Annotated in this window: 48 protein-coding genes; 28 read left to right on the plus strand and 20 right to left on the minus strand. The window is 67.8% G+C overall.

What is annotated here, in order from left to right; all coding sequences use genetic code 11:
• Nucleotides 1-397 precede the first annotated feature (397 nt).
• Nucleotides 398-1,147, plus strand: a complete 750-nt coding sequence (locus tag FHG66_RS18000) for a sulfite exporter TauE/SafE family protein (protein ID WP_139078439.1) — start codon at nt 398-400, stop codon at nt 1,145-1,147.
• 350 nt (nt 1,148-1,497) lie between these two features.
• Nucleotides 1,498-3,006 (plus strand): nucleobase:cation symporter-2 family protein, encoded by a 1,509-nt coding sequence (locus FHG66_RS18005; protein ID WP_139078440.1) that lies wholly within the window; start codon nt 1,498-1,500, stop codon nt 3,004-3,006.
• 94 nt (nt 3,007-3,100) lie between these two features.
• Here the strand turns inward: FHG66_RS18005 and FHG66_RS18010 are convergent, their stop codons facing one another.
• Nucleotides 3,101-3,487, minus strand: a complete 387-nt coding sequence (locus FHG66_RS18010) for a bactofilin family protein (protein WP_139078441.1) — start codon at nt 3,485-3,487, stop codon at nt 3,101-3,103.
• A gap of 418 nt (nt 3,488-3,905) precedes the next feature.
• Between FHG66_RS18010 and FHG66_RS18015 the strand changes: the two genes are divergently transcribed.
• On the plus strand, nt 3,906-5,219 hold the full coding sequence (locus FHG66_RS18015; protein ID WP_139078442.1) for a DEAD/DEAH box helicase: 1,314 nt from the start codon (nt 3,906-3,908) through the stop codon (nt 5,217-5,219).
• Nucleotides 5,220-5,411: 192 nt separating this feature from the next.
• Here FHG66_RS18015 and rpmE read toward each other — a convergent pair whose 3' ends face one another.
• The 11 genes from rpmE to ffh form a co-directional block, all read right to left on the minus strand.
• Nucleotides 5,412-5,633 carry a 50S ribosomal protein L31 gene (rpmE, locus tag FHG66_RS18020; protein ID WP_139078443.1) on the minus strand — a complete coding sequence of 74 codons (222 nt, stop codon included), beginning with the start codon at nt 5,631-5,633 and terminating at the stop codon, nt 5,412-5,414.
• Nucleotides 5,630-6,010, minus strand: coding sequence for a 50S ribosomal protein L19 (rplS, locus tag FHG66_RS18025; protein ID WP_139078444.1), 381 nt, complete (start codon nt 6,008-6,010; stop codon nt 5,630-5,632). The genes rpmE and rplS overlap by 4 nt, the downstream gene beginning before the upstream one ends.
• Nucleotides 6,011-6,061: 51 nt before the next feature.
• Nucleotides 6,062-6,889 carry a tRNA (guanosine(37)-N1)-methyltransferase TrmD gene (gene trmD, locus FHG66_RS18030; protein WP_139078445.1) on the minus strand — a complete coding sequence of 276 codons (828 nt, stop codon included), beginning with the start codon at nt 6,887-6,889 and terminating at the stop codon, nt 6,062-6,064.
• 51 nt (nt 6,890-6,940) lie between these two features.
• A complete protein-coding gene (locus FHG66_RS18035; protein ID WP_139078446.1) occupies nt 6,941-7,102 on the minus strand; it encodes a DUF1328 family protein in 162 nt (53 codons plus the stop codon).
• A gap of 108 nt (nt 7,103-7,210) precedes the next feature.
• Complete coding sequence (locus FHG66_RS18040) at nt 7,211-7,843, minus strand: hypothetical protein (protein WP_139078447.1); 633 nt, start codon at nt 7,841-7,843, stop codon at nt 7,211-7,213.
• 68 nt (nt 7,844-7,911) lie between these two features.
• On the minus strand, nt 7,912-8,415 hold the full coding sequence (gene rimM / locus FHG66_RS18045; RefSeq protein WP_139078448.1) for a ribosome maturation factor RimM: 504 nt from the start codon (nt 8,413-8,415) through the stop codon (nt 7,912-7,914).
• Between the two features lie 9 nt (nt 8,416-8,424).
• The gene (gene rpsP, locus FHG66_RS18050) at nt 8,425-8,772 is read right to left on the minus strand and encodes a 30S ribosomal protein S16 (RefSeq protein WP_139078449.1); all 348 of its coding nucleotides are present in this window, start codon (nt 8,770-8,772) and stop codon (nt 8,425-8,427) included.
• 12 nt (nt 8,773-8,784) lie between these two features.
• A complete protein-coding gene (locus tag FHG66_RS18055) occupies nt 8,785-9,087 on the minus strand; it encodes a chorismate mutase (protein ID WP_139078450.1) in 303 nt (100 codons plus the stop codon).
• The gene (locus FHG66_RS18060; protein WP_246082674.1) at nt 9,084-9,674 is read right to left on the minus strand and encodes a GNAT family N-acetyltransferase; all 591 of its coding nucleotides are present in this window, start codon (nt 9,672-9,674) and stop codon (nt 9,084-9,086) included. Before FHG66_RS18060 ends, FHG66_RS18055 begins: the two co-directional genes overlap by 4 nt.
• Nucleotides 9,671-10,195, minus strand: a complete 525-nt coding sequence (locus FHG66_RS18065; protein ID WP_139078451.1) for a GNAT family N-acetyltransferase — start codon at nt 10,193-10,195, stop codon at nt 9,671-9,673. Before FHG66_RS18065 ends, FHG66_RS18060 begins: the two co-directional genes overlap by 4 nt.
• Nucleotides 10,192-11,712, minus strand: a complete 1,521-nt coding sequence (gene ffh, locus FHG66_RS18070; RefSeq protein ID WP_139078452.1) for a signal recognition particle protein — start codon at nt 11,710-11,712, stop codon at nt 10,192-10,194. Before ffh ends, FHG66_RS18065 begins: the two co-directional genes overlap by 4 nt.
• A gap of 240 nt (nt 11,713-11,952) precedes the next feature.
• Here ffh and FHG66_RS18075 point away from each other — a divergent pair, with 240 nt between their 5' ends.
• Nucleotides 11,953-12,834, plus strand: a complete 882-nt coding sequence (locus FHG66_RS18075) for a LysR family transcriptional regulator (RefSeq protein ID WP_139078453.1) — start codon at nt 11,953-11,955, stop codon at nt 12,832-12,834.
• An 80-nt stretch (nt 12,835-12,914) separates the two neighbouring features.
• A complete protein-coding gene (locus FHG66_RS18080; protein ID WP_139078454.1) occupies nt 12,915-13,772 on the plus strand; it encodes a DMT family transporter in 858 nt (285 codons plus the stop codon).
• Here FHG66_RS18080 and FHG66_RS18085 read toward each other — a convergent pair.
• Nucleotides 13,769-14,116: an ArsR/SmtB family transcription factor gene (locus FHG66_RS18085; RefSeq protein WP_139078455.1), complete on the minus strand. Its 348-nt coding sequence runs from the start codon at nt 14,114-14,116 to the stop codon at nt 13,769-13,771. The two genes, FHG66_RS18080 and FHG66_RS18085, sit on opposite strands and share 4 nt — an antisense overlap.
• A gap of 223 nt (nt 14,117-14,339) precedes the next feature.
• On the opposite strand from FHG66_RS18085, the gene FHG66_RS18090 reads away from it, so the two are divergent.
• The 5 genes from FHG66_RS18090 (at nt 14,340) to FHG66_RS18110 (ending at nt 16,905) form a co-directional block, all read left to right on the plus strand.
• Nucleotides 14,340-14,693, plus strand: a complete 354-nt coding sequence (locus FHG66_RS18090) for an AtpZ/AtpI family protein (RefSeq protein ID WP_139078456.1) — start codon at nt 14,340-14,342, stop codon at nt 14,691-14,693.
• Nucleotides 14,674-15,438, plus strand: coding sequence for a F0F1 ATP synthase subunit A (locus FHG66_RS18095; RefSeq protein ID WP_139078457.1), 765 nt, complete (start codon nt 14,674-14,676; stop codon nt 15,436-15,438). The genes FHG66_RS18090 and FHG66_RS18095 overlap by 20 nt, the downstream gene beginning before the upstream one ends.
• Before the next feature lie 39 nt (nt 15,439-15,477).
• A complete protein-coding gene (locus FHG66_RS18100) occupies nt 15,478-15,714 on the plus strand; it encodes a F0F1 ATP synthase subunit C (protein ID WP_139078458.1) in 237 nt (78 codons plus the stop codon).
• Between the two features lie 74 nt (nt 15,715-15,788).
• The gene (locus FHG66_RS18105; RefSeq protein WP_139078459.1) at nt 15,789-16,343 is read left to right on the plus strand and encodes a F0F1 ATP synthase subunit B'; all 555 of its coding nucleotides are present in this window, start codon (nt 15,789-15,791) and stop codon (nt 16,341-16,343) included.
• Nucleotide 16,344: 1 nt separating this feature from the next.
• Nucleotides 16,345-16,905: a F0F1 ATP synthase subunit B family protein gene (locus FHG66_RS18110; protein WP_139078460.1), complete on the plus strand. Its 561-nt coding sequence runs from the start codon at nt 16,345-16,347 to the stop codon at nt 16,903-16,905.
• Nucleotides 16,906-16,980: 75 nt separating this feature from the next.
• On the opposite strand, the gene FHG66_RS18115 is transcribed toward FHG66_RS18110, so the two are convergent.
• Nucleotides 16,981-17,634, minus strand: coding sequence for a YiaD family glycine zipper/OmpA-like lipoprotein (locus FHG66_RS18115; protein ID WP_139078461.1), 654 nt, complete (start codon nt 17,632-17,634; stop codon nt 16,981-16,983).
• A gap of 110 nt (nt 17,635-17,744) precedes the next feature.
• Nucleotides 17,745-18,599: a methylated-DNA--[protein]-cysteine S-methyltransferase gene (locus FHG66_RS18120; RefSeq protein WP_139078462.1), complete on the minus strand. Its 855-nt coding sequence runs from the start codon at nt 18,597-18,599 to the stop codon at nt 17,745-17,747.
• 103 nt (nt 18,600-18,702) lie between these two features.
• Between FHG66_RS18120 and nth the strand changes: the two genes are divergently transcribed.
• The 9 genes from nth to FHG66_RS18165 all read left to right on the plus strand — a co-directional run bounded on the left by nth (nt 18,703) and on the right by FHG66_RS18165 (nt 27,908).
• Nucleotides 18,703-19,350, plus strand: coding sequence for an endonuclease III (gene nth / locus FHG66_RS18125; RefSeq protein ID WP_139078463.1), 648 nt, complete (start codon nt 18,703-18,705; stop codon nt 19,348-19,350).
• A complete protein-coding gene (locus FHG66_RS18130; RefSeq protein WP_139078464.1) occupies nt 19,347-20,345 on the plus strand; it encodes an adenosine kinase in 999 nt (332 codons plus the stop codon). Before nth ends, FHG66_RS18130 begins: the two co-directional genes overlap by 4 nt.
• A 66-nt stretch (nt 20,346-20,411) precedes the next feature.
• Nucleotides 20,412-21,401, plus strand: a complete 990-nt coding sequence (locus FHG66_RS18135) for an SIS domain-containing protein (protein ID WP_246082675.1) — start codon at nt 20,412-20,414, stop codon at nt 21,399-21,401.
• On the plus strand, nt 21,398-22,489 hold the full coding sequence (locus FHG66_RS18140; protein WP_139078465.1) for an AgaS family sugar isomerase: 1,092 nt from the start codon (nt 21,398-21,400) through the stop codon (nt 22,487-22,489). The genes FHG66_RS18135 and FHG66_RS18140 overlap by 4 nt, the downstream gene beginning before the upstream one ends.
• 88 nt (nt 22,490-22,577) lie before the next feature.
• On the plus strand, nt 22,578-23,702 hold the full coding sequence (locus FHG66_RS18145; RefSeq protein ID WP_139078466.1) for an N-acetylglucosamine-6-phosphate deacetylase: 1,125 nt from the start codon (nt 22,578-22,580) through the stop codon (nt 23,700-23,702).
• Between the two features lie 247 nt (nt 23,703-23,949).
• Nucleotides 23,950-24,936, plus strand: coding sequence for a sensor histidine kinase (locus FHG66_RS18150; protein WP_176556337.1), 987 nt, complete (start codon nt 23,950-23,952; stop codon nt 24,934-24,936).
• A 116-nt stretch (nt 24,937-25,052) separates the two neighbouring features.
• Nucleotides 25,053-26,270 (plus strand): NAD-dependent epimerase/dehydratase family protein, encoded by a 1,218-nt coding sequence (locus tag FHG66_RS18155; RefSeq protein ID WP_139078468.1) that lies wholly within the window; start codon nt 25,053-25,055, stop codon nt 26,268-26,270.
• A complete protein-coding gene (locus FHG66_RS18160) occupies nt 26,267-27,067 on the plus strand; it encodes a glycosyltransferase (protein ID WP_139078469.1) in 801 nt (266 codons plus the stop codon). Before FHG66_RS18155 ends, FHG66_RS18160 begins: the two co-directional genes overlap by 4 nt.
• Nucleotides 27,068-27,092: 25 nt before the next feature.
• Nucleotides 27,093-27,908, plus strand: coding sequence for an NAD-dependent epimerase/dehydratase family protein (locus FHG66_RS18165; RefSeq protein WP_342777496.1), 816 nt, complete (start codon nt 27,093-27,095; stop codon nt 27,906-27,908).
• On the opposite strand, the gene FHG66_RS18170 is transcribed toward FHG66_RS18165, so the two are convergent.
• The 5 genes from FHG66_RS18170 to FHG66_RS18190 all read right to left on the minus strand — a co-directional run bounded on the left by FHG66_RS18170 (nt 27,905) and on the right by FHG66_RS18190 (nt 32,436).
• Complete coding sequence (locus FHG66_RS18170; RefSeq protein WP_139078471.1) at nt 27,905-28,915, minus strand: YcjF family protein; 1,011 nt, start codon at nt 28,913-28,915, stop codon at nt 27,905-27,907. The two genes, FHG66_RS18165 and FHG66_RS18170, sit on opposite strands and share 4 nt — an antisense overlap.
• Complete coding sequence (locus tag FHG66_RS18175) at nt 28,912-29,346, minus strand: GNAT family N-acetyltransferase (protein WP_139078472.1); 435 nt, start codon at nt 29,344-29,346, stop codon at nt 28,912-28,914. Before FHG66_RS18175 ends, FHG66_RS18170 begins: the two co-directional genes overlap by 4 nt.
• Nucleotides 29,343-30,755, minus strand: a complete 1,413-nt coding sequence (locus FHG66_RS18180) for a YcjX family GTP-binding protein (protein ID WP_139078473.1) — start codon at nt 30,753-30,755, stop codon at nt 29,343-29,345. Before FHG66_RS18180 ends, FHG66_RS18175 begins: the two co-directional genes overlap by 4 nt.
• Before the next feature lie 83 nt (nt 30,756-30,838).
• On the minus strand, nt 30,839-31,753 hold the full coding sequence (locus FHG66_RS18185) for a tyrosine recombinase XerC (protein ID WP_139078474.1): 915 nt from the start codon (nt 31,751-31,753) through the stop codon (nt 30,839-30,841).
• Nucleotides 31,750-32,436 (minus strand): DUF484 family protein, encoded by a 687-nt coding sequence (locus FHG66_RS18190; RefSeq protein ID WP_139078475.1) that lies wholly within the window; start codon nt 32,434-32,436, stop codon nt 31,750-31,752. The genes FHG66_RS18185 and FHG66_RS18190 overlap by 4 nt, the downstream gene beginning before the upstream one ends.
• A 367-nt stretch (nt 32,437-32,803) precedes the next feature.
• Between FHG66_RS18190 and FHG66_RS18195 the strand changes: the two genes are divergently transcribed.
• The 9 genes from FHG66_RS18195 to ybgC all read left to right on the plus strand — a co-directional run bounded on the left by FHG66_RS18195 (nt 32,804) and on the right by ybgC (nt 40,317).
• A complete protein-coding gene (locus tag FHG66_RS18195) occupies nt 32,804-35,008 on the plus strand; it encodes a primosomal protein N' (RefSeq protein ID WP_139078486.1) in 2,205 nt (734 codons plus the stop codon).
• A gap of 10 nt (nt 35,009-35,018) precedes the next feature.
• Nucleotides 35,019-35,219, plus strand: a complete 201-nt coding sequence (locus tag FHG66_RS18200) for a hypothetical protein (protein WP_139078476.1) — start codon at nt 35,019-35,021, stop codon at nt 35,217-35,219.
• Nucleotides 35,220-35,286: 67 nt separating this feature from the next.
• Nucleotides 35,287-35,937: a peptide-methionine (S)-S-oxide reductase MsrA gene (gene msrA, locus FHG66_RS18205; protein ID WP_139078477.1), complete on the plus strand. Its 651-nt coding sequence runs from the start codon at nt 35,287-35,289 to the stop codon at nt 35,935-35,937.
• Nucleotides 35,938-36,034: 97 nt separating this feature from the next.
• Nucleotides 36,035-36,910 carry a 50S ribosomal protein L11 methyltransferase gene (locus tag FHG66_RS18210; RefSeq protein WP_139078478.1) on the plus strand — a complete coding sequence of 292 codons (876 nt, stop codon included), beginning with the start codon at nt 36,035-36,037 and terminating at the stop codon, nt 36,908-36,910.
• 119 nt (nt 36,911-37,029) lie between these two features.
• Complete coding sequence (locus FHG66_RS18215) at nt 37,030-37,371, plus strand: hypothetical protein (protein ID WP_139078479.1); 342 nt, start codon at nt 37,030-37,032, stop codon at nt 37,369-37,371.
• A gap of 166 nt (nt 37,372-37,537) precedes the next feature.
• Nucleotides 37,538-38,113, plus strand: coding sequence for a crossover junction endodeoxyribonuclease RuvC (ruvC, locus tag FHG66_RS18220; protein WP_139078480.1), 576 nt, complete (start codon nt 37,538-37,540; stop codon nt 38,111-38,113).
• Entirely contained in the window at nt 38,110-38,811 is a 702-nt protein-coding gene (gene ruvA, locus FHG66_RS18225) for a Holliday junction branch migration protein RuvA (protein WP_139078481.1), read from the plus strand. The genes ruvC and ruvA overlap by 4 nt, the downstream gene beginning before the upstream one ends.
• A 46-nt stretch (nt 38,812-38,857) precedes the next feature.
• Nucleotides 38,858-39,874 carry a Holliday junction branch migration DNA helicase RuvB gene (gene ruvB, locus FHG66_RS18230; protein ID WP_139078482.1) on the plus strand — a complete coding sequence of 339 codons (1,017 nt, stop codon included), beginning with the start codon at nt 38,858-38,860 and terminating at the stop codon, nt 39,872-39,874.
• 53 nt (nt 39,875-39,927) lie between these two features.
• Nucleotides 39,928-40,317: a tol-pal system-associated acyl-CoA thioesterase gene (ybgC, locus tag FHG66_RS18235; RefSeq protein WP_139078483.1), complete on the plus strand. Its 390-nt coding sequence runs from the start codon at nt 39,928-39,930 to the stop codon at nt 40,315-40,317.
• Nucleotides 40,318-40,511 lie beyond the last annotated feature (194 nt).

Raw genomic sequence — 40,511 nt, forward strand, 5'->3', positions numbered from 1 at the left:
GACGAGGGCTCGTTCGGGGTAGTCTGGTCGCCGTTTTCGGTGTCGGTTGGCAAGGGAGTGCATCCTCTACGCTAAGGTTGGGAGCACCATGCCAATGCCCGGTTTCCGAATGTTTTACGGCCGACAGCCATCCAGACGTCATTATGTGGGATTTGAAGGGAATGAGCGCGCATGGAGGGTACTGGATTTCAGTGAACTCTCGGCCATGTCTCACGTGGTGGAAGTTCCTCCCTGTGCTGCAACTCGTCACTGATGTATGTCGCCACAGCTTGGTCCTTTCCTTTCGCGACTTAGGATGGTGCCACTCCAAAGCGCCAGGGTATGATCCCGGGAGGATCCTCCCCTCCGTTGCCGCTGCATCGCGGCGCCCGCACCGTTTCGAGGAGGCCTGAACGCCATGCATGATCTCCTCATTCTTGTCCTGAGTGCCTTTCTGGCCGGCGTTCTCAACACCGTGGCCGGGGGTGGCACGTTCCTGACCTTCCCGGCCCTGGTCTATGCCGGACTGCCCCCTGTTTCTGCCAACGCCACCAGTGCAGTCGCTGTCTTTCCGGGTTATCTCGCGGGAGCGGTGGGATTCCGGCAGGAGTTGCGGGCGCTCGATCGTGGCCTTCTGCTCAGGGCGGGTGGAGCGACCCTTGTCGGCGGGCTGGCCGGCTCCTTGCTGCTGCTGGTGTCTTCGAACGAGGCGTTCGCGGTCGTGGTGCCGTTCCTTCTGGCCTTCGCAACCCTGGCCTTTGCCTTTGGTGGGCGCATCCAGGCTTGGGCCAGCGGCCACTCGGCGCTGTCGCTGGACAATCCCATCGGGACCGTCGTGGTGGCCGTTTATGGCGGCTACTTCAACGGCGGGCTCGGGATCGTGCTGCTCGCCCTCTTCGCGCTGCAGGGCATGCGCGACATCGACCAGATGAACGGGCTCAAGAACGGCCTGTCCTTTCTCCTGTCCGCCATCTCGGTCGTGATCTTTGCGCTGGCGGGTCTGGTGGCATGGCCACAAGCCGCGCTGATGATGGTGGCCGCCACGGTCGGCGGTTACGCTGGGGCGCCGCTGGCCCGTGCCCTTCCCAGGCCGGTGATGCGGGGACTGGTCATCCTGGTTGGCACCACGATGAGCATCGTTTTCTTTGCTAGGCTCCTCGGCCGCTGACATCCGGGTGCCTGGGACGGGCGGCCTGGCGTCCATGCGTGATCTTGCAACACCGCCCGGACTTTGCGCAGCCCAAGCCAAGGTTCGGGCGCGGACGAAGGCACCCACGCGGTAATGTGCGTCGAACCGGTACGACAAGGGCCGCTCGCAAAGGAGTGAGATTGCCCGCGAGCGGAGTTGAAGTAGGGCCGGATCACAGCGACGGGCACCGATCTGCCCGGATCGTAGCAGCGTTGCGGACAGGGAGGGTCACTCCTGACCACGATGGTCCTGGCCGGCATGACGGCTCTGGGGCGCCGAGACGACGAGACCTGATGACAGGCATCGACTCCATGAAAAGAGGAACAGGGATGACGACAACGTTCGAGGGCTACGGCGGGGGCTCGCGGGACCAGGTGGATGAGGTCCTCCCGACAGGCAAGCTGATCACTCTGGGCCTCCAGCATGTGCTGGTGATGTATGCGGGGGCGGTGGCGGTGCCCCTGATCGTGGGACGGGCGCTGGGGCTTGAGCCGCAGGACGTGGCGTTCCTGATCGCCGCGGACCTGTTCGTCTGCGGTATCGTTTCGATCATCCAGTCGCTCGGCGCCTCGCCCTGGTTCGGGATTCGCCTGCCGGTGATGATGGGCGTGACCTTCGCCTCGGTAGGGCCGATGGTCTCGATTGCCGTCGCCAACCCCGGGACCGAGGGCGCGCGGCTGATCTTCGGCTCCATCATCGGGGCAGGGATCATCGGCATCCTGATCGCGCCCCTAGTCAGCCGGATGCTGCGGTTCTTTCCGCCGGTGGTCACCGGCACGATCATCCTGGTGATCGGCGTGTCGCTGATGCGGATCGGCATCAATTGGATCTTTGGCAACCCGGTCGGCCCGAGCGCGCCGAGGATGGTGAACCCCGACCACGCCGCCTGGCTTGAGGCCGTCAAGGCGCTTGGGGCCGAGGCGCGGGTTCCCGACATCCCACAGGGCCTGGCGCTGGCGCCGACAGTGTCGAACCCGGTCTACGCCGCGCCTGCGAACATAATGATCTCGGGGATCGTCTTGGTGACAGTCCTGCTGATCGCCCGCTACGCCAGGGGATTCCTGGCCAACATCGCCGTCCTGGCCGGGATCGTGGTCGGCGGCGTCGTCGCGGCTCTGCTCGGTCGGATGTCCTTCGACAAGGTCGCGCAGGCGGGCTGGTTCGAAGTCGTCACGCCCTTCCATTTCGGGATGCCGATCTTCGATCCAATCCTGATCCTCACCATGACGCTGGTGATGATCGTCGTGATGATCGAATCCACCGGTATGTTCCTGGCCCTCGGCGAGATGTGCGGCCGCAGGATCGACCGGAGATCGCTGTCGGCGGGCTTGCGGACAGATGGCCTGGGCACGCTGATCGGAGGCATCTTCAACACCTTCCCCTACACCTCGTTCAGCCAGAACGTGGGTCTGGTGGGCGTCACGGGGGTCCGCTCGCGCTTCGTCTGCGTGGCCGGGGGCGCTATTTTGGTCGTGCTGGGCCTGATCCCCAAGATGGCGGCGTTGGTGGAGTCGCTGCCCGTGGCGGTCCTGGGCGGCGCCGGCCTCGTGATGTTCGGCATGGTCGCGGCCACGGGCGTTCGGATCCTGTCCGGCGTGGACTTCAAGGCGAACCGCTTCAACCTCTTCGTCGTGGCGATCTCCCTGGGGTTCGGGATGATCCCGCTCATCGCACCCGACTTCAAGATGTGGATGCCCCACGCGATCCACCCACTCATCGACTCGGGAATCCTGCTCGCCTCGATTGCGGCGGTGGCGCTGAACGCCTTCTTCAATGGCGCCGGCACGGTATCCGAGGACGAGGTCCGCAACGCAGCCCGGGCCGCCGACGCCCATTAAGAGCAGTTGGACGGATAAAAAGGATCGTCGATGGACCCCGCCGCACGAAAGCGGGGTCTTGGGCGTGTCTGCATGGTCGAAAGATCTGAAAGCCTCAGGCCGGTTCGGCTTCGCCGCGTCGAACGCGTTCAAAGGTCGCGGTGATGTCGGACCCGCTCTCGATGTGGAGGCTATCATAACAGATCGTGCCGGAGAGACGCGCTGTAGCATGGATGCGGACCGCGCCACCGGCCAAGTGGCCGTTGAACGTGCCCTTGACGCCAATGGCGGCAGCCTGCACCTCTCCATCGACGGTGCCACGTTCCTCGATCACGACGGAGTCGGCGAGCACGCGGCCCTCCACCTCGCCCTGGATTTCCAGAAGCCCAGGGGCGCTGATGTCACCGACGATCCGGGTCCCTGCGATGAGGTGGGACCGACCGCCCTGCGATCCGAACGGCGCGAGCCCCGGATTGGCCGTCGGGCCGCTGGTGATGGTCATGATCCAGTCTCCACTTGGCAACCCTCCGAGGCATGAAGCCCGACAGGCTGGTCCAAGACAAGCGTTCTGCGCGGATCAGCCCCTAAGTCCCCGGTCTGGCGCGTCAAAACTGCATCCAATCACCGGCTCATCCGACAGGCTGGATGCGGCAATGAAGGCCAGTCCGCGCTTGACTTTAGCGGCAAGGGGGCCCACATGCCTCTGACCGCAATCCCTGCCGCGTGAGCAGGGCGCCCCGATGGGCGCAAGGAGGGCGGTGTTCAGGTTCCCACCTTCACGCAGGGGAAGCCGCGCCGTGACGGTCCTAGGGCAATGCCGCCCCTGGATCAGCGCATCGGCTGCCACCCCTCGTCGCCCGGGCCTTGTCAGGCCGGGATGGGGGACCATTCGGGCCGTCATGGTCCATGACAGGATACCTATGCAATTCGACTCGCTGGGGCTTTCGCCCCGCCTCATCAACGCCCTGAACGAACAGGGCATCACCGATCCGACTCCGATCCAGACCGAAGCCATCCCGCACGCCCTGGCCGGGCGGGATGTGATGGGCCTGGCCCAGACCGGCTCGGGCAAGACTGCGGCCTTTGGCCTGCCCATGCTGGATGCGCTGATGAAGAACGGCCGCAAGGCCGAGCCCAAGACGCCGCGGGCGCTGATCCTCGCTCCCACGCGGGAACTGGCGCGGCAGATCCACGACACGCTCGCGACCTTTGCCCAAGGCTCGCACCTCAAGCTCGCGCTCATCACCGGCGGCGTGGGCTTCACGCCGCAGATCGAGCGGATGTCGCGCGGCGTCGCGATCCTTGTGGCGACGCCCGGCCGCCTGGTCGACCTTCTCGACCGGCGGTCGGTGGATCTGTCCAAGACCGAGTTCCTGGTTTTGGACGAGGCCGACCAGATGCTCGACCTGGGTTTCATCCACTCGCTTCGCCGCATCGCGACGCTGCTGCCCAAGGCACGTCAGACGATGCTGTTCTCCGCCACCATGCCCAAGCAGATGGAGGAGATCGCAGCGGCCTTCCTGACCGATCCGGTGCGCGTGCAGGTCAACCCGCCCGGGCAGGCGGTCGCGAAGATCGACCAGTACATCCACTTCGTCGCCAAGGCCGCGAAAACCGATCTGCTGATCGAGCTTCTCGACAAGCATCGTGACGAGCTGGCCATCGTCTTTGGCCGGACCAAGCACGGCTCGGAGAAGTTGGCACGCCAGCTTGAAAATGCAGGGTACGCCGTTGCGGCGATCCACGGCAACAAGAGCCAGGGCCAGCGCGACCGCGCCATTGCCGCCTTCCGCGAGGGGGAGGTGCGGGTTCTTGTGGCGACCGACGTGGCAGCGCGTGGGATCGATATCCCGAGCATCCGGCATGTCTACAACTACGACCTTCCGAACGTGCCCGAGAACTACGTCCACCGTATCGGCCGCACGGCACGGGCTGGCGCCAATGGCACGGCAATCGCCTTCTGCGCGCCCGACGAGATGGGTGAATTGCGCGACATCGAAAAGGCGATGAAGGCCCGCATCCCGGTTGCCTCCGGCGCCCCGTGGGAAGGCGTGCCCGAGTCGGCGGCCCGTTCCGGCGCGAGGCCGGCGAACAAGCCCCGCCAGGGGCAGGGCCGTCCGGGAGCGAATTCCTCCCGCCGCCCCGCCCAAGCCGGTGGCGCTGCCTCGGCTGGCAAGCCCGCAGGGCAGAAGCCCCGCCGCTCGGGCCCGCGCGGCAAGCCCAAAGCGGCTTGATCTCGGGAAAGCCTGCGGCGGCCTTGATGGCGCTGCCGCAGGTTCCGATCCCATTGAAGGCCGACCTTTGCGAGGCAGCTCAAGCCACCTTGGATCATCGGCCCCGGAAAGCCCTGCAACGCAGATTGCCAAATGAAAACGCCGCGCCTCGGGTCCGAGGCGCGGCGTCTTTGCATCGCTAGCAGAGAAGGCTCAGAAGCCCAGGCCGGCGTACTTGTTCTTGAACTTGGAGACGCGGCCCCCGGTGTCAAGCAGGCGCGTGCCGCCGCCCGTCCAGGCCGGGTGCGACAGCGGGTCGATCTCGAGGTTCATCGTGTCGCCTTCCTTGCCCCAGGTGGTCTTCATCTGGATCATCGTGCCATCGGTCATGCGCACGTCGATGAGGTGGTATTCGGGATGGATGCCGGACCTCACTTGGAGTCCTCCTTCGCCTTGTAGTTGGTGACCTCGGCGATGCGGGCGGACTTGCCGCGACGATCGCGCAGATAATAGAGCTTGGCGCGACGGACCTTGCCGCGGCGGACCACGGTGATCGAGTCGATGTTGGTGGAGTAGAGGGGGAACACCCGCTCCACGCCTTCGCCGAAGGAAATCTTGCGGACGGTGAACGAACCGGCGATGCCCGAGCCGTGCTTGCGGCTGATGCAAACGCCTTCGTACATCTGCACGCGGGTGCGCGTGCCTTCGGTCACCTTGTAGCCGACGCGGACGGTGTCGCCGGCCTTGAAATCGGGAATCGACTTCCCGAGGGAGGCGATCTGTTCGGCCTCCAGTTGCGCGATGAGGTCCATCGGACCCTCCTTTGGTTGCCCAGGGTGAACCCCCGGAGGTCTCTCGCGGCCTCAGAGCTCTCGGTCTTCCTCCGGGCGCCCCAGCGTTGCTAGGTGGGCCCGCCAGAGATCAGGTCGCCGTTCCTTGGTCAGCCTTTCGGCCTCGGCCTGTCGCCAGGAGGTGATCTTCGCGTGATGTCCCGATAGAAGCACTTCGGGGATCGCGCGTCCTTCCCAGACGGCCGGCTTCGTGTACTGCGGGTATTCCAGAAGACCGGAGGAAAAGCTCTCCTCCTCGGCCGAATGTTGATTCCCGAGCACGCGCGGCATAAGCCGAACCGTTGCGTCAATCAAGGCCTGCGCCGCGATCTCGCCCCCGGTCATCACGAAATCCCCAAGGGACACCTCGGACAAGCCGAACTGCTCGATCAACCGCTCGTCCACACCCTCGAAGCGCCCGCAGAACAGGATCGCGCCATCGCGCGAAGCGAGGTCGCGCGCCATCGCCTGATCGAAGCGCCGCCCGCGCGGCGACAGCAGCAAACGGGGCACATCGCCGCGCGCCCGCGCGATCGCCTCTTCCAGCGCTCTGGCTCCGATATCCGCGCGCAGCACCATGCCCGCGCCCCCGCCGGCCGGGGTGTCGTCCACGTTGCGGTGACGGCCTTCGCCGAAATCCCGAAGATTGATCGTACGGAGCGCCCAGAACCCTTCCTTGAGAGCCTTGCCGGTCAGCGACAACCCCAGCACACCCGGAAACGCCTCGGGGAGAAGGGTGATGACCTGCGCGGTCCAAACGCCTGCCAATTCCTCGTCGGCCATCAGGTCGCGCGGAACGGCCGAGGGGCGGATGGACTTGCGCCCGACGGCGCGGGCAGGGCGGGAGGGGACATCGCTCATGGCCGCGCTTCTAGGCGCAAGCGCGGCCCGAGACCAGCCATCCGGCGAAGGTCAGACCAGGGCGATGATCCCGAACAGCACCAGAAGGAACAGGATCAGGACGATGATGGCCAGCCACTTGGCCGCCGTCAGCGCCGCGCCTTGGACGCGATGCATCCCGAGCAGGCCGGCGATGGCCGCAACGACCAGAAGGGTGAGGATCCAACCGATCATGGGTCTGCCTTGTCTTCCGCCAGCGCGCCCCTGGCTCCGGCCCGCTGGCGAACGCGCGAAGCGGGCCGGTGATTCACGAGCATGGGTCCGGGTGATTCGGGCCGGTCCTCAGGGCCCGACGCCGCTCATCGGGCCGGTCTTGCCGCTGTCGTTGCCGTCGAACGGATCCTCGTTGTCGTCACCGTCGCCAAAGGAGTCGTCTCCATCCACCTTGACGGCCGGCTCTGCCTCGCTTGGGGAGGGGCTCGGCGGATGGTCGGTCGCACCGGCTTCCGGACCGACCACCGGCTCTGACTGGGCACCGGCTTCGGTATCCTCGGCATGAGGCGGCTGGGGGACCGAGGCTGCCTCAGGTCCAGCGGCGCCCGCGGCGCGTCCGGGCCCGAAATCGCGCCGGATCGTATCCACCGCTTCCTCGACGATCCGTGTCACCGCTCCGGCCACGCCACGCACGGCTTCGCCCGCCGCGCCCGCCACCAGGGTGCCGAGGTCGGCCACGGTGTCGGCGGATTTGGCTGCATGGGGTTTCGCCCCATCGGCGTCGGGCGTCGTGCCGTGTCCGGCCGCGCCCTGGCCGAAGGTCTTCTTGGCCAGCGCCGTCCCGACGGCCAGCAACGCGGCCGTCACCGCCTCATTGGCCCTTGGATTGGCCAGGGCCTTGTTGACAGTCTTGCGGAGCCTTTTCGGAATCTTAACTTTGCCGATCTTCTTCGGCACGATCTTCTTGGCCTTTTGGCCCATGGCGAACGTTCCCTTCGGTCGATGTTGGAACGAACGCAGCGGGCGGCCACGCCGTTCCTGACCAAAGCCTACACGCTCCCCTGAGGCGGGTCAGCCACGATCCGGCCCGCCGCGATATCCACGAGCGGGACCACGGCCTGGGTGAAGGGCAGGAGGACGGTCTGCCCCTTGGGGCCTGCGACCTCCAGGATGTCGCCGGCTCCGTGGTTCAGCACGGCGCGGACGGTGCCGATCCGCGTGCCGCCCGCGTCCTGAACCGGCAGCCCGATCAGGTCGGCATGGTAGAATTCATCCGGCGGCAGCGTCGGAAGCCGCGCCCGATCCACCAGGAGCGGCACGCCCTTGAGCGCGTCGGCATCCTCCTTGGTCGAGATCCCCTCGACGCGGGCGATGAGGGAGCCCTGAGTCTGACCCATGATCTCGATGGAAGGGAAGACCCGTCCATCGGGGCCGTAAAGCGGCACGTAGCCCGCGATGTCGACGGGCTCCGCGCAGAAGCTCTTGAGGCGCACCTCGCCGCGGACCCCAAAGGCCCCGGCGAGGTTGCCCACGACGATGCGATCGTCGCTCATGAGCCCGTCTTACTCGGTCGCGACGGCGCGGGCGGCCTTCTTCTCGGCACGGTCCTTGGAGGCCTTGCCGGGCTCACCCTTCTTGAGGTTGGACCGCTCGGTCTTCGGCAGGACGCCGGCGGCTTCCAGCATGCGCTGCACGCGGTCGGTGGGCTGGGCGCCCTGCGACAGCCAGTGCTGGATGCGCTCCATGTCCATCTTCACGCGATCCTCGCTGTCCTTGGGCAGGAGGGGGGCGTAGGTGCCCAACTTCTCGATGAAGCGGCCGTCGCGGGGCATCCGCGAGTCGGCAGCGACGATCGAATAGTAGGGGCGCTTCTTGGAGCCGCCGCGGGCGAGCCGGATCTTCATGGCCATTGTTCTGTTCCTTCAGCTTTGATGGCGTTCGTGGTGCTTGATGACTTCCTGGATGATGAAGGCCAGGAACTTCTGGGCGAACTCGGGGTCGAGGTCGGCCTTCTCGGACAGTTCCACCAGGCGGGCGATTTGCGCCTTTTCCCGGGCGGGGTCCGAAGGGGGGAGCCCATGGGCGGCCTTGAGCCGGCCAACGGCCTGCGTGTGCTTGAACCGCTCCGCCAGTGTGAAGACGAGGATCGCGTCCAGACGGTCGATGCTTTCCCGGTGCTCCCTGAGGAGTGCGGAGGCGTGAAGCGTGGCGTCGGGCTGGTTCATGGCGCGATCTCGGGGCGGAGGTGGCGGTAGACGAGGGCGCCCTCGGATCCGGTCCCGGCCAGCGCGGCCTCGGCCTGCCGATCCCGCCGGGCACCAAGCCGCTCGGCCAAGGCGACCGACCGCGCGTTGGGCGGATCGATGTAGCTGACGAGCGACGGAAGCCCCAAGGCCCAGCCCTGCGCGCGTGCCGCGAAGGTGGCTTCGGCAGCAAAGCCATGACCTTCCGCGCCCTCGCGCAGGAAGTAGCCCAGTTCCGGTTCTTGGTCGCTCGGTTCCATGTTCAGGCACACGAAGCCCAGCACTTCGCCTGACGCGCGGGACTCGATGGTCCAGGGCCCATGCCCACGCAAGAGCCACGAGCCGACCGTCGCTGCGAACTCGGTGAACGCTTCGTCACGCGTGTAGGGGCCGTCCATGTGGACGGAACGCGGGCTGCACAGGATCTCGGCCCAGGCCGGAAAATCCGCAAGGGTCGGTGCGCGCAGCCGCAGCCGCTCGGTCTCCAGCGCTGGGACGAGCGCGCACAGTTTTTCCGCCAGGTCAGCGGCAGGGCCGGGCTGCGGTGGCATCTCGTGCGGCGCGATCATGCGAGCGCCTCCGGACGGGGATGCCGATAGACCAGCACCGTCTTGCCCGGCGCTTCGGGGGCCTGCGCCTGCGGGTCGAGCATGGCCCTCAGCCGCTGGGCCAAGGCCACCGACCGGGCGTTTCCTTCGGCGATGTAGCTGACCACCGTATCCCATCTCAGCGCGGACCAGATGTGGTGCAATGCGCCCTGGGCCGCCTCGCGCGCGATGCCCCGGCCCTCGGCCTCGGCGTCCAGCACCATCCAGCCCAGCTCGCGCTCGGGCCAGTCGGGCGGGTTCCACGGGCCGACCAGGGCCACGGCCCGGTCCTCGCCCTTGTAGGTCACCGCGAACATGCCAAAGCCGAAGATGTCCCAATGCCCAAGCTCGGCCGCAAAGGACCGAAATGCCTTGCCCACGTTCCGGTGGCTGCCGAACTCGCTTGCGCGGTCCGACATCATGAAGTCGTGGAACGACGTCCAGTCCCCCGGCTGGGGACGGCGGAGCGTCAGCCGCTCGGTATGAAGGACGGGACCAGTCACTTCTTCTTCATCAGCCCGGACAGGCCCTGCGGCAGTCCGGCCCCGCCGCCAAAGGGACTGGCGCCGCCGAACCCCTTGGGCAACTGCATGCCCTGGGGAAGCTGGGGCATCTTGCCCTGTGCCATGGCGTCCTGCGCGGCGGCCATGTCGGCCTCCGACGGGCCGCCCTTGCCGAACATCTTCTGAACGGCCTGCTTGAGCATGCCGCCTTTGCCCATGGAGCCCAGCTTCTTCATCATGTCGGCCATCTGGCGATGCTGCTTGAGAAGCCTGTTCAACTCGGCCACCTCAAGGCCCGCGCCCGCAGCAATGCGCTTCTTGCGCGACGCCTGCAGAAGGTCGGGGTTCGCCCGCTCCTTCTTGGTCATGGAGTTGATCAGGGCGATCTGGCGGCGGAGCATCTTGTCATCGAGCCCAGCCTCGGCGGCCTGCTTCTGCATCTTGTTCATGCCGGGCATCATGCCCATCAGCGCCTCGACGCCGCCCATCTTCTGCATCTGTTCAAGCTGCATCCGCAGGTCGTTCATGTTGAAGAGGCCCTTCTGGAACCGCTTCATCATGCGTTCGGCCTGCTCGGCCTCGAAGGTCTGCTGGGCGCGTTCGACCAGGGCCACGATGTCGCCCATGCCCAGGATGCGCCCGGCGACCCGCTCGGGGTCGAAGGTTTCCAGCGCGTCGAGCTTTTCACCCAAGCCCACGAAGCGGATGGGCTTGCCGGTGACGGCACGCATGGACAGGGCCGCGCCGCCGCGCCCGTCGCCGTCCATCCGCGTCAGGACCACGCCCGACACGCCGATCTTGTCGTCGAACTCCTTGGCGACCTCGACCGCGACCTGACCCGTCAGGCCGTCCACCACGAGCAGCGTCTCGCGCGGGCGGACCACGTCGCGGACATCAGCGGCCTGTTGGATCAGGACCTCGTCGATGTGGAGCCGGCCCGCGGTGTCGAGCATGTAAACATCGTAGCCGCCCAGGGACGCCTGCGTCTTCGCGCGGCGCGCGATCGCCACCGGGTCCTCGCCCGGCACGATGGGCAGGGTGTCCACTCCGATCTGCTGGCCCAGAATCGCGAGCTGCTCCATGGCCGCCGGACGGTTGGTGTCCAGCGACGCCATCAGCACCTTCTTGCCCTCGCGCTCCTTGAGGCGCTTGGCGAGCTTGGCAGTCGTCGTGGTCTTTCCGCCGCCTTGCAGACCGACCATCAGGATGGGTGCGGGAGGACTGTCGATCTTGAGAGGGCCTGGGTCCGAGTCGCCGGCCAGCACCTGCACCATCTCGTCATGCACAATCTTGACGACCTGCTGGCCGGGCGTGACCGACTTGGTCACGGCTTGGCCAGTGGCCTTCCTCTCGACCGCCTTGACGAAATCCCGCGCCACGGGAAGCGACACGTCGGCTTCGAGCAGGGCAGTGCGGACCTCGCGCATCGCGGTTTGAACGTCGGCCTCGGTCAGCGCGCCTTGCCGGGTCAGACGGTCGAATACGCCACCCAGGCGGTCCGCGAGATTCTCGAACATGGTCGTCCTCTCCTTTGTCCCGTCCCCCAGATAGGCAGGACCGCCGAAAACCCAAACACCGATCGCGCCCGCGGGCGCATCTGCGCTGGCGGACGGCGATCCCCCACGGAGGGGGGACCGGAAGGCGCGATGCATTCCGGTGACGGCGGGCCGATACGCCCGACCGGACGGCAAGTCAAGGGGAACGGGGGGAGTTGCCCTTGGATGCCGCCCGCTGCACAAAGCAGGGCAGGGGGTCCAATGACGAGCTGGGACGAGATCCGCACGGCTTTCCAGGTCGCGCGCCTGGGCACCGTCTCGGCGGCGGCCGAGGCTCTGGGCGTGCACCATGCCACGGTCATCCGCCATGTCGATGCCCTGGAGCAGCGGCTCGGCGCCAAGCTGTTCCAGCGCCACGCCCGGGGCTACACGCCGACCGAGGCCGGGCGCGACCTGCTCCGGGTGGCCGAGGAGGCCGAGGACCGCTTCGCCCAACTGGTGGGGCGCATCCGCGATCAGGGCGGCGGCGTCACGGGCGAACTCGTGGTGACCTCGCTTGCGGGATTCTCGCCGTATGTCACGCCTGTCCTGGCCGAGTTCCAGGCCGCCCATCCCGGCGTGCTCGTCCGCTACCTCGCGGATGGACGGCTGTTCCGGCTGGAATATGGCGAAGCGCATGTAGCGATCCGAGCGGGTGTCGCGCCGCCCTCGCAGCCCGACAACGTGGTGCAGCCCTTCATGCGGCTGCGCTTCTCGCTCGTGGGCTCCGATGCCTATCTGGCGCGCAACGGCCTGCCACAGTCGGCCGAGGACCTGGCCCGGCACAGCTTCGTGGGCCTTGACGACGCGCTCGTCCGAGCGCCCTTCAACCAGTGGCTCAGCGAACTCGTCCCGCGCGAGCGCGTCACGTTCCGGGTGGGCCAGGACGGCTCGCAGACCGATGCCATCGCGGCTGGCGTGGGCCTGGGTTTCGTATCCCTGCTCGACCAGCGCGGTCGCGCCGGCTTGCGCGAGGTGCTTCCAGCACGTGAGGGCTGGGAGGTGCCGCTCTGGCTCGTGACCCATGTGGACCTGCACCGCACGCCCAAGGTCCAGGCCATCCTCGCCCATCTCAAGGAACGCTCCAAGGCGTGGGACGCCTGAGTCCGGTGCCACAGCCTTTGCACAGCGCCCCAGCGCGGGGCCAAGCGCGCCTCGGCTCCCAAGGGCAGGGGCATCTGGCCATGCTGGTCTTTTCGGCCCTTGTGGCAGGGTCCTTCTCGCTGGGGGCCCGCATCGCAACTCGCGTAGACCCGATCGCCTTCACCGCGCTCAGGTTCTGGGTGGCGGGCCTGGTGATCGGGGCGGGGCTGGCGGCGACCGGGGGGCTACGCCGTCCGCGAGCGGTCTGGAGGCAGGGCGTGCTCGGCGTCCTCTACGCGGTGTACTTCGTCCTGATGTTCGAAGGGCTGAAGACCGCGCCCCCCGTGGCGGCCTCGGCCGTTTTCACCCTTACGCCATTAGTCGCGGCGGGTTTCGGCTGGGTTCTGTTGCGCCAGCGGTTCTCGCGCCGGATCGCCGGGGCGCTGTCGCTGGGCGGAGCCGGAGCGCTGTGGGTGATCTTCCGCGCGGATCTCGGGGCGTTGCTGGCCCTCGATCTAGGGCGGGGAGAGGCCATCTACTTCGTGGGCTGCGTGGCCCATGCGCTTTACACGCCGCTTGTCGCCCGCCTGAACCGGGGCGAGGGCGCGGCCGAGTTCTCGCTGGGTGTCGTGGTCGCGGGCGCTCTGCTGCTGACGGTATTGGGTGCGCCGCGCATCCTCGCCACCGACTGGCTCGCCTTGCCGGCCATCGTTTGGGTGACGCTTCTCTACGTGGCGATCTTCGCATCGGCCGCGACCATGACCCTCCTACAGTTCGCGGCGCTTCGCCTGCCATCGTCCAAGGTCATGGCCTACACCTATCTGGTGCCCGCCTGGGTGCTCCTTTGGGAGGCGGGCTTCGGTGCATCCCCGCCTCCGGCGCTGGTGCTGGTCGGCGTGGGAATGACAGGGGCGGCGCTGCTCCTCCTGCTGCGACCCGAGAACGGGGGAGGCCGCTAGTCCGGCGGCCGTGCAGCGTCGGGGTCCGTCAGTTCTCGTTCCAGGAAACGCTCGAACGCATCCAGGTCGAACGCCTCCATCATCCCGAAGCCCTGCATCCAGACGCTCCCTTCGCGCAGAGCATCGGGCTCGAGCTTGCACCAGGTGATGCGTCCCCGCTTCTCCTGAGAGATCAGCCCCGCCTCGGCCAGCGCCTGGAGGTGCTTGGACACCGCCGCCAGCGACATGGGAAAGGCGCTGGCCACGTCGGAGACGGCCATGTCGTCCTCCAGCAGCATGGACAGGATCGCCCGGCGCGTCGGATCGGCCAGGGCCGCGAAGACGATGTCCAGGGAAGGCGCCATGACCATGGACTCTTCGGTGTGGGGCAGGGGGCGTCAAGTGGCGGCAGCCTTCTCGGAGAAGCTCTCCTGACGCTCAACCGCTACGTTGAATGAGCCCGTGAACCGCCCTGCAAGGCCAATCCGCAAAGCAGGCAAGAAAAAACAAGGGCTTGCCCATGTTCACCCTAGCTTGACACTGCTCTCCCGCTCGCCTAGCAGACCTGCGACTTCCGAAGGGGGGCCGATGTCCGATCCCGACGACCGTTCCGAAGACCAACGCCTCGAGGCGCTGGAGGAGCGGCTTGCGCGGGCCCGTGGCACGCCCGAGCCCTCCCACACGGAAAGTCACTATTCCCAGGCAAATCTCGCCTGGCGGATGGTGATCGAGCTTGTGGCCGGTCTGATGATCGGCGCCAGCATCGGGTACGGCATCGACTCCTTCGCAGGGACGATGCCGATCTTCCTGGTGCTGTTCCTGTTCCTGGGCCTGGCGGCCGGCGTCAAGACGATGCTCCGCTCGGCCCAAGAGTTGCAACAAAAGCGCGAGGCCGAGGCGGCCCGCGAGTCGGAGGGCAAGGATGGAAGAAACGGCACATGAGGCGGTCGGCCTGACGTTCCACCCGCTCGACCAGTTCGCGCTGACGCCGCTGTTCGGGGGCGGTGGCGCTGATTACAACCCGCCGTTCTATGCTCTGACCAACGCCACGCTCTGGATGGCGCTGGCCGTGCTGGGCATCTTCCTTCTGTTCGTGGTCAGCACCCGCAGCCGTTCGGTCATCCCGACCCGGTCGCAGTCGGTGGCCGAACTCGTCTACTCCTTCATCCGCAAGATGGTGGACGACGTGGCGGGCCATGACGCGGGCCGCTTCTTCCCGCTGATCCTGACGCTGTTCCTGTTCATCCTGTTCACGAACTTCTTCGGCCTGCTGCCGATGTCCTTTACCGCGACCTCGCACATCGCCGTCACGGCCGTGCTGGGCTTCGGAGTCTTCCTGTTCGTGACGGTCCTGGGGTTCATGCTGAACGGCAAGAAATTCCTGGGCCTGTTCTGGATGACCGATGCGCCCCTGTTCCTGCGCCCGATCATCGCGGTGATCGAGCTCATCTCCTACTTCGTGCGCCCGGTTAGCCATTCCATCCGTCTCGCCGGGAACGTCATGGCGGGCCATACCGTGATCAAGGTCTTTGCGGGCTTTGCCCAAGTGGCCGCGATCAGCCCCTTTGCGATCCTGGGCGTCGCCGCGATCTACGGGATCGAGATCCTCGTGGCGGGCATCCAGGCCTACGTCTTCACCATCCTCACCTGCGTGTACCTCAAGGACGCGCTGCATCCGGGCCACTAACGGCCACGGACCAACCCTTCCCACTCAAGGAGAACGACTATGGAAGGCAATATCGGAGAGCTCGGCCAGTTCATGGGCGCCGGCCTAGCAGCCATCGGCTCGGGCATCGCGGCGGTCGGTGTGGGCAACGTGGCTGCCAACTACTTGGGCGGCGCGCTCCGCAACCCGTCCGCGGCCGCCTCGCAGACCGCGACCCTCTTCATCGGCCTCGCCTTCGCTGAAGCGCTCGGCATCTTCGCCTTCCTCGTGGCGCTGCTCCTGCTGTTCGCAGTCTGATCCGCGACCTTCAGACCTGAGCGGCGGCGGGGTTCACATCCCGCCGCCTTCGCTTGCGCCACAGGGAGCCTCCGATGGAGCACGACGCCAACGCCGTTGAAGCCGAGCTCACGCACGGCACTGCGGTCCCGTCCGGCGAGGGGCCGATCCCCCTCCTGCAGCCGGCCTATTTCGACAACCTGATCTTCTGGGCCGTGGTCGCGCTGGTCGCGATCTACTTCATTCTGACCAAGATGGCCCTGCCGCGCATCGGCTCGACCCTCGCGACGCGCGAAGGGACCATCAGCAGCGATCTTTCGGCTGCCGAAGCGCTGCGCACCCAGGCGCGCGACGCGCAGGCGGCCTACGACAAGGCCGTATCCGACGCTCGGGCCGAGTCCAACCGCATCGCCCAGCAGACGCGCGACGAGATCCAGGCCCAGCTCGACACCGCGCTGGCCCAAGCCGACGCGCAGATCGAAGCTCGGGCCGCCCAGGGCGCCCGTGCCGTCGCCGAGATCCAGGCCCAAGCCCAGGCCAGCGTGGCCGAGGTCGCCCGCGATGCCGCGCGCGAAATCCTTCGCGTGATGGGTGGGCAGGTCGACGAGGCTGCGGTGGATCGCGCCGTCGCCGCACGCGTGGGAGGCTGATATGAAGAAGCTTGTGACCCTTGCTTTCACGCTGGCCGCCTCTCCCGCCTTTGCGGCCACGGAGTACGGCTTCTTCTCGCTCCACAACACGAACTTCATCGTGCTGCTGGCGTTCCTCCTGGTCCTAGGGATCATGGTCTATTTCGGCGTCCCCGGCATGCTGAGCGGCCTTCTCGACCGCCGCGCCGAGGAGATCCGTCGCGAGATCACCGAAGCCCGCGCCCTGCGGGAAGAGGCTCAGCAGCTCCTGGCTTCGTTCGACCGCAAGCGCCAGGAGATGGCCGCCCAAGCCGAACGGATCGTCGCTGACGCCCGGACCGAAGCCGAGCGCGCCGCCACCCTCGCCAAGGAAGAAGCGGCCCGCGCCGTCCAGCGCCGGATCGCCGGAGTCGAGGAGCAGATCGCAGCAGCCCAGGCCAAGGCGATCCGTGAGGTCAAGGATCAGGCCGTCACCGTGGCCATCGCTGCCGCGCAGGAGGTTCTGGCCCGGCAGATGACGCCGGCCGCAGGGTCGCAGCTCATTGATCAGTCGATCGCGACGGTGAGCGAACGCCTGCACTGACCGCCTCGTCTTTCGGCAAAGAGAAAGGGCCGCCGGATCTCCGGCGGCCCTTTCGGATTCTGGCAGACGTGCTCGTTACTGGTTCGGCGTGATGATGATCTCCACGCGCCGGTTCCGGGCCTGACCGTCGACGGTCTGGTTCGTGAAGGCCGGCTGGTCCTCGCCGCGGCCCACGATGTTGATGCGCGACGCCGACACGCCCGACGCGATCAGCACGTTGGCCACCGCGCTGGCCCGACGCTCGGACAGATCCTGGTTGTAGGCGGCATCGCCGACATTGTCGGTATGGCCAACTACGTTGACCGTCGAGTTCGGGTAGTTGTTGAGCGAGGTCGCCACCGCTCGCAGGTCGGCTTGCGACGCGATCGACACCGATGCCTGGTCGAAGCCGAACAGGATGTCGTTGGGCAGCGTGACCACGAGCTGGCTGCCCGTGTTGGTCACCGTGCCAGAGCCGAGCTGGGCCCGCAGTTCTGCTTCCTGGCGGTCGAGCAGGGCCCCGATGCCGGCGCCGGCAGCCCCGAACACGGCCGCGCCGATCGCGGCGTTGCGGATGCGCTCCTCGTTGTCGTCACCGGTCAGTACACCCACGACGGCGCCCACGCCCGCACCGGTGATGGCTCCCTGGCGGGTCTGGTCGTTGGCCTGGTTGGGAAGCGGCTGCTGGCAGGCCGCCAGCCCCAGCACCGAGGCCGTCATGAGCGAAAGGGTGAGTCGTTCGAATGCCATGTCTTCGTTCCTTCAAGGGCGGGCGCGAGTCAGCGCCCGTGCCGGTCCCGTATCGCCGGCCGTTCGGTGATATGCGATAACGCGACCTTGATAACTATGTTCCCGCAGGGCTAGGCAGCCCCTTGCCGAACCTCGGATGCATCGGCCCGTGCCGCCTCCCAGGCCAGCATGGTGCGTTTGACGGGAAGCCCCCAATGATAGCCGCCCAGCGCTCCGGTCGTCCGAAGAGCTCTGTGGCATGGGATGAGCCATGAGACGGGGTTCCGTCCCACCGCCGTGCCGACGGCCCGCACGGCCTTCGGTTGGCCGATGGTCCGGGCGATCTCACCGTAGGTGACGACGTGCCCCGAGGGGACCGAAAGGAGCGCTTCCCAGACCTTGATCTGGAAGGGGCCTCCGATCAGGTGGATCCGAGCCCCCGGGCCATCGCCGAAGGCCGCCTCGACCCACGGACGGATCGGGACGGGGTCCTCGACCAGACGAGCCCCGGGCCATCGTGCGGCCAGATCGGCGCGTACGGCGTCTTCACCCTGTTCGGCGGCAAAGCCCAAGCCGCACAGGCCGTGATCGGTCGCCATGGCCACCGTTGGGCCGAACGGAGTGTCGAAGACCCCTGCCCGGATCGTGAGGCCCTCGCCGCCCCGCGCGAACGCCCCGGGAGTCATGGCCTCCCACCGGACGAAAAGGTCATGAAGACGGGATGGGCCGGACAGACCGACCTTCTGGGACACGTCCAGCACCGCCCGCCTGTCACGGAGCAGCGCCTTGGCGTGACCCAAGGCCAGGTACTGCTGGTAGCGCTTGGGCGAGATCCCGGCCCAGGTCGAGAACAGGCGCTGAAAATGGGCGGGGCTCATGCTCATCGCCGCCGCGAGCTCGTCGAGGCTGAGCCGTCCTTCGGCGCTGTCGATGACGTCGATGGCGCGGCGCATGACCGCGTAATGATAGCTGCCGGGCTGATTCATCGGGCACCCCTCCCTGGAATGACGTTCCGGACAGTAGGGCAGTGGCCGGACGCCCGCGACCCGGAACTTGCGGGATGGGCCTGGGCCGGGCATACCGCCCCGCATGTCGCGCCAGCTCAGCTATCATGAACAGGTCGAGGTCTTCGCGCGCCTGCGGGCCGCGAACCCCCAGCCCAAGGGAGAGCTGGAGCATCTGAACGCCTTCACGCTGCTCGTGGCCGTGGCGCTGTCGGCCCAGGCCACGGATGCCAGCGTCAACAAGGCGACGCGCGACCTTTTCCCCATCGCCGACACCCCGCAGAAGATGCTGGCGATCGGGGAGGAGGGGCTGATCCCCTACATCCGGACCATCGGCCTGTATCGCAACAAGGCCAAGAACGTGATCCGCCTGAGCGAATTGCTGGTCGAGCGGCACGGGGGCGAGGTGCCCTCCTCGCGCGCGGCGCTGGAGGCGCTGCCCGGCGTCGGCCGCAAGACGGCCAACGTGGTGCTTAACATGTGGTGGGGCTTCCCGAGCCAGCCGGTGGACACCCATGTCTTCCGCGTCTCCAACCGCACCGGGGTCGCCATGGGCGCCGACGTGGTCGCGGTGGAGCGCGGGCTGGAGAACCACGTCCCCGTCGAGTATCAACAGCTTTCGCATCATTGGCTGATCTTGCACGGGCGCTACACCTGCGTGGCGCGCAAGCCCAAATGCCCCACCTGCCTGATCCGTGACCTTTGCACCTTCGAGGAGAAGACCCCGGAATGACGACCACTGGAACGGGGCGCTACCACGCCGTCGGGATCGGCAACGCCATCGTCGACGTCTTTTCGGAGACGGATGACAGCTTTCTCGACCATATGGGGATCGAGAAGGGCATCATGCAGCTCATCGAGCGCGACCGGGCGCAGCTGCTGTACGCGGCCATGCGCGGTCCGCGTCAGGTGCCCGGGGGTTCGGTCGCCAACACCATCGCGGGCCTGGGCAACCTCGGGCTTCGCACCGCCTTTATCGGCCGGGTGAACGACGATCCGCTGGGTCACTTCTATGCGCAGTCCCTGGCCGAGGAGGGCAGCGACTTCCCGAATCCGCCCGTGGTGGACGGCGGCCTGCCCACCTCCCGCTCCATGATCTTCGTGTCGCCGGACGGCGAGCGGTCGATGAACACCTATCTCGGCATCTCATCGGAGCTGTCGCCCGACGACGTGCCGGAGCAGGTCGCGACCAACGCCGACATCCTGTTCCTTGAAGGCTACCTGTACGACAAGCCCACCGGCAAGGAGGCCTTCGAGACCGCCGCGCGCCTGACTCATCAGGGTGGCGGGCAGGCGGGGATCGCGCTTTCCGACCCGTTCTGCGTGGACCGGCACAGGACGGACTTCCGCCGCCTCGTGCGCGACCTCGACTACGTCATCGGCAACCAGCACGAATGGGAGTCGCTTTACCAGACCGACCTCGATGGTGCGCTGGGCCAGGCGGCCGGTGACTGCGGTCTGGTGGTCTGCACCCGCTCGGGTGACGAGGTCATCCTGATCCGTGGCGGCGAGCGGGCCGTGGTGCCGGTGAACAGGGTCGTGCCGGTCGATGCCACCGGCGCGGGGGATCTTTTCGCCGCTGGGTTTCTTTATGGTCTGGCCACCGGGCAGGGGCTCGAGACGGCGGGGCGCATGGGCTGCGTCGCGGCGGCCGAGGTCATCAGCCATTTCGGGGCCCGGCCCGAAGCCGACCTGAAAGCCTTGTTCCGCCGATCCGGCCTCATCTAGGCTGCCTCGAATGACGCAGCGCCAAGGAGCCCTCATGACCCGCACCGCTGCCCCGAGGATCCGCCCGTGACCGATGGCGCCCATATGGCTTCCGAGATCACCGAAGCCCCGGAGGCGTTCCGTCGCGCGGCGTTGCAGGCGGTCGGCCCTTGGGCTTCGGACTGGCGTGCGGCCTACACCCTCGCGCGCGGCTCCTCCGACGCGGCCGCAGCGATCCTGGCCTACGAGTTCATGCGCGAGACGGGACGACCGGTGACCTCGCTCCCACCGTCGGTCTTTTCGCTGGGTGAGGGGGTTTCCCTCGATGACACGCTCGTCCTTGTCGTCTCCCAGTCGGGCGCGAGCGAGGATCTGCTCCGCTCGGCGCGGGGGGCACGGGCGCGGGGGGGGCATGTGGTCGCCATCACCAACGTCCCTGGATCGCCCGTAGAAGCCGAGGCGCAGGTCTGCTTGCCCATTGGTGCCGGGCCCGAACTGGCCGTCCCGGCAACCAAGACCGTTGTCGGCGCCATAGGGGCAGGAACGGCGCTGCTATCGGCCTTGGTCGCCGGCTATGCGCAGCGCGCGCGCGCTGCGGCGCATGTCGTGGCCGAACTCGGGAGCCAGCCGCATCCCCACCTCGCGGCGCTTCGCAACGCGCTGGATTCGGCGCAGAGCGTTTACGTCATCGGCCGCGACACGGGCTTCGGGGCGGCCCAGGAAATCGCGCTCAAGCTCAAGGAATGCTGCGCGCTCCATGCCGAAGCTTACTCCGCCTCCGAGGTGCTTCACGGCCCGCTTCAACTCGCGACTGAAGGCCTGACGGTACTGATGCTCGATACCGGAGCGGCGGGAACGACGGACAGCCTCGACGTGGCCGAGGCGCGCCTGACCGAGCAGGACGCTGTCGTGCATCGCGTCTCTCCGGCCGATGTCGGGGCGGAAGGCCTGACCCCGGCCGCGGCGGCGGCGCTCTTGCTTTGCCTGCTTTACCCGGTCGTCCACGCGACCGCCCTTGCGCGCGGGCACGACCCGGATGCCCCCAAGACCCTTTCCAAGGTGACCCGGACCACATGACCACCCTCCATGACACCGCCACCTGGCGCGAGATCAGGCAGCAGCCCGACCTATGGGAGGAGTGGGGCCGGAGCCCGGCCCTGCGTGAGGCGCGGGACTGGATCGCCACCCTGGCCTTCAAGGAGATCTGGCTCTGCGGCGCGGGAAGTTCGGCCTATATCGGCGATATCGTGGCGGCAGGTGTCGATGGCGTGATCCATCCACGCCTTCGCTCGGTGCCCACGACCGACATCGTGAGCCGCCCCCAAGCCTTTTTTCCGACCAAGGCGCTGATGGTCCATTTCGGCCGGTCCGGCGATTCGGCGGAAAGCGTCGGCGTTCTGGACGCACTGGACGCTATCTCGCCCGAAACGCCGCGCCTGCACATCACCTGCAACCCCGAGGGCCAGCTTGCCACCCGCGAGCCCAAGGTCTTCAAGGATCCCAACATCAAGAAGGCGCCTTACAAGGTTCTGGTCTTGCCGCAGGCTGCCCACGACGCGGGATTCGCCATGACGTCGAGCTTCTCCGCGATGCTCCTGACCGCCTTGGCGCTGCTTGCGCCGGAGGGGCCAGGACCCATTCCGGACCAAGCCGCCACGCTGCGCGACCTTCTGCCCCATTTCGAGTCCTTCGCCACCGCTGCCCGGACGCCCGAGCGTATGGTCTTTCTCGGGGCCGGGCCGCTGGCCGCCGTCGCCCGTGAAAGCGCGCTCAAGGTGATGGAACTGACGGCGGGTGAGGTGCCCTGCCTATGGGAGAGCACGCTGGGATTCCGCCACGGACCGAAAAGCTTCGTCCGTGGCGCGACCGACATTGTGCTGTACCTTTCGTCCGACCCGCAAGCTGCGCTTTATGACGCCGACCTGTCACAGGAACTGCGGGCGCAGTTCCCCGAATCGCGGGTGACCACGGTGGGACCGGGCGGGGATGTCCCGGTCCCGATGCCGGACGGGTCCGAATGGGGCGCGGCCGTGGTGACGCCCTTTGCGCAGGTCTTGGCCGCGACCCTGTCTGTCCGCCTGGGCCACGATGTGGACGACCCCTTCGCGGGTCAAGGCACGCTGTCGCGCGTCGTACAGGGCGTGCGGCTGCACAAGGTGACCTGATGGTGGATGCGCGCAACGGGGCTGCTCGCCCGAGCCTGGCCTGCCAGTGCGCGCAAACGGCATCGTTCCATTTGAGCGGCTCGGCGTCATGACCTGGGTTGCGCCTCGCAGGATCTTCGACGGCGCGCGGCTGCGGGATGGCCTCGCCCTCCGCATCGAGGACGGCCGGGTCGCGGATCTCGCGCCGATCGACCCTCGCATGGCTGCGCAAGCCCTGCCGGGGCTGCTGACGCCGGGCTACGTGGACCTTCAAGTGAACGGCGGAGGAGGGGTGCTCCTGAACACCGAACCGACCGTCGCCGGAATGGAGGCCATTGCGGCGGCGCATCGCGGGCTCGGCACTGCCGCGCTGCTGCCCACGGTGATCACCGATGCGCCCGAGGTGCTGGACCGGGCCGGCGAAGCCGCACTCCTGGCACGGGGTCGGCCCGGCCTCTTGGGTCTGCACATCGAGGGCCCGCACATCTCGGTCGCGCGGCGAGGCACCCACGCGGCGCGCTTCATCCGTCCTCTCGATGATCGGACCTTTGGCGTCGTGCGCCGCCTGCGCGACGGTGGGGTGCCGGTCCTCCTTACGCTCGCGCCCGAGGCGACGGCGCCCGGACAGGTGGCTGCGCTGGCCGCCATGGGGGTGATCGTGTCGCTGGGCCACTCGGACGCGACCGCCGATCAGGCCCGTGCCGCGCTGGCCGAAGGGGCTGGGGCCTTTACGCACTTGTTCAACGCCATGTCCCCGCTCACCCATCGCGCGCCGGGGCTGGTCGGGGCGGCGCTCAATGCCGCGGTTCCGGTCGGCCTCATCTGCGACGGCATCCACGTCGCGGATGAGGTGTTGGCCATCGCGCTCCGCGCCCGGCCCGCGCCGGACCTGTTCTTCGCAGTGTCGGACGCCATGCCGACAGTGGGGGGACCGGATCGTTTCCGGCTTTATGACATGGAGTTGCAGGTCAGGGACGGCCGCCTCGTGAACCCCGATGGCAACCTGGCCGGGGCCCATGTCACGATGGCGGACAGCGTAGCGCGGCTCGTGGGCCGGGTAGGCGTCGCGCCCGAGGTCGCGCTCCGCATGGCGGTCACCGTGCCCGCCCGGCTGATCGGCCGACCCGATCTGGCCGTGTTGGACGGGCGGGACGCGGCGGACCTGCTGCTATTGGACCAAACCTGCGCGCGGGTCGAAACTCTGGCCAATGCCCTTGGGAGCGGCCCACCCTGACCTAAGGTAAACTTCGACGCCCAGGATCGCTGCCGGGTCGGCCCCTTGCGGCCGACTAGCTGAAATCATGGGCGAAGACTGGCCGAGCGCATGCTGTCATGCGACAGTTTTCCGGTACCCTATAGGATGGACGCCTGTCCTGTGGCATTGGTCAACCAGGGGATGTTTGAACGTTCAGTGGGGCTGCGTAAAGGGCGGGCCCGACGTGCGGGCCGGCTGCTGCGCACGGTCCAAGGGGAGTGTGTGTGTGAACAAGCGAGCCACCGTGATCGATGACCAGATCTTCGAAACCCTGGACGTCCTGCTCGACGAGGCGTTCTGCTTGTGCACGATCCTCACGGACCAGCAGGGTCGGCCGGTCGATTATCGTTTCCTGAGAGTAAGCCGCAACTTCGAGGATGCGACCGGCTTGCGTGATGCCGAGGGGCGCACCGCGCTCGAACTCGTGCCGAGCCTGGAAAGCGAGTGGATCGAGGCTTATGGCCGCGTGGCCCTGCGGCGCGAGCCCATGCATTTCACCGAAGGATCGCCTACGATGGGGCGGCAGTTCGATGTCTTTGCCGCGCCAGTGGACCCGCCCGGCTGCTTCGCCATCCTGTTCCGGGACGTGACCGAGATTCGCCGGATCGAGGCGGAGCGCGAGGCCGAGCTGGAGCGTCTGCAGTATCTTCTCAGAGAACTGAACCACCGGGTGATGAACAGCTTTGCGGTGATCTCGTCGGTGCTGTCCATGGAAGCGCGATCCGCGCCTGAGGCGCGGGCCGCGCTGGAGCGGGTGCAGGGTCGGGTGCAGGCTTTGGGGTCCCTGTACCGCCGCATCGAAGGGGCCACTCAGGTGGACCAGATCGAGATCGCCGAGTACCTGGGCGGCAACGTAGCGAGCTTCCGCGACTCCTTCGCCGGGGGGGTGGCAATCACGGCCGACCTCGGCGCGGTCACCCTGCCCACCCGCGCGGCCGTTCCCCTGGGCCTGATCGTGAACGAGCTGCTGACCGAGGCCGTCAATCGCGCGTTCCCACCCGGAGAGAGCGGTAAGGTGCATCTGACCTTTGCCGAGAAGGATGGCCTGTGCCGCCTCAGCGTGACGGCCAACGGGACCGGCCTTCGCGATGGTGCCGAGGAGTCCCATGTCGGCCGGGGACTGGTTGCAGCCTTCGCGGCCGAGCTTGGCGGTGAGTTGACCACGGAATTCCAAGACGGAGGCACTTACGCCTTCATCGAGTTCCGGGCCTGACGGCGCCTCCCTTGCGGAGCCCGGTGCGGCTTCGGGAAACCCCGGTGGACCTTTCGGGGCCCTTCCGTTAAGGAATTCCCCGCCCGCATAGGGCGGGTGGCAAGCGGAGTTCTGGCATGAAGATCGCGATCCTCGGCGGCGACGGTTTCGTGGGATGGCCCACCTGCCTGCATCTTTCGAATGCGGGGCACGAGGTCCACATCGTGGACAACCTGTCGCGGCGCTGGATCGATACCGAGCTTGGCGTGCAGTCACTGACCCCCATGGACTCGATCCAGGAGCGGTGCCGCATCTGGAAAGAAGTCACGGGCAAGTCGCTGCGCTTCCACCTCCTCGACCTTGCCAAGGAATACGAGCGGCTCAAGCAGTGGTTCGCCGAGCATCGCCCCGACGCGGTCATCCATTTCGCCGAGCAACGGGCTGCGCCCTATTCGATGAAGACCGACCGCCACAAGGTCTACACGGTGGATAACAACGTGGGCGCCACCCACCACGTCTTGGCCGCCCTGGTGGAAACCGGGATCGACGCGCATCTCGTGCACCTGGGGACGATGGGGGTCTATGGCTACTCCAGCGTCGGCGCGCCGATCCCCGAGGGCTATCTGAACGTCGAGATCGATACGCCCACCGGCAAGAAGGGGCAGGAGATTCTGTATCCGACGCGCCCTGGCTCGGTCTACCACATGACCAAGAGCCTCGATCAGATCCTGTTCCAGTTCTATGCCCAGAACGACGGCTTGCGGATCACCGACCTGCACCAGGGCATCGTCTGGGGCACGCACACCGATCAGACCCGGCTTCACCCGCAGCTCGTCAATCGCTTCGACTATGATGGCGACTACGGCACGGTTCTGAACCGCTTCCTGATCCAGGCGGCCATCGGCTACCCGCTGACCGTCCATGGCACCGGGGGCCAGACCCGCGCCTTCATCCATATCCAGGACTCGGTTCGCTGCATCGAGCTTGCGCTCAAGGACGCGCCCAAGCGGGGCGAACGGGTGCGCATTTTTAACCAGATGACCGAAACCCACAGGGTTCGCGATCTCGCGGAGATGGTAGCCCGTCTGTCCGGGGCCAAGGTCGCCTACCTGCCCAATCCCCGCAAGGAGGCTGAGGAAAACGACCTGATCGTCAAGAACGACCAGTTCCTCGCCTTGGGCCTCAATCCCATCCGGCTTGAAGAGGGGCTCCTGAGCGAGGTGGTGGACGTGGCCAAGAAGTTCGCCCACCGCATTGACCGCTCCCGCGTGCCGGCGGTGTCCGCCTGGACCAAGGAACTGGCCGCGCAGGTGGACCGTGATCCCGAGCGCAAGGCGCTTCGCCCCGCGTCGTGACCACCCGCGCCTTTGTCACCCTCGTCACCAACGCGGATTTCGCGAAAGGGGCGGGGGCTCTCCTGCGATCGCTCCAACTGTCCGGCACCTCGGCGGATCGGGTGGTCATGCATACCGGCGGCGTCCCGGCGCAGGCGTTGGCCCCGCTTGAGGCGCGCGGGGCGCGGCTTGTGGAGGTGGATCTCCTCCCCACCTCCGAGGCCTTCAACGCCGCCCATGCCAAGGACCGCATCCACGGCCTGAACCCCTTCACCAAGGGGACTAAGCCGCCGTTCCACACGCCGCTCGACAACTTCGCCAAGCTGCGGCTCTGGCAACTGCCCTATGACCGGGTCGTGTTCCTGGACGCTGATACGCTGGTGGTGCGCAACATCGACCGCCTCTTCGACTACCCCGAGCTGTGCGCGGCCCCAAACGTCTATGAGTCCCTGGCCGACTTTCATCGCATGAACTCGGGCGTCTTCACGGCGCGGCCGGGTTCCGCGACCTTCGACCGCCTCCTGGCGCAACTGGACGTGCCTGGGGCCTTCTGGAGGCGGACGGACCAGACCTTCCTTCAGCAGGCCTTCCCGAACTGGCACGGGCTCCCGGTCAACTACAACATGCTCCAATATGTCTGGTTCAACATGCCGGGCTTGTGGGACTGGGGTTCGGTCCATGTCGTCCATTACCAATATGAAAAGCCGTGGCAGGACCACAGCAAGGCCGACCGGCTGCGCCCGCTGATCGACCTTTGGCGCGCCTATGCCGACGACAGCCCGGTCCCGGACCTGTCGTCGCTCCCTGGCCCCACTTGATGCGGCGCATGCCATGAAGGTGGCCGTGACCGGCGCCACCGGCCTCGTGGGCCAGTTCATCGTCGCTGGCCTTCTGGATAACGGCCACGACGTCGTCGCCCTGGGTCGCGCGCCATCGTCGCACGGGGGCTCGCACCGGCCCTGGCGGCTGGGCGAGACCGCGCCGCTCCAGGACTGCGAGGCGTTGGTTCATGCGGCCTTCGCCCATGTGCCCGGCCGTTATCGCGGTGGGGAGGGCGAAGACCCAGACGGCTTCCTGCGCGCCAACCTCGAAGGAACGCTGCGGCTGTTCAAGGAGGCGCGCGGACGCCGGATCGTGTTCCTGTCCTCTCGCGCGGTCTATGACGGCTTGCCGGCAGGAACCCCGCTGACCGAGGACCTGCCCCTGTCCCCGGACAGTCTTTATGGACAGGTGAAGCTGCAGGCCGAGGGCGCCTTGGCCCGATTGGGGGGAGGGGTCAGCCTCCGCGCCACCGGCGTCTATGGCCCGCCCGCGCCGGGACAGCGCCACAAATGGGCGGACCTGTTCGACGCCTTCGCCCGAGGAGAGGCGATCGCCCCTGCCTGCGGCACCGAGGTGCATGGCGCGGATCTGGCCCAGGCCGTCGCACTGCTCCTTGGGGCACCGGCCGGAGCCTACAACTGCTCCGACCTCCTCCTTGACCGTCGCGCGCTGCTGGAGCGGTGGTCGCTGCTGGCCGGTGCAAAGGGCGTCCTGCCTGCCGCTTCCGGGAAAGCCCCCAACGTCATGGACTGCACCCGCCTGCGGGTCCTGGGCTGGAAACCTAGGGGTGAGGCCGCGCTCGACGATGCGCTCCGAACCATGGCGCGGGCAGTCTAGTCTTCCCGCCCGAACAGACCCTTCAGCGCCCCGCCCAGAATCCCGGTCACGCTGGGACCCTCGCGGCCCAAAAAGGGGAGGGGGCGGCAGACCTCGATGGCGGCGATCCCCACGCGGGCCGTCAAGGCGCCGTTCACCACGCCTTCGCCAAAGCGGCGCGAAAGGCGGGCCAGCACCGTTCCACCCGCGACACCATGGATCAGGTCGTCCCCGACCGCCACCGCGCCGGTCGCCACCAGATGGGTCATGACCCCCTTGACCAGTCGCCAGGAGCCCACCGTGCCTGACCGGCCCCCGTAAATCTCGGCGATCCGCCGGATCATGCGCAGGTTCGCCCCAAGCGCGGCCGCCACGTCGGCCAGCGGCAGGGGCACGACGGCGGTCACGGTCGCGACCTGCCGGGCCGCGCCCGTGACCTCCCGCTCCGCATCGGCATCGAGAGGAGCCAGAAGCTCCCTCTCGGCCAGCCGCAGCAGACCGTCGGCATCGAACACCTCGCCCTGCCGTTCCGCGAGACGCGCCGAAGCCCAGCTCAGCCCGTCGCGTCCGGCATAAAGCGTCCGCAGGCCGTCTGTGACCGCACGGGCCTGCGCAAGGCTCCCCGAAGCGAGCGCCGCCGCCGCGTCGCGCTGGACCGAATCGATGCGGGCAAGCCGCCGGATCGCCAGCGCCTCGCGCGCGGCGATGGTAAAGGCCACGACGGTCAGCCCGAGGAGAAGCGCCGTAGCCACCCCGCCTAGGACGGGGTGGCGCTCCAGAAGCGAGGTGACCCAGTCCCAGGCCGCGACCGACAGGGCAAAGGCCAGGAAGCTCCCGAGGAGCGACCAGAACCACGTCCCGAGCGGCGAGCCGGGCCGCGCTGCGATCCGCATGGCCCGTTCCATGGCCGGGGGCGGCGCGCCGGGAACGCCGGCATCGGGCACCGGCGGGGCTATCTCGGGGGCGGGCAGGGGTGCGTCCTCGATCTCGATGAGTAGCGGCCCGCGGGGCCTGGTGGGTTCCGTCATGGGGCAGCGTTCCAGATCATGCGGAGGTCCGGCAGGCCCTCCTCGTTGTGCAGCCCGTCGGTCCGTCGCGCGACCTCAAACCCCTCGCGTTCGTAAAAAGCGACGGCCCGGGCGTTGGCCTCGAACACCCACAGGGCGAGGTGGCGATTTTGCGACTTGGCGTGATCGAGGAGGGCGCGGCCGATCCCGCGCCCCCGCGCCTCTGGGGCGACCTGCAAAGCCGGAACCTGATCCCCATCGAGGGCCAGGAAGCCCAGGGGGCTGCCTTCGTCGGCGACGGTCACCTCCATGCCCTCGATCATCAGGCGCACGAAGCCCAGATCCTCCTCCCGCGTGTGGAGAACGGGCATCCAGCCGGTCTCACGGACCCAGTCGCCCAGGATGCGGGCCAGCGCGGGCGCATCCTCGGACGTGGCAGGCCGAAGCCTCATAGCCGGTCCCCGATCAGGAACTCGGCCGCCTTGTCGAGACGGATGTGCGGCGGCCCCTCGCCGGGGCGGAGCGTGAGGGGAGCGGGCGCGAACTCCTGGACCTCGTAGTCCTGAAGCGGCCAGTCCTCGGCTCCGGCGCGGGCCGGGGCAAGCAGGCGGGCCGGGTCCTCGGGCAGGTCGCCCGGATGCTGCGCCACCTGTCGGTCCGACCCCGACAGGCGACCGCGCACCACGTCCAGCGTCTCGCCGTCGTGCGTCACACGATCCTCGACCGTGGTGCGAAGGCTGGCCATGGCCATGGCCTCGGTGTCCGCGCCCGCGAACTCGGCCCGGTCCCGCGCCTCCCGCAGGAGAGCCTCGGTCAGCGCCGTCAACCGCCCGTGTTGCGCATGATGAAGGTGGTCGGCCTTTGTAGCTGCGAAGAGGATCCGTTCCACCCGCTTCTGCCCCAGCAGACGGGCGAGCCAGGCGTTCCGGCCCGGATTGAAGGCCCCGAGGATGTCGGCCATGGCCGTTCTTAGATCCTCGAACGCCTGCGGCCCACGCGCCAGGGCACCCAGCACATCCACCAGCACGACCTGCCGGTCGATCCGGGCGAAGTGCTCCCGGAAGAAGGGTTTCACGACCAACCGCTTGTAGGCCTCGAAACGCCGCTCGCTTTCGCGCCAAAGCGAGCGCCTGCCCGGGTCCGCAACAGGGGGCAGCGGCGCGAAGGTCAGGACGGGCGAGCCCTCCATGTCTCCCGGCAGAAGGAACCGCCCAGGCGTGCAGTCCGAGAACCCGGCGGCCCGTGCGGTCTGCAGATGGGTCGCAAAGGCTTGGGCCAAGCCCTTCAGCGTTACCTCGTCCAGGTTCCCCGCCGGATCGATGCGGTCCAGCCGGGCCAGGAACTCCTCGGCCCCCGGCCGGACGCGCGCCTTGGCCAGGGCCCTCTCGGACCAGGCGGCGAAATCCTTTTCGAGCAGGCCAAGGTCGAGCAGCCACTCCCCCGGATAGTCCACGATGTCGAGGTGCAGGGTCCGAGGCCCCGACAGCCCGCCCAGGAGTCCCGTCGGCGCAAGGCGCAGCGACAGGCGCAGCTCGGAGACCCGCTGCGTCCCCTCGGGCCAGTGGGGCGCGGTGGCGGTCAGCGCGGCCAAGTGATCCTCAAAGGCGAAGCGCGCCACCACGTCGTCAGGCTGCGGCTGGAGCCAGGCTGCCAGGATCCGTCCTTCGGCGCTGGCCCGCAACTGGGGCATCCGGCCTCGATCCATGAGGTTCGCCACCAGCGAGGTGATGAAGACCGTCTTGCCGGCGCGGCTCAGGCCGGTGACGCCAAGGCGGATCACGGGATCCTGGAACGGGGCGACCACTGCCTCGGCCATGTTGCGCGTCGCGTGCCAGACGCTTTCCGTGACCGAGCCGATCATGCCGTCCCCTTTGCCTTCGGGGCCAAGATAGGCCCGGACCGCCGGGAAAGGTAGGGTGCGACCCGCAGAGAGGCCCGTTCCGGTCAGGCCCTCGGATGGGCCTTGTCGTAGACGTCGAGCAGCTGCCCGACCTCGACCGCCGTGTAGCCTTGGGTCGTGGACAGCGACGCGTGGCCCAAAAGTTCCTGAATGGCGCGGAGATCGCCCCCGGCAGCGAGCAGGTGGGTCGCAAAGGAGTGGCGCAGCGCATGGGGCGTGGCCGTGGCCGGCAGCCCCAGGCGCATCCGGGCCCGCTCCATCGAGCGCTGGACGAGGCGGGGCGACAACTGTCCGCCCTGGACGCCCAGGAACAGCGGCCCGTCCTTGGCAATGCGAAGGGGGCAGAGCCGGACGTAATCGGCGACCGCGACGCGGGCGGCGGGCAGGACCGGGACGACCCTCTCCTTGCCGCCCTTCCCGGTGATGCGAAGCGTGGCAGGCAGATCGGACTGCGCGCCCCTGAGCCCGAGCGCCTCGGAGATGCGCAGCCCCAGCCCGTAAAGAAGGGTCACCACGGCCGCGTCCCGCGCCGCGACCCAAGGCTCTGCCGCGTCGGTCTCGACCGCGTCGATCATGTCCCGGGCGGCGTCGGGCGTCAGGGGTCGGGGCAGCCGCGTCCTGCCGCGCGGGCCCCGTGCGGACAGCGCCACCGAGGCGTCGAACCCTTCGCGACTCGCCAGCCAGCCGCAGAAGCCCCGAATCGCCGACAGCCGGCGAGCCAGGGAACGGGCCGACAGGCCACGCTCCCGCTCGTGGGCCATGAAGGCGCGCAGGTCCGACGACGCCATGCGCCGCAGGGCCTCGGTCCCCTCCGCCCCGCCGTTATGCCGGGCCAGAAAGACCAGAAAGGCGGCAACGTCCGCCCGGTAGGCCTCGCTGGTCTTGGTGGCCAGCCCCCGGCGGGCGCGGCCCTGGGCGAGCCAGTCCTCCAGCGCCGCCGAGAGTTGAGGTGCGATCATCCGAGAAAGCGGCGCAGGGCCCGTTCGACCGTTGCCCCCAGGAAGGCCAGGAGGTCCGTGCCATGCTGCGGCAGGAAGTGTCCGGGCTGACGCGAGCCCAACGCCAGCAGACCGACGTCGTCGCCCAGATCGAGCCGGAGGCAGGCCTCGGACTCGATGTCGCTGCCATGGATTGTCGCCACGCCTATGCGGCGCAGCACGACGGACCGGGCCGGAAACCCGCTGCCCGCCCGCAGATAGGCATCGACGAAGCCGCGCGGCTCCATCACCAGGGGACCATCGAGCCGCTCCACCCCGTCTTCGCCGTCCGCATGGTCGGCTTCGATGATGAGACGCAGCGAATCGACCCGGAGGATCGACCGCACGTCTTCGTTCAGGTCGCGCAGGAAGGTCTCGAATCGCTGGGGCTCGAGAAGCCGCAGCACGGCCCGGTGAATCTGCGCCGTCCCGGCGACGTTGTCATAGGCCGCGGCGATCACGCTCCGATGCGTGTCCTCGAGCTTGTCTAGACGGGCTTCCAGGCGGTCCATCGCGATTCCCCTAAGGTCCACGATGTTGGGACCCATCAGGCGTTCGTTGGCGGCGACAAGGACCCGCATGATGTCCTTGTCGTCAAGCACCACGGCTGGATCCGCGATGATCCTCTCACGGACCTGAGGGTCCATCAGGGGGCTGCTGCTCATGCCTTCACACTCTTTGGGTTGGTGTTCATCGGGCAGACTATCAGCGCCATGCGACCCGGCCAGCGGAGTCAGCACGTTGTCTGCTCGGGCCGCCGCGAATCGTGGCCTTCCCGCACGGGTCGGGCGCCGGGTGCGTTAACCCTTGTCCTTGTGGCATAAATAGAACATATCAGGAACTAGGCCCCGGGAGGGACGGATCATGCCCAAGGCTCGCGCGCCCAAGCGCATCGCACCTGCCGCCCTGCCGGGCGGGCCCGAGCGTGAAGGCGATCCCTTCGGGCTCGATCTCATGGACGTGCCCGCTGCTCTGGCGGAGTCCCGGGCCGAAGCCCCCCCGGAGGCTGCGCCTGCTCCCCCTGCTTGGCGCATGGCAGAGCCCGCCTACGAGGACCGTTTCGCCCCCGGCGAGCGGGTGGGCATCCTGCCCCTCGGGGCGCTCGACCGACTGCTGGACTACAAGGCCTCGGCCGAGGGACTGGCGCCCGGCGCGTTCGTCGAGGTGCCTCTCGGGCCGCGGCAGATCGTGGGGATCGTCTGGGGCCCCGGAACGGGCGAGGTGCCCGAGGCGCGGCTGCGGCCGGTGACGCGCGTTCTCGATGCGCCACCCCTTCGCGCGCCGATGCGCGAGTTTCTGGGTCGCGCTGCCGACTACACGCTGACGCCGCTGCCCGCGATGGTGCGGCTGGCCACCCGAGCGCCCGGCCTGACCGAAGGCCAGGCGATGCGTCACGTCTACCGGATGGGCCCGCGCGAGATCGGGCGGATGACCGACGCGCGGACCCGCGTCCTTGCGGTGCTGCGGGACCACCCGGAGATGAGCTTCACCCTAGGCGAGCTCGCCGGAATGGCCGGGGTGGGGACGGCGGTAATCAAAGGGCTGGTCCAGCAGGGCGCCGTGCTGGAGGCCGAGGCGGCGCGGGACCGGCCCTATCCTGTGCTGGACCTCGACGCCAAGGGCGTGTCGCTGACACCGGACCAGATGCTGGCCGCCGCCGCTTTGCGGATCGGGGCCGAGGCGCGCAGCTACAACACGACGCTCCTCAAGGGCGTGACCGGCTCGGGCAAGACCGAGGTCTACTTGGAGGCCGTGGCCGAGACGCTGCGGCAGGGGCGGCAGGCTCTCGTGCTGCTGCCCGAAATCGCGCTGACCGGCGCCTTCCTTGCCCGTGTGGAGCATCGCTTCGGCGCGCCTGCGGCCGAGTGGCATTCCGGCATGACCCAGACCGAGCGGCGCAGGCTGTGGCGCATGACCGCCACGGGGGGCGCGAGCCTTGTCGTGGGGGCGCGCTCGGCGCTGTTCCTGCCGTTCCGCGACCTGGGACTCGTGGTCGTCGACGAGGAGCACGACACTTCCTACAAGCAGGAGGACGGCGTCCTTTACAACGCGCGGGACATGGCCGTTCTGCGCGCCTCCATCGAGAAATCGCAGGTGATCTTGGCCTCGGCGACCCCCTGCCTTGAATCCTGGCACAACGCCGAGATCGGGAAGTACGCCCGTCTGACGCTGCCCGCCCGCGTGGGCTTGGCCGTGCTGCCGACCGTCAAGGCCGTGGACATGCGGCTGGAGGATATTGCGCGAGGGAACTGGGTATCGCCGACGCTCGCGAACGCCGTCGCGCATCGATTGGAGCGGGAGGAGCAGTCGCTCCTCTTCATCAACCGGCGGGGCTATGCGCCAGTGACGCTGTGCCGGTCCTGCGGTCATCAACTGGGCTGCCCGCATTGCGACGCGCGGCTGGTGGAGCATCGGTTCATGCGCCGCCTGATGTGCCACCAATGCGGCGAGACGCAGCCGATGCCCATCGCCTGCCCGGATTGCGGGGCCGAGGGCAAGCTGTCTCCGGTCGGGCCCGGTGTGGAGAGGCTGGCCGAGGAGGTCGCGTCGCTGTTCCCGACCGCGCGGACGGCGGTGCTGTCCTCGGACCTTTATGGCTCGGCCAAGTCGCTCAAGGAGGCCATCGAGCAGATCGCGGACGGGGCGGCGGACATCATCATCGGCACGCAACTCGTGGCCAAGGGGCATAACTTTCCCAAGCTGACGCTGGCCGGGGTGATCGACGCGGATCTGGGGCTTTACGGGTCGGACCTGCGGGCCGCCGAGCGGACCTTTGCGCTGATGCGGCAGGTCTCGGGCCGCGCGGGTCGGGCCGATGCCCCCGGCGAGGCGATGCTCCAGACCTACCAGCCGCACCATCCGGTGATCCAGGCAATCCTGAGGGGCGACGACGAGGGCTTCTGGCGCGCCGAAGCGGACGGACGGCGGATGGCCGGAATGCCGCCCTTCTCGCGGTTGGCCGGCATTGTTCTGTCCTCGGAGGATGCCCAGGACGCGATGGACAAGGCCGTCGAGATGGCCCGCAACAAGGAGCCTTTGGCCAAGATCGGGGCAGAGGTCTGGGGGCCGGCGCCCGCGCCCATCGCCCGCGTCCGGGGGCGGCATCGTGTCCGGCTGCTCGTCAAGGCCGACCGGGGTGCGCCGCTGCAGGACGCGATCGCCCGGTGGGCCGCCCAGTTCCGGTTTCCCTCGGACCTGCGACTCACGATAGACATCGACCCGCAAAGCTTCATGTGAGGGTCGCGGGATGGAGGATGGAGGGATCGTGCTGGGCCTCCTGGGCTCGACGATGGGGCCGGCGGTGCTCGCCGCTTGGCTCATCCGGCGCTGGGTGCGCAAAGTGCTGCGCACGGCCCTGATGGTGGCCCTGATCGGGGGCGCGGCATGGGTCGGGGGAGGGGCGGTCCTGTCCGACGCGCTGTCCGGCCTCGCGGTCGCGACGGATTGAGCGGCCAGCCCCTGCCAAGAGGAGCGAAGCGCACCTATATCCGTGGCAACCGAAAGGAACCGCCCCGATGTTCAGCCTGTTCGCCGACAAGTCCCGCATGATCTCTCCGGACGAGGCCCTTCCGGGCCGTCCGCATCCCCTTCCAACCGCCGACCGACATGCCGTCCTGGGTGTGCCGCTCAACCTGGACCTGCCCGAAGGCATGGAAGCGGCGGTGTTCGGGATGGGCTGCTTCTGGGGCGTGGAGCGGATGTTCTGGAAGCTCCCCGGCGTGCACTCGACCATGGTCGGCTATGCGGCGGGCTTCACGCCGAACCCCACCTACGAGGAGGTCTGCACCGGCCGCACGGGCCACAACGAGGTCGTGCGCGTGGTCTATGATCCCAAGGTCATCTCCTACGAGCAGTTGCTGCAGGTGTTCTGGGAAGGTCACGATCCGACCCAGGGAATGAGGCAGGGCAACGACCGCGGGACCCAGTACCGGTCCGGCGTCTACGTCCTGAACGAGGCCCAGCGCGAAGCGGCCGAGCGGACCAGGGCCGCCTTTCAGGAGCGACTGCGCGCGGCCGGCTACGGCGCGATCACCACGGAGATTGAGCCTGCCGGTCCGTTCTACCTCGCCGAGGACTACCACCAGCAGTATCTCCACAAGAACCCGCGCGGCTATTGCGGGGTCGGCGGCACGGGGGTGACCTGTCCCATCGGCGTCGCCGTCTGAGCGAAGGTAGGGGAGGGGACTGATCGAACGGGGGTGGTGACCCGTTGACCCGGACCCCTCCCGCCCCTAGGCCGCCCCAACAAGGGAGGGCTTCGCCATGATGTATTCCGCGATCACGATCACCGAAGGGCTCGCCTCGGCCCAGGCCTTGGCCGAGGCCGTGGAGGACCTCGATCCTCCTCCCTTCGCCGTCGGGCATTTCGAGATCGAGGACGGGTCCAACCGCTTCGAGATCGGTGCGCATTTCGAGGAAGAGCCCGACGACGTCGTGCTGGATCTGCTGGCCGCCGTGCATGGCGCGCGGTCTTGGACCATTTCCGAGGTGCCCGAGGTGGACTGGGTCGCCAAGGTCCGACGCGACCTTCCGCCGGTCGAAGCCGGACGGTTCTATCTCCATGGCTCGCACGATTCCGACAAGGTGCCCGCGAACCGAGTGCCGCTGCTGATCGAGGCTGCCATGGCGTTTGGCACCGGCCATCACGGCACGACGCTGGGTTGCCTGCTCGCCATCGATCAGTTGGAGCGCGACGGCTTCCGTCCGGGCCGCGTGGCCGATGTGGGGGCCGGGACGGCGGTGCTCGCCATGGCAGCCGCCCATGCCTGGCCTGAGGCCGGCCCCATCGTCGCCGGCGACATCGACCCGGTGGCGGTCGAGACCGCCAAAGCCAACCTGGGCGCCAATGGGCTGGCCCACCGGGTCCTTTGCGTGGAGGCCGCGGGCCTCGACGCCGAGGCCTTCCGCGAGGCTCAGCCCTTCGACCTGATCCTGGCCAATATCCTCAAGGGTCCCCTGATCGCCTTGGCGCCGGATCTCGCTCAAGCGGTGGCGCCGGGCGGGCGGGTGATTCTTTCGGGTCTCCTGCGGGAACAGGCCGAGGAGGTCGCGAATGTTTATTCGCGGCTCGGCATCAATACCGTCAGGAAGAATGAGATAGGTGATTGGGCGATTCTAATACTGGGTGCGGACTCCTGAAATAAGGCGCAAAGAAGGAGTAATGGCGGAGTTTTCTTGAAGCACTTGATGCCTCATGATTTAACTTGATTCAGGGGCGTGTGAGGCCCCGTTCAGGTTATGTCAGGCACTATCTAGTCATGTCACGAGCCGCTTTCGACGACCGGATCAACGCAATCGAGGAAAAGAACCAGCGTCTTGCGCTGGGCGTCGAATACCGGATCGGCGCAGATGGCCTGATAGAGGCGCGTCCTCGCCGCCGCATGACCCGCCGCCCGCCGTTCAGGGGAATCGCAATGGTCCTGACAGCCGCCTTGGGCCTCAAGGCGGCGCTGTTCATCGGGATGGGCGAGGCGACCTACGAGGCGCGCAGAGCCGATCTGGTCGTCGGCAATCGGGCGGAGCAGGTTGCGGCGTGGCTGATGCAGCCCGATCCAGCCGTCCGGGGCGTCGCTTTGGCCGTGACACTGTTTTCCCGCTGATTAATGCCCCCCGCTGCGGGTGCACCTGCGCTTTGCCCGGCTCTGGCAAAATGGCCGCAGATACCTGCGTTCTGGGTCTCCGCCGTGCGAGGGCGGGGCGGCCTCTCTGGTTCCTGTTCCCGCTTTGTGCTAGCCCGGCCTTGCAGTGGCGGGACGGGAACCAGCGATGCGCGTCATGGGAGTCGATCCGGGCCTTCAGAACATGGGCTGGGGCGTCATTGAGGTCGAAGGCACCCGCATCCGTCATGTGGCCAACGGCGTGGTCCATTCCGGCCAGGGTGACCTCGCCGTACGGTTGCTTCGGCTATACGACCAGATGCGCGCGATCCTGTCGGCGCAGATGCCCGACGAGGCTGCCGTGGAGCAGACCTTCGTCAACAAGGACGCGGTCGGCACGCTCAAGCTCGGGCAGGCGCGCGCGATAGCCCTTCTGGTGCCGGCCCAAGCGGGGATCAAGGTGGGGGAGTACGCGCCCAACGCCGTCAAGAAGGCCATCGTCGGCGTGGGTCATGCCGCCAAGGCCCAGATCGACCACATGGTGCGTCTGCACCTGCCCGGCGTGTCGCTGGCCGGACCGGATGCGGCCGACGCCTTGGCCGTGGCGATCTGCCATGCGCACCATCTGCAGTCCGCCACGCACCTGACTGCGGCCATCGCCAAGGCCGAGGATCGTGCAGCCGAGGAACGGGCGAACACCGCGCGGGCTGTGGTCGCACGGGCCCTGCGGGAGGTGCGGCGATGATCGGACGGGTGGCCGGGCGGCTCGTGTACCGTGCCCAGGATCATGTCCTGATCGACGTGCGTGGCGTGGGTTATCTGGTCCATGTGTCCGAACGGGTGATGGCCGGCCTGCCTCGCACCGGCGAGGCGGTGGCCCTGTTCACCGAACTTCAGGTGCGCGAGGACGGCTGGACGTTGTTCGGCTTTCCCACCTTGGTCGAAAAGGAGTGGCATCGGCTTTTGCTGACCGTGCAGGGCGTTGGGGCCAAGGTGGCGCTGGCCCTGATGGGGGCGCTGGGGCCGGATGCCCTGGGCCGGGCCATCGCCCTGGGGGACTGGGCCACTCTGGCCCGCGCCAAGGGGGTAGGGCCGCGAACCGCCCAGCGCGTCGTCAACGAGTTGCGCGAGAAGGCCCCTGCCGTGATGGCCATGGCCGGGCTGATCGGAACGACATCGGTCACCACGCACACGCTTGATGCCGACGAGGCCGAGGTGGTGGAAGTGCCGGACGACGCGGCCCCCGCGAAGCGCGCCCCTCGACGGTCAGAGCCCGATCCCGGTGCAGTGGCGCAGGCCGACGCACTCTCGGCCTTGGGCAACCTGGGCTATGCTCCGGGCGAAGCGGTTCAGGCTGTGGCCCAGGCCGCCGATTCGAACCCACAGGGTGGAACGGCCGAGCTGATCCGCGCCGCGCTGCGCCTGCTCGCTCCCAAGGAATAGCCGTTCCACCCTGGAAGAACACAACGTGAACGCTTAGGTCAGATGCATGTCCGATCCCATTCTCCGCCCCGATCCTCAGCCAGAGGACATGTCCGATAAGGCGCTCCGTCCCCAGATGCTGTCCGAGTTCATCGGCCAGCACGAGGCAAGGGCCAACCTGCGCGTGTTCATCGAATCCGCCAAGATGCGTGGCGAGGCGATGGACCATACTCTCTTCTACGGGCCGCCGGGGCTGGGAAAGACCACGCTAGCCCAGATCATGGCGCGCGAGCTGGGGGTGGGATTCCGCATGACCTCGGGCCCCGTGCTCGCCAAGGCGGGCGATCTCGCGGCAATCCTGACGAACCTCGAAGCCAAGGACGTCCTGTTCATCGACGAGATCCACCGCCTGAGCCCGGTGGTCGAGGAGGTCCTTTATCCGGCACTCGAGGATTTTCAGCTCGACCTCGTGATCGGCGAAGGACCGGCCGCGCGTACCGTGCGAATCGAGCTGCAGCCCTTCACGCTTGTGGGGGCGACGACCCGGCTCGGGCTGCTGACGACGCCCCTGCGCGACCGGTTCGGGATTCCGACCCGGCTGGAGTTCTACACGATCGACGAGCTTTACGAGATCGTGATCCGCAACGCCCGCCTCCTCGGCACGCCCGCTGATCCCGACGGCGCGCGCGAGATTGCCCGCCGGGCTCGGGGCACGCCGCGCATCGCCGGACGTCTCCTGAGGCGGGTGGTGGACTTTGCGGTGGTCGAAGGCGACGGGACGATCACGCGGGCCATTGCCGACCGGGCTTTGAACCGGCTGGGCGTGGACGACCTGGGCTTGGATGGGGCTGACCGGCGCTACCTGCGGCTCATCGCCGAAAGCTACCTTGGCGGGCCAGTCGGCGCCGAGACTCTGTCCGCTGCCTTGTCCGAAGCGCGCGACGCCATCGAGGAGGTGATCGAGCCCTATCTGCTTCAGCAGGGACTCATCCAACGGACGCCCCGCGGGCGGATGCTGACCCAGTCGGCTTTTCGGCACCTCGGGCTCGAACCGCCGAAAGGGCAGGCGGATCTGTTTGGATAATCCTGCGTTTGCGAAGCCTTGACCCGGCCATGCCGGGGCGGGATGGTCGTGCCATGGCCCACCACTTCCCTGTCCGCGTTTACTATGAGGACACCGACTTGGCCGGGGTGGTGTACTACGCCAACTATCTCCGTTTCATCGAACGGGCCCGGACGGAGTGGGCGCGCGAGGCTGGCATCGATCAGGGGCGCCTCCGGGCCGAGCAGGACATCGTTTTCGCCGTTTGCCGCCTTGAGGCCGACTACCTGAGCCCCGCGCGTTTCGATGATGTTCTGGATGTCCGAACGATTGTGGAGGCGATGGCCGGTGCCAGGATCGTCCTGATGCAGGAGATCGTCCGTGGAGAACTGATGCTGTTCGCCGCCCGTGTGACCCTGGTGGCGATGGACGGTCAGGGACGCCCTCGACGAATTCCCGCCCCGCTCCTCGCGCTCGGACCCTGAGACCGCCGCAGCCGGGCCACAGTCAATCCCGATCGCGCCAAGACGGTTGGCATTCGTCGCGTCTCTGAGTTATCCCCACCCCCAAGCGCGCCCTTGAATGGCGCCAGGCGGCAGAGACAGGCACATGGACCAAGCGACCGACTACACGATGTGGGGGTTGTTCGCCCACGCGACCCTTGCGGTGAAGCTCATCA

This window comes from Rubellimicrobium rubrum, assembly GCF_006152115.1.
GTDB classification, from domain to species: domain Bacteria; phylum Pseudomonadota; class Alphaproteobacteria; order Rhodobacterales; family Rhodobacteraceae; genus Rubellimicrobium; species Rubellimicrobium rubrum.

Bases quoted from the DNA above. Each gene is read 5' to 3' on its own strand.
- FHG66_RS18000 (WP_139078439.1), top strand. From the start codon at position 398: ATGCATGATCTCCTCATTCTTGTCCTGAGTGCCTTTCTGGCCGGCGTT.
- FHG66_RS18005 (WP_139078440.1), top strand. From the start codon at position 1,498: ATGACGACAACGTTCGAGGGCTACGGCGGGGGCTCGCGGGACCAGGTG.
- FHG66_RS18010 (WP_139078441.1), bottom strand. From the start codon at position 3,487: ATGACCATCACCAGCGGCCCGACGGCCAATCCGGGGCTCGCGCCGTTC.
- FHG66_RS18015 (WP_139078442.1), top strand. From the start codon at position 3,906: ATGCAATTCGACTCGCTGGGGCTTTCGCCCCGCCTCATCAACGCCCTG.
- rplS (WP_139078444.1), bottom strand. From the start codon at position 6,010: ATGGACCTCATCGCGCAACTGGAGGCCGAACAGATCGCCTCCCTCGGG.
- trmD (WP_139078445.1), bottom strand. From the start codon at position 6,889: ATGAGCGATGTCCCCTCCCGCCCTGCCCGCGCCGTCGGGCGCAAGTCC.
- FHG66_RS18035 (WP_139078446.1), bottom strand. From the start codon at position 7,102: ATGATCGGTTGGATCCTCACCCTTCTGGTCGTTGCGGCCATCGCCGGC.
- FHG66_RS18040 (WP_139078447.1), bottom strand. From the start codon at position 7,843: ATGGGCCAAAAGGCCAAGAAGATCGTGCCGAAGAAGATCGGCAAAGTT.
- rimM (WP_139078448.1), bottom strand. From the start codon at position 8,415: ATGAGCGACGATCGCATCGTCGTGGGCAACCTCGCCGGGGCCTTTGGG.
- rpsP (WP_139078449.1), bottom strand. From the start codon at position 8,772: ATGGCCATGAAGATCCGGCTCGCCCGCGGCGGCTCCAAGAAGCGCCCC.
- FHG66_RS18055 (WP_139078450.1), bottom strand. From the start codon at position 9,087: ATGAACCAGCCCGACGCCACGCTTCACGCCTCCGCACTCCTCAGGGAG.
- FHG66_RS18060 (WP_246082674.1), bottom strand. From the start codon at position 9,674: ATGATCGCGCCGCACGAGATGCCACCGCAGCCCGGCCCTGCCGCTGAC.
- ffh (WP_139078452.1), bottom strand. From the start codon at position 11,712: ATGTTCGAGAATCTCGCGGACCGCCTGGGTGGCGTATTCGACCGTCTG.
- FHG66_RS18075 (WP_139078453.1), top strand. From the start codon at position 11,953: ATGACGAGCTGGGACGAGATCCGCACGGCTTTCCAGGTCGCGCGCCTG.
- FHG66_RS18080 (WP_139078454.1), top strand. From the start codon at position 12,915: ATGCTGGTCTTTTCGGCCCTTGTGGCAGGGTCCTTCTCGCTGGGGGCC.
- FHG66_RS18085 (WP_139078455.1), bottom strand. From the start codon at position 14,116: ATGGCGCCTTCCCTGGACATCGTCTTCGCGGCCCTGGCCGATCCGACG.
- FHG66_RS18090 (WP_139078456.1), top strand. From the start codon at position 14,340: ATGTCCGATCCCGACGACCGTTCCGAAGACCAACGCCTCGAGGCGCTG.
- FHG66_RS18095 (WP_139078457.1), top strand. From the start codon at position 14,674: ATGGAAGAAACGGCACATGAGGCGGTCGGCCTGACGTTCCACCCGCTC.
- FHG66_RS18100 (WP_139078458.1), top strand. From the start codon at position 15,478: ATGGAAGGCAATATCGGAGAGCTCGGCCAGTTCATGGGCGCCGGCCTA.
- FHG66_RS18105 (WP_139078459.1), top strand. From the start codon at position 15,789: ATGGAGCACGACGCCAACGCCGTTGAAGCCGAGCTCACGCACGGCACT.
- FHG66_RS18110 (WP_139078460.1), top strand. From the start codon at position 16,345: ATGAAGAAGCTTGTGACCCTTGCTTTCACGCTGGCCGCCTCTCCCGCC.
- FHG66_RS18115 (WP_139078461.1), bottom strand. From the start codon at position 17,634: ATGGCATTCGAACGACTCACCCTTTCGCTCATGACGGCCTCGGTGCTG.
- FHG66_RS18120 (WP_139078462.1), bottom strand. From the start codon at position 18,599: ATGAATCAGCCCGGCAGCTATCATTACGCGGTCATGCGCCGCGCCATC.
- nth (WP_139078463.1), top strand. From the start codon at position 18,703: ATGTCGCGCCAGCTCAGCTATCATGAACAGGTCGAGGTCTTCGCGCGC.
- FHG66_RS18130 (WP_139078464.1), top strand. From the start codon at position 19,347: ATGACGACCACTGGAACGGGGCGCTACCACGCCGTCGGGATCGGCAAC.
- FHG66_RS18140 (WP_139078465.1), top strand. From the start codon at position 21,398: ATGACCACCCTCCATGACACCGCCACCTGGCGCGAGATCAGGCAGCAG.
- FHG66_RS18145 (WP_139078466.1), top strand. From the start codon at position 22,578: ATGACCTGGGTTGCGCCTCGCAGGATCTTCGACGGCGCGCGGCTGCGG.
- FHG66_RS18155 (WP_139078468.1), top strand. From the start codon at position 25,053: ATGAAGATCGCGATCCTCGGCGGCGACGGTTTCGTGGGATGGCCCACC.
- FHG66_RS18170 (WP_139078471.1), bottom strand. From the start codon at position 28,915: ATGACGGAACCCACCAGGCCCCGCGGGCCGCTACTCATCGAGATCGAG.
- FHG66_RS18175 (WP_139078472.1), bottom strand. From the start codon at position 29,346: ATGAGGCTTCGGCCTGCCACGTCCGAGGATGCGCCCGCGCTGGCCCGC.
- FHG66_RS18180 (WP_139078473.1), bottom strand. From the start codon at position 30,755: ATGATCGGCTCGGTCACGGAAAGCGTCTGGCACGCGACGCGCAACATG.
- FHG66_RS18185 (WP_139078474.1), bottom strand. From the start codon at position 31,753: ATGATCGCACCTCAACTCTCGGCGGCGCTGGAGGACTGGCTCGCCCAG.
- FHG66_RS18190 (WP_139078475.1), bottom strand. From the start codon at position 32,436: ATGAGCAGCAGCCCCCTGATGGACCCTCAGGTCCGTGAGAGGATCATC.
- FHG66_RS18195 (WP_139078486.1), top strand. From the start codon at position 32,804: ATGGCAGAGCCCGCCTACGAGGACCGTTTCGCCCCCGGCGAGCGGGTG.
- FHG66_RS18200 (WP_139078476.1), top strand. From the start codon at position 35,019: ATGGAGGATGGAGGGATCGTGCTGGGCCTCCTGGGCTCGACGATGGGG.
- msrA (WP_139078477.1), top strand. From the start codon at position 35,287: ATGTTCAGCCTGTTCGCCGACAAGTCCCGCATGATCTCTCCGGACGAG.
- FHG66_RS18210 (WP_139078478.1), top strand. From the start codon at position 36,035: ATGATGTATTCCGCGATCACGATCACCGAAGGGCTCGCCTCGGCCCAG.
- FHG66_RS18215 (WP_139078479.1), top strand. From the start codon at position 37,030: ATGTCACGAGCCGCTTTCGACGACCGGATCAACGCAATCGAGGAAAAG.
- ruvC (WP_139078480.1), top strand. From the start codon at position 37,538: ATGCGCGTCATGGGAGTCGATCCGGGCCTTCAGAACATGGGCTGGGGC.
- ruvA (WP_139078481.1), top strand. From the start codon at position 38,110: ATGATCGGACGGGTGGCCGGGCGGCTCGTGTACCGTGCCCAGGATCAT.
- ruvB (WP_139078482.1), top strand. From the start codon at position 38,858: ATGTCCGATCCCATTCTCCGCCCCGATCCTCAGCCAGAGGACATGTCC.
- ybgC (WP_139078483.1), top strand. From the start codon at position 39,928: ATGGCCCACCACTTCCCTGTCCGCGTTTACTATGAGGACACCGACTTG.